Genomic DNA, 57671 nt, shown 5'->3' with positions numbered 1-57671 from the left:
AGTTAACTACGTTGATTCAATAACTGGCAAGGTTCTAAAGACCGACACTGGTTCATCAGTGTTCAAGGCTACCGGTGTTAAGGATACTAGAGACAACCTAATCACATGGGGTAACTGGTCGAACGTAAGCGGTGATGGTACTTATAACTTCACCGTTCCTACTATTGATGGCTACGTCCCAGAAGATAGCAGCAACGTTTCCGGAACATTAGCTCCATTAGGTAACGATGTAACTAGAACTGTTTTAATGGATCCAACTGAACAAGTAACAAGCACTAACACAGTGCCAGTTATTGCTATTCCAAGAGATAAAACTAAGACGATTACTACAACTGGAAAAGTCGGAACATCTACTGAATCAGCTCCAATTGATGGATACCAAGAAACTAAGAATGTGACATTTACTAGAACTGGTACTAAGAACCAAAAGACTGGTAATGTCACATGGGGTAATTTCACTCCAGATAGTCAAACCGTTTCCTTTACAGCTCCAAATATTCCAGGCTATTACCTAATTAGTAAAAGTCAAAAAGACCATAAAGTATCAGCTCCATTAAGTGATGGACCAAGAGTAATTTATTTATCATTCTTATACAAGCCAATGTCAGATGTAACCAGAACCACTAAGGGTAACGTTACAATTAACTACATCGACGAAGAAACTAAGCAAGCAATTCATGATCCTTACAGTAAAGACCTTGAATTCACCCAAGCTGGCAAGAAGAATGACCAAACTGGTGAAACTGTTTGGGATGACAAAGGATACACACCAGCTTCGCAATCATACTCAGTAGACAGTCCAAAGATTGATGGATATGAACTAGTAAACCCATCTCAATCAACTGTTTCTGGAACAATTTCTGGTGGTGACGATGGTATTGTAGATACTGTCGCATACAAGAAGATTGAAACTCCAAGCTCAAGTGCTTCCGATATCTCAGCAGCTTCAAGTGAAGCATCACAAAGCAGCAGTGCTGCAAGTTCATCTGCCGATAGTAGCAGTGCGGAAAGCTCAGCTTCAAGCCATGTAGTTGTACCAAACTCATCAACTCCAAGTCATGGTAACAACAATGGTAAGCCAGCTGCTGATAAGCATGAAGCTTCAACACCAACTGTTGAAAACCACAAGAACAATGGTGGAACACTTTCAGTAGAAAACAAGGCAACTAATACTTCTGCTAACAAAGAAGCAAACCGTTTACTTCAAACTGGTGATCAAACACATGAAAATATACTTGTTGCTATTGGTGCGGCATTAATCGCAATGGCACTAGGACTAGTATTCTTCGGATCAAGAAGAAGACGCAAGTAATAACAAAAAGACTCCGCTAGCCGGGGCCTTTTTTATTGTCTTAATAACATTTAAACCAATAAAAAAAGCACTCAATAATGAGTGCTTTTTTGTATCTATTATGAAGATTAGTTGTTCTTAGTAGTGATGTCTGAACCGAAGTACTTCATTGAAAGTTTCTTCATAGTACCATCTTTACGTAGTTCAGCTAGTGCTTGGTTAATCTTCTTAGTTAGAGCTTTTGAGTTCTTGTTTAACATGATTGAAGTTTCAGCTGGAGCTTGTAGCTTAGTTGGAACATCAATTTCTTTTAGACCCTTAGTTGAGTTGTGCTTTGCAAAGTACTTCCATGCAGGAACTGAGTTAACAGTACCATCAGCACGACCTTGTTGAATTAATTGGTAACCAGTTGAGTTGTCAGGAGTTGATGAAACGTTAGCACCAAACTTCTTAGCAACAACGGCGTTATCAGTACCAGCACCGTCAACAATGTTCATACCCTTGATGTCATTGATGCTCATCATCTTGCTGTCACTCTTAGTGATTAATGTGTAGTATGAGTAAGCGTATGGGTCAGAGAATGAGTATAGCTTTTCTCTTTGTGGAGTAACAGTCATGTTGTTCATAACAGCATCGTATCTGTTGCTACCTAGACCAGCAATTAAACTGTCCCACTTAGTTTCAACAAAATTAGCTTTTAGACCTAACTTCTTAGCAACATCCTTAGCTAAATCAACTTCGAAACCTTGTAGCTTACCATCTTTTCTGTATGAGTAAGGTGCGTAAGTACCTTCTAGACCGATGGTTAACTTACCACTGCTAGTTACTTCTGACTTGTAGTTCTTTGAGCTTGAGCTGTTACCACATGAAGCTAAGATAGCACCAGTACCGAATACGGCTAAAGTAACTGCTAGAGACTTGAATAATTTGTTAAATTTCATGATATTGAATCTCCTTAAATGTTTTGTAGGGTCATTGCTGCAAGAAAATCTTTGATTCTTTGATCATCTGATTCAAAGAAGTCCTTTGTGTCACCATCGAAACCAACTTTACCATCTTCAATGAAGACAATCTTGTCGGCAACGCGTTGAGCAAAAGTAAGATTATGGGTAACAATAACTAATGATTGTTTTTCTTTGGCTAAATCTAATAACACTTTTAGAACTTCTAGTTCAATTTCAGGATCCAAGGCGCTGGTTGGTTCATCCAATAGGATGTATTCGGGATGCATTGCTAACGATCTAGCAATCGCAACACGTTGAGCTTGTCCACCTGATAGTTGACTTGGGTATGAGTCGGCTTTGTCTAGCATTCCAACTTTATCCAAAAGTTTTTCGGCAACTTCCTTGGCTTCTTCTTTACTCTTGTTTAGAACTTGTACTTGTCCTTCCATAACGTTTTTTAGAACTGTTAGGTGAGGGAATAGGTTAAAACTTTGGAATACCATACTAGTCTTTCTACGAATGTTTAGAATGGTTTTTGAACTTAATTTCTTTGAGAAATCAATCTTTTCATCATTGAATTCGTATTCACCAGTTTCTGGTGTTTCCAAAAGGTTTAAAGATCTAAGTAGAGTTGATTTACCAGAACCAGAAGGTCCGACAATCACTGAGGTCTTGTTCTTAGGAAATTGAAGGGAGATATTATCTAATGCATGTTGTTTGCCAAATGTTTTAGATACGTTTTTTAAATTAATCATTAACGTACTCCTTTCTAGTTGCTTACAGAATAACGAGAAACTCGTTTTTCTAGGTAACTTTGTAAGATTGTAAGAACACTACAGATGACTGCATAGATTGCAGCTACCAGAATGTACATAATTAATGGTTGATAGTTTTCAGCCGCAATTTGTTGACTGACTTCAAACATTTCAACGATAGTAATTGAAGCAGCTAGTGAAGTATCCTTAACCAAACCAATAAACTCATTGGATAAAGGTGGTAGTGACACACGACTAGCTTGTGGCAAGATAATTCTCCATAATACCTTGCGTTTGGTCATGCCTAGTGAGTAGGCAGCTTCCCATTGACCATCTGGAATTGATAGGATGGCACCACGAATGGTTTCTGAAGCGTAAGCACCAGTGTTCAATGAGAAAGTAATAATACCAGCAACAACTGGTGTTAATCTGATCCCATCTGGTAGAATTCCAGCGATTCTTAGGTATGGAAGGCCAAAGAATACGATGAATAATTGAACCAATAGTGGTGTACTTCTGAATAGCCATACGTAGAAGTAAAAGAATGCTTTTACAATATTGAATAGGCCACCACGATGTGAGATTTTAACTAAAGCAGTTATTACGGCGATAGTTAAACCAATGATAAATGATACGATTGCAATTGGAATCGTGTAAGCAATACATGCCGAGACCAATTGAGGAGTCGCATCACGAATGATATCCCATGCGCTCATATCTCTTCTCCTTTGTTTTTTACAATAATTATGGAAATACGTAATTTAATCCAACCACCATTTTACACTATTTACATTTAGTTACAAATAATTAGTACACAAATTAATCTAAAATAGGTATGTTTTATAAAAAATTAAAAAAACATACCTATATAATGACTATTTTTGTGGGATTGGTGTGATTAGTTTGTTGTTTGGTAGGATAATTCCAGCATTCTTGATTGCTTCAAGATATAATTGTAGGAACTTGAATTGCACGTTGAACTTTTCGGTGTCGGTACATGGAATCCATTCCTTTACGGCAATTGTTCCGTCACCTAAATCGACTGTTCCTAATAATTGAGGTTCGTCGATAATTCCTTGGGTGTTTGGAATGTTCTTAGCGTTAACGTCTTTAACGATATCAATGATTTGTTGGATTGGACTGTCAGGATTAACACGAATGTTAATTTCAGCCTTAAGACGATCCTTGGACATGTTACAGATATTGGTGATGTATCTGTTAGGGACAAAGTTAAGTGAGTCATCGACACCACGAATTTGAGTTGAACGAAGACCGATTTCAGATACTGTACCTGTGATGGTGTCTAATACGACGAAGTCACCGACATCGATTTGGTGTTCGAATAGAATGAAGAAACCAGTGATGATGTCGTTTGCTAGTCCTTGGGCACCCAAACCTAAAGCAACGGTTACAAGACCGGCACCGGCTAGAAGTGAACCAACTGGAATGCCGATGATGCTTAGAATTGAGTATAACCAGAAGAAGATTAAGATGTAATTGTACGTGTTGGCAGAAATTGATTTCAAAGTACCTTCACGTTTGGGACTAATCTTCTTTTGTTTTTGGAGGTATCTGCCGAATAGGCGGTTGATGATAATTTGACCAATTAACTTAATAATAAGGAAGAAAATAGAAATTAAAAGAATATCAATCACGGCAAAAGTTAGATTATGAAGCATATCGCTCCACTTAAAACTATCTACATATTGCTTTAGAATACTTGGATTTTTTGCAGCTAAACTAAACATAATAATGACTTCCTTTCGTATTTATATATGATAGTAAAAAACGCCCCAAAACGGGCGTTGAAACTTTATTTTGAAATGTCGGCGATTACCTTGTTGTTTGGTAACTTAATACCAGCTGCGGTAATGGCTTCAAGGTATAGTTGTAAGAATTTGAATTGAACATCAAATCTTGCTTCGTCCGTAGTTGGAATGAATTCCTTAACGGCAATTGTTCCATCACCCATATCAACGGTACCTAGGATATCTGGATCACCAATGATTCCTTCGGTGCTTGGAATGTTCTTAGCATTAATGTCTTTCATAATGTTAATAACTTCAGTGATAGGGGTATCTGGGTTAACGCGAATGTCGATATCTGCCTTCATGCGTTCCTTAGACATGTTACAGATGTTAGTAATATATCTGTTAGGGATGAAGTTTAAGGCATCGTTGTTACTTCTAATCTTAGTGGTTCTAAGACCGATTTCAGAAACAGTACCGGTGACGTCTCCGATGGTAACGTAGTCTCCAATGCTAATTTGTTTTTCAAATAGAATGAAGAAACCATTGATGATATCACTGGCTAATCCTTGGGCACCTAAACCAATGGCAACTGAGAATAGACCAGCACCAGCAAGTAGTGTTCCAATTGGTACACCAATAAAAGTTAGTACAGAGTAAATCCAGAAGAATACTAGGATGTACATGTATGAGTTAACTGATAATGAGTGTAGAGTCTTCAATCTGTTTTCAGGAATACCACGTTCTCTCTTGGCGTAGTTCTTAAATAGATGGTTAATTACACGTTTACCAATTCCCTTTAAGATTAAGAAAAAGATTGAAATCAATACGATATCGATTACAATATTTGTTAAATTATGTAGGATTTCGTCCCAATTAAAACTTTGAAAATATCTTGTTATGAAACTAGGGTTGGTTGCAACCTTTAGCATATAGTTCACTCCTTAAACAATTATCACATCTAATATCGTAACATCAGTTTTAATCATATAACAGCTAAACGGTTTAACTTAAGAAAATGTTAATCTATTGCGGCTTACATCGGTGTTAGAATAAAGTTAATGAACGATTTGTCCATGCCATAGGTGGCGATGCTAATGATTAATGTCAGTATCAAAAATATTATGTTTACTTTGATGGCTTTGTGTAAATAGATTTTTCTACCGATAACAAATACGAGTGTGATAGCAGCCATTACAGCTATCAAGAAGACGATAAGTCCACTCATTAGACCGAATTTATACATGTTACGCATCTCTTTTCTATTTAATAAGTTAATCATAACACCAATCATACATATTTAAATGATGAATAACTTTATGGAGGAATTAACAGTGAAATATGAACACAAGCGCCAACTTACCAGAGATAAAATTGAGGGCGCGTTAATCAAAGTCGCAAAGACCAAGGGAATCGCTGACGTAACGGTTAGTGATATTATTAAGGCCGCAAACATTAATAGAAGTACTTTTTATCGTCACTATATTGATAAACCGGATTTGATTGATAGTATCGAAGATCGTGTCATTACCGACATTAAAGAAGCTAATGTTGAATTGAAAAGCAGTGAGTTGGAACACATCAACACCGCAGCCGGTAAGTTTGTTTATAAATTTTTGACTGTAATTGAAGAAAATCAACCCATTCTAGAATTATTATTAAGTGAAAAGGGTGACATTCGTTTTACCTTGAAACTAATTGCCTTCTTTAATCAAATGGTGGCCTCTACTACAGAAGTGTTTACTGATAAGATGGATGAAAAGAAACGCAAACTCTTTGCGGCATATAACTCATCTACCGCAATGGGGGTCGTTACATTTTGGGTTCATCATTTTGATCAATATGATAAGGACTACGTCTATGATTTCTTGATGCATCGAGAATACTAAAAAAACACGCTATGAATTTCATAGCGTGTTTTTTATTAGGGGAAGGATAATTACTAGTTATTCTGCGCTTAAACTTTCGATTGGATCTAGTTTAGCACCCTTGTTTGAAGGGAGAATTGAAGCTAGTAGGTTGATGATAACGGCAACTACGATACCGAAGATGGCGTTACCAACAGAGATTTGGATGATTGAGTATTCAATCAATCCGTGAACAGCTGAGTTAATACCTAATTGAATTAGGTATGAAATAACGACAGCTGATACTGATGAGAAGATTCCTAGGAATAGTGATTGGCTAACGAATAGCATTCTGATGTTACCCTTAGTAGCACCTAAGGCACGTAGAATACCAATTTCCTTAGTTCTTTCAGCAACACTAATGTATAGGACAACGATAATCATGATTGCTGATACTAATAGTGAAATACCAGCAATGGCAGCTAATACGTATACTGCAAGATTAATGTAAGTGTTTAGAGTTGATACAATCGCACCAGCACCTTGGATGCTGTATGCTTTCTTATCATTAACTTTAATTGCTTTGATGCGGTTTTGAACCGGGTTAACGTTGTTAACGCCACCCTTGATGTTTACATTTAAGAAGTTAGGTTTAATTGTGATTCCATTGTTTGCTAAAGCTTCTTTAACAGTATCGTAGTTGATAATGGTAAGTGGGCTTTGTGAATCAATGACACCTGAAATTTTTAGGTTTTCAGTTACAGGGAATGGAGTACCATTCTTTGATGCGGTGAATGTAACTTGGATTTCCTTACCAACCATTGAGTTAGGGTTCTTTTTGTCTAATGCCTTAGCAGCAGCAGTGTTAATTAAGATTTCTCCGTCTTTAGGAGTTGTACCATGTTTGATGTTATCTTCATTAATAGTAGCCAAACTAGTAGTCATGTATGAAGATTGGGCAGTATTGTTACCGGACTTCATTTGAATACCAGTTGAAGCAAAAGCACGTTCTACAGATTTAACACCCTTAACATCTTCTAGTCGTTTTACATCATTATTTGTAAAAGGTGAATGGTCATTGGTATTTTTATGGGAAATTTGAATGCTGTTCGGATTTACTTGAGAGTAAATTTCGTGGTTAATGTATCCTCTAACACCGTTTCCAAGACCTAACATGAATACAACGGAGAAGATACCGATTAATCCACCGAAGATAATTAATAAGTTACGTTTTGAGTTGTATTTGATGTTATCCCAAGTCATCTTAACGATTGACTTAAATGATAGTGATTTTGATTCTAGTGCTGGTGCGTCACTTTCTGCGTACTTGTCGCGAAGAGTTCTGTCTTCGTCGATACGACCATCAGTCATGTGAACGATACGAGTACCGTAATCAGCAACCTTTTGAGAGTGGGTAACAGTTAGGACTAATTTTCCTTCCTTAGCAATGTTATCCAAGATTTGTAGAATTTCAGTTGTGTTTTCTGGATCCAATGCACCAGTTGGTTCATCGGCAATTAGCATTTCTGGGTCACCAGCCAAAGCACGGGCGATAGAAACACGTTGCTTTTGACCTCCAGATAATTGGTTAGGATACTTGTGGATGTGATCGCTTAAACCAACTTTAGCAAGTAATTCTTTAGCACGTGCAACTTGTTCCTTTTTTGAAAGGGTAGTCATTTCAAGTGGAACTAATACGTTATCTAAAATAGTTAAGTGACTGATCAGATTGAAACTTTGGAAAATGAAACCAATTGTCTTACGACGATATTCATCTAGTTGCTTGTCAGTATCATGCTTTAATGAACTTCCGTTTAGTAAAACGTCACCTTCGTATTTACTGTCTAATCCACCAATGATGTTCATTAATGTAGACTTACCACCACCTGATTCACCAAGGATTGATACCATTTCGCCTTTTTCGAATGATAAATCAATTCCTTTTAGGACTTTGAATTCGTCCTTTCCTAGGTAGTATGATTTTTGAATGTTTTTTAATTCTAAGAATGACATTATTTTCACTCCTTGTTTTTTTCTTTAATTAATTTGTATTGACTATTATATGCGGGATTTTTCTAAAAACAATCATTAAAATGAAAGAAAGTGTTGCATTTTGAGAGAAAAATTGCGAAAAATTATAAATTGTCATACTTTGTAATATTACTATATCATTCTTGAAACATTCGGCGTCTATAATGCAAATCAAAGATTCATTTAGAGAAATAGGAGTGAGTTATATTGATTAAGTTTAGTTTTAAATCAATATTGATGACAATGGTCGCTTCACTTGCTTTAACAACAGGGGTTGGAGCAGTCGGAAGCATCAATACACATGCAGACGCAAGTAGTAAAAACGTATATGACTTGTCAGAATGGCAAGGTCGTCTAACAAACCAAAAAGCCCAAAATTTAAGTAAAGAAGTTCCTTTTGCAATTCTTAGAGTTCAATATGGATCAAGTTACAGTGATAAAACATTTAACCACAACAAGGCATTGCTTGAAAAATACAACGTGCCTTATGGTGTTTACTCATTTAGTAGATATAATTCATCAGCATCTGCTGCCAAAGAAGCTCGTGACTTATATAACAGAGCACCAAATGCTAAGTTTTATGTAAACGATTTTGAATCTGCTTCAATTAGTCGTAAGCATTCAAATGCAGCAACAGCTAAGTGGGTAGCAACTCTTCGTCCATTAGTTGGATCTAGAAAGATTCTTTTCTACTCATACTTAAGCTTTATGCAAACATATGCTTCAAAAGCACTAAGTAAATACGATGGATACTGGTTAGCTTCTTATACTAAGAACGAACCATCAGTTGCTCACGTATTGTGGCAATATACTGATCGTCATTATTCTTCAGCACTAAAGAAGAAGGTTGATGCAAGTAAATTACGTCAACAAGAATCATGGTTCTTAGGAACTGTGGTAAACAATGACCAAAATGTTCAAAACAAACAAGGCAATACTACTGTTCAACCTGCTGCCACACCTAAAGCTCAGACTGCTAATGTTGTTAAATTAGCTGCGAATGCGAAAAAGGCAAAAGTTAAGAAGACAACTGCAAAGAAAAAAGCTGTTAAAAAATATGTTAAGAAAGCCAAAAAGCATGTTAAAAAGGTGACTCATCACAAGAAGAAACACGTTAAAAAGGTTGTAAAAAAGGTTCATCACAAAAAGAAACATCATAAGAAATACAGAGCATAATAAAAAGCGATAGTCATTTAGACTATCACTTTTTTTGATCTTAAAACAAATAAAAAAACCTAGTCAAAGGGCTAAGTCTTCTTATTATGTGGAATTATAGATAATTATGAATAAAAATATGGAAAAGCAATTTGCTTTATTAGTTAACATTGGGATAAAGCTAACTTGGGATTTCTCCCAACTGCTCCGGCTGGACTCGAACCAGCAACCATCGCATTAACAGTGCGCTATTCTACCATTGAACCACGGAGCAAAAATGAGGTGAAAAATTATCTTTTTTAATGAGTAGCGTTCCACTCAACTGCTCTAACTGGACTCGAACCAGTAACCTTCGCATTAACAGTGCGCCGTTCTACCATTGAACCATAGAGCAAGAATGAAATATGTGCTTGGAATTTAATCCAACTACTCAAAAGAGCATAAATATGTCTGCATGTGATATTTAAATGAGAGAAAAATGTGAAATGTTTTTCTATTAAATATATCAAATGACAACGATAATTTTTAACGAAAGCACCTTACAAACCTTGTAAAACCGTTAATCTAACGATTTGCTTATGTAGTTATCATATCTCTGTCGTTGTTTATAATAATACACCATTATTAAAAGAATGCAACTGTTTTTTCATTAAAAATTAATAAAAAGAAAAAGCCCACAATGAACGGTTGATATAACAATGTTTTTCACTGTGGACTTTTTTAATTATTCTAACATTTGATCTAATTCTTTAACAAAAATGGGGGTCCAACCATAACGATATCCAGCACATGTTGGATGAGTATCATCTAACATGAAACAAGGGTTTTCTTCATTCATTTTCTTTAATGCCTTGTTGTTCCAAATATCAATGATTGCGAAGTGCCATTTTCTTTGTAATTCAAATAACTTATCTCGTAGGAATTCGTATTCAGGTTCGGGTTTTCTTAGACATGTATAAAAGACTAATGGGCAATCCCAAGTATCTTGAACGGTAGCGGCTATGTATTCAACCGCACCGATTGTGGTCTGAGTATCGAAATCTTCAGCATTATATGATTTACTGATTCGTCCCATTTCAACACCATTTCTTTGATCATTGGTAGATAATTGGCAGGCGAATAAATCATAGTGAGAATCAAAATTTAAGTTCTTTTTCATTCTGCTAATGTAAGATTTTTCGTTAATATCTGCTAATGTGGTTCCACTAACCGCCTCTTTGATTGCATGAACACCATGTTCGACTCTTAAAAAGTCTACAAATGAGATTCCTTTAGCAGCAAGTCCAGCCGTCACAGAGGAGCCAAGGAAAACGATTTTTTTACCGTTTAGATTGTCATCTACAAAGAAATCTCTAGAAGGTTGATAGATTTCGCTGTTAGCTCTTCTAATATCAATGCTTTTCTTTGATAACTTTACAAGCGCAGCGCCGGCTGCAGTGAATAATGCAGTTTTAATCAACCCGTATTTCATTGTAATTAACCCCTCATAGATTTTTTATTTATTAACTCAATTTTACTAGCATTTGATAGTCACTACAATTAATCGAAGTAAACTTAATCAATATTTAAACATTTGTGTACCTAACTTTGTGATTAAAATATCATTCTAATGATCTTTCAAACTATGTTTTTACCAATAATATTAGAAAAAACATTAAAAAAAGTCTGATTTATAGCCGTTCCTCCTCTTAAAATGGGGAATTGTTAATCTTAATCGAAAATATTTCATCTTTTTTTCACTTTTTTACTAATATTGCTTGCTATATAATCGCACAAAAGGTAAAATAACTCTTGTAAATTAAATGTGATATTTATCACAAAGTAAAGTTATAAAAATATTAATTAAAAATTATTAGGAGGCCACACACTAATGAAAGTTATCGTAGTTGGTTCTTCACACGGTGGATATGAAGCCGTTCGTGGAATGCTTTTAGAAAACCCTGACGCAGAAATCCAATGGTATGAAAGAGGAAACTTCATCTCATTTTTATCATGTGGTATGGAATTATACCTAGAAGGTACTGTTAAGGATGTAAACACAGTTGCTTACGAAACTGTAGACAACGCTGAAAAAGATGGTGTACATGTATTTGTACAACAAGAAATCGCAAGTATTGATGAAAAGAACAAGTCAGTTCATGTTAAGAACTTAGCTGATGGTTCAGAACGTGATGAAGGCTACGATAAGCTAATCCTAGCTATTGGTGCTACTCCTCGTCGTTTAGACGTTCCTGGTAAGGACTTAGAAAACCTATACGCAATGCGTGGCCGTGACTGGGCAATCAAACTAAAACAAAAAATGGTAGATCCTGACCTAAAACATGTTTTTGTTATCGGTTCAGGTTACATTGGAATCGAAGCTGCTGAAGCATTTGCTAAAGCAGGTAAGGAAGTTACTATCGTAGACCACAATCCTCGTCTATTAGGTAACTACCTAGATTCAGAATTCACTGAAAAGCTAACTCAAGAATTCAAGGAAAACGGCGTTAACTTCGTTGGTAGCGTAAACGTTGCTGAATTCGTTGGAAAAGACGGTAAGGTTTCAGGCGTTAAGACTGATCAAGGTACTTTCGATGCTGAATTAGTTGTTGAAACTGCCGGTGTTATTCCAAACACTTCATTAGTAGATGGTCTATTAGAACTAGACGAACGTGGCCGTATCAAGATTGACGAACACCAAGAAACTAGCGTTAAAGATATTTACGCCGTAGGTGACGCAACTAAGGTTCCATACGCACCAACTGGTGAATTATCATCAATCGCTTTAGCATCAAACGCTCGTCGTCAAGGACGTACTGCCGCTGCTAACGCTGCTGGAAGAGAATTAAAGATGACTGCCGTTTCAGGTTCATCAGCACTATCAGTATTCAACTACCACTTTGCTTCAACTGGTGTTAAACAAGACACCCAAGAAAAATGTGGTGTTAAGGGTGCTGAATCAGTACTAATTGAAGACTGGGCAGTTCCTCCATTCGTATCAGAAGAAGCTGGAAACGCTAAGGTTTACTTCAAGATTACTTTTGACCCAACTGATGGTCGTATCTTAGGTGGCCAAATCATGTCAACTAGAGATGTTACTGCAAACATCAACACTATCTCATTTGCTATTCAACAACATGCAACTGTATACGACTTAGCATACGCTGACTTCTTCTTCCAACCTGGATTTGATCGTCCTTGGAACATCATGAACGAAGCTGCACAAGCTGCTGTCAGAAAGATCAACAAGTAAGAATAAAAAAGACGCTGAAATTTTTCAGTGTTTTTTAATACTAATTAGTTGACACGGTGTCACTATAAAAGTAATATATTCAAAAATGACACAATGTCACCATAAAAAAGGAGTAGTTACGAATGCCTACACAAACTTTTTTAAATTTAAATGAAGACAAGCAAAACCAAATTTTCAATGCGTTGATTAACGAATTCTCAAATCATCGTTTAATGGATGCACAAGTAGCGAGAATTATTAAAGATTGTTCAATCGCGCGCGGTTCTTTCTACAAGTACTTCGATGATATTAATGATAGTTATCAATACGCTTTAAAGAGGGTTTTAAGAGAGATTCATTTTGATGTATTCGCACAGTTGAAGGCAGAACCAACTGATTCACTTCATGCTTTTTATGTGGCAACTGAGTCTTTTATCAATGAATTGGAAAATTCTGATTACGAACAGTTTTATCGTCAATACGTCCTATTTAACCAATACGAATTAAAGCACGTCGAATATGATTACAATAATCTACCTGATGACAAACTAATTTTGATGGTTAACGGTCAAAAGATTGCTGATAGAAAAACAATCGTTTTGACATACAAGTGGGCGAGTCGAGCAGCTCATCAAACCATTCGAACTGTATTGAACGGTGGCGACGATAAACAAGCGCTATCAGATTTTTCTGATTTGTTAAAACTAATTAATAAGGGTTTAGTTAACTAGGAGGGACCATCGTGTTTTTATCACTTCGCGAAATTAAGAAGAGCAAATTTAGATACAGTCTAATTTGTTTAGTAATCGTGATGATTGCATACTTGATTTTCATTTTAACCGCATTAGCTAACGGTCTAAGCGAAGCTAATCGTCAAGCAATCGATTCATGGAATGCTGAAAAAATTGTTTTAAATTCTGATGCCAATGGTTCATTGGATCAATCTACTATTACTGCACAACAAGCCAAAAAGGCCAGTGCGGACAAGCGCGCCGACATCACTCAAATGAGTGCCAACGTGCAAACTGTTTCTGAAGGTAACAAGGTGGGCTCACAAGTAATTGGTTTGAATAAGAATCAATTCATCTACCGTGACTTAAAAATCGTCAATGGTCACAAGTTGACCAAGGATAATGAAGTCGTAGTCGACCAAAGTCTATTAGAAACAGACGGCTATCACTTGGGTGAAAAAGTGAAGTTCAGCAGAAACGGTCACGTCTTTAAGATTGTCGGAACCGTTAAGAACAATCAATTGAATGTGGCACCTGTAATTTATGCTACTAACGATGCCGTGCAAACCGAAAAATTTGGTACTGACGTGAACCATACCATTAGTGCCATGATTTATCGAAGCGACGTCAAAAAGGAGGTTGCTGGAACTCAAATCATGAACATCGAAGACTTCATCCAAGATATTCCTGGATACAGTGCCCAAAACAGCACCTTTGAATTCATGATTGCGTTTCTACTATTAATTACCTTAGTGGTAATCTCAATCTTCTTATACGTCTTAACCATGCAAAAGATTCCATACTTTGCCGTGTTAAAGGTGCAAGGGGTATCAAACGGATATCTAGCCATGAACGTGGTTTCAAACGCGTTAATCCTAGCGATTGTCGGAGTGGCAGTCAGTGGATTATTAACTTTCTTAACTGCCATTTCAATGCCGGCAGCAGTACCAATGACCTTCGATATAACATTGATGGGTGCGGTTGCTGTGATGGTAATTGTGATGTCGATTATTGGTGGATTAATTCCAATGCGCACCGTCGCAAAGATTGATCCAGCCAAAGCAATGGGAGGTTCATAATGAGAAAAATTGAATTAACTAACATCAACAAAGTTTTTGGCGACAAGATGGCCGCCACTACTGCTCTTGAAGATATCAATTTCTCCGCCGACTCAGGTGAAGTGATTGCCATTACCGGACCTTCTGGTTCAGGGAAGAGTACCTTCATGAAGATTTTGGGTGGCATTCTTTCTGCCACATCCGGAGATATTAATATCGACGGTAGTGACTACGGCAATATGAGTAAAAAAGAACAAAGTAAGTTTAGATTGGAACATATCGGTTTCATTCTTCAAGCCTACAATCTATTGCCTTACCTAAAGGTATCTGATCAATTCAGACTAGCCGATAAGGTGAAGAAGAGTGCAAACATTGACACAGAAACATTCTCAAAGTGGGCTCAAGCACTAAAAATTGATGACCTAATGAACAACTATCCCGATGAATTATCTGGTGGACAACAACAACGTGTCGCAATTTTGCGTGCGCTATACACCAATCCAGATATCATCTTGGCAGATGAACCAACCGCTGCCCTGGATGGAAACATGGCCGTTAAGTCGATGCAAATGCTACAAGACTTAGCACACCGTGAAAACAAGACGGTTATCATCATTACTCACGATGCCAGATTATTGAAGTATGTAGATAAGAACTATCGCATCGTCGATGGTAAGGGTCAATTTATTGATGTAAATAATGCAGAATTAGTATAGAAAAAAGCAGCTAAGAAATATTCTTAGCTGCTTTTTTGATTATTTTTGGTGTTTCTTTTCAACGTGGTTAGTGATGTCGCTGTAGAAACGTTGTTCAAGTTTGGAAGAACCAGAACTCTTGAATGCTTGCCAACTACCGACTAAATCGATACTAAACAAGCTAATCTTGTCTTCGATTAAGAATTCTTTTTCAAGGGTTTGCTTTAAGTCTTTCACAATTTCCTTGGTACGATCTAGAACTTCGAATTCCTTTTCGTTGATGAATGATGATTCGAATTCCTTTTGGTACTTGTTCAAGAAGTTACTCATCACTTCTTGTAATTCTTCGTCATATTTGGGAATGAATTTGCGCTTACCATCTTCGAACTTGTGGTAACCGTCATCCACTAGAAATGATAATTTAAACCATTCAGTGTATCCATCTCTGGAATCCTTGTAACTTAAGTCAGGATCGTTAAATTCGTTAAACATTTCATTTACTAGTGCAATTGCCATAATGGTTCAAACTCCTTCGTCCAAATATATTTTCTAACTATATTATATACTAATATTTTCTGTTTTTTACTTCAAATTATTTAGTTTTTTGGATTGCTTGAATTTCTTTGTATTGGTTTTGCATCCATGAAATGTAGTTAGGTTCATTACTTGGCTTAGTTTCAGTCACGTAGACGATTGGTAGGTTGTTTTCCTTAGCTAGCTTTACTAGGTTGTTAACGGTCTTGCTGTTAACTTGCTTGTTAACAACGAAGAATGAAAGCTTGTGGTTCTTGATGTCTTCTTGAAGTGAACGAATTGATTTTGGACTTGGATCGTTGTCCTTTTCAGTTGCTTCTTCAAATGAAGTGTCAGATACCTTGTAACCCATGTTTGCTAGTGAGTAATCGAAAACGGGTTCTGAAACTGCGACTGGTTTGCTCATCTTGTTTTTCTTGATGTCATCAAGCTGAGTGTTTAAAACCTTTAGTTTTTCAATGTATGCCTTAGCGTTAGCTTCGAATTGTTTCTTGTGTTTTGGTTGTAGCTTAGCGAACTTGTCTGCTAGGGTGTTAGCTAGTTTTTCCATTGTGGCAACGTTGTACCAGATGTGTGGATTGTCACCAGTCTTTTTACCCATTAGACTACCGACGTTGATTGAATCAACATCATTGTTGCTGCTGGCTAGTTTTTGAGCCCATGAATCATATCCTAGACCGTTGTAAATAACTAGGTTAGCTTTATAAACGTTTTTAGCGTCTGAACTAGATGGGTTAAAATCGTGTGGATCGATGTTTGGGTTGTCGATGATTGATGTCACTTTACCGTATTTACCCAATACGTTCTTAGCAACTTCACCGTAGAAGTTCACTGAAGAAGTAACGTTGATGCTTTTCTTGGGGTCATTTGCCTTGGTAGAAGAACAACCAGCAAGAACAACTAAGAACATGCTGATAAAAGCAATTAGACCGACTACTTTAAATTTTTTCATTGTTTGCCTCCAAATAAAAATATACCGAATTCTGTTATATAACAAATATAGTTATATATCTAAATTCGGCATATGTCAAGAATGATGTTTTTTAATCATTAATATGGGTTTTCAAAGTTCCTAATAGTTGAGAAACGTGGTTATCACTTAATTGATAGATTCTTTCCTGGCCATCCTTTTCGCTGTAAACAAGGTTAGCATCCGCTAATATCTTCAAATGGCGAGAGATGTTTGGTTGGGAAGTTTCAAAGTAATTCATTAAGTTGGACACATTACTTTGATTGTTGGCTTCTAAATAATACAAAATCTTAATTCGAAGTGAATTATCTAAAGCTTTGGTAATCATATGTAGTTTTTTGTCGTTTATGATCATAATTTCCTCCGCGAGTTGTGATATTTAAATTATAACGTTAAATGGCATAAAAACAAAACGACATCACGCAATTATTGCTTTTTTAGTCGATTAATTTTGGCCCCAATTTTTTCTTTGCGGTCATCGGATACACGATACATTACCTGTGCATACCCAATAATGATAATAAGAAGTGATAAAAGGATAAAGACGGGAATTGATAGGTGCCATCTAAAGGCATCAAATAACGTTTTTATCGAAACAATCGAGTCTAGCATGCAAGCAAATGAAATATAGGCCCATGCAGTCGATTGGTTAGAAACGTTGTAAAAAACCCTGAACTTTTTGATGTCGGTATCTGATTTAGCGTTCAATAAAATCTTTTTCAAACGATTACGTTCCAGCATAATTTTAAGTGGTGGAATCATCCATAATCCTGCTCTCATTGGATGATATTTTTTGGCAGAGTGTTCTGCTTTATGTAGTTCGTTAATTTGTCCAGACATGTCTAAAACACCTTGAAATAGGCAAAAGACAAACATTATGTAACTGGCTGAAAAACTAATAATTGCGTAAATCATGGCACACCTCTTATCTTTGGATAAGTTTATTGTAACATTTATATAAACTTTGGTTGCAAAATAAAAAAATAGCATTATTATTGATTAGGGAAAAGAAAAATGAGGGGGGCTTTCAAATGAAAACTGTAATTTATGGTCATCGCGGTGTACCAGATTTATATCCAGAAAATTCACTACAAGGATTTCGTTATGCACTGCATAATCATATTGAAGGGTTAGAATTTGATGTTCATTTAACTAAAGATAATGTCCCCGTTGTGATTCATGATGAACGAATTGATCGTACAACTGATGGTAGAGGATTCGTAAAGGATTATACATATGAAGAACTATCACGTTTTTCATTATCTAATTACGAACCAATTCCAAAGTTACAAGAAGTCTTAGAATTAGTTGAGGGCAGGGATGTTCACGTTAACTTAGAATTCAAGACCAATAAGATTCACTACAAGAACATTGAAGAAATCGTCATTAAAATGGTGGATGAATATGAATTACTTCATCCAATCATATATTCATCATTTAATTTATCATCGATTAAGATTGCGCAAACCATTACTCACGATGCTAAATTCGCGTTTTTAACCGGTAATCGTGTCGATAATCCAAAGGAATTCATGGCTGCTAATCACTTAGATGCATTACACCTTCGTTTTTACCAACCTGATATTGAAGATAAAGAACGCATTTGGACCGTTAACGGCAATTTACGATTACGTTTTATTATGAAACGTAACGTCGCTGGTGTGTTTACCAACAATTTTGAACGTGCAATTAAAATTAGAGACGAAGTCGAAAGAAAAAAAGGTAACAAAAAAGATAAATAAGTGTTAGAATACTTTTATTCTACTCATGGAGGCTATATTATGGCACTTACAACTGCTGAAATGTATTTTTTAATTACAAGTAAGTCCAAAGATAGCCGCGTAATGCTAAAAAATGTTCGTCTACGTGCTTATTTAGTAGACAGCTGTTTGTTAGACTTAGCGGCTGCAGGGGTAATTAAATTAGGTGAAGATAAGCGAATCGAGATAATCGACAATTTACCACACAAGTTATACTTCTTGAACTCTTTTATGGATTTGATTATTCGTAATAAGAATGAAGACGTGGATACAATCATGGCAAAACTTTTGCAAAACATTGATGTAATGAAACACACTTACATGGCGTTAGGCGAACAGTTCTATGAAGGTGGCCACGTCTTGGAAAAGAAGAAGGGCTTAGTACACAAGGTAAGAACCTTTGTACCAAAGAACCAAACTAACCAAGAAATCATTGATGCGATTTATGATCAAATGATGGGTTCAGCGCCAATGACAGTTAACGTTTATTGCTTAGCTAAGATGCTAACCGTTAGTCGTCAATTAAAGCTATGCTTTAAGAGTCGTGAACGTCGTGTGATTTGCACAAGATTAAAGCGACTATCTGAACATCCTGAATACAATCATATTCAAGAATTAATCGATACTTTTGGTGAACATATGAGAAATGTTGCTACTTTGGTAGCCAAAGAACAACCAGCCTCATACATGACCAAAACAAAGACAAGCACAATATAAAAAAGACTCAGCGATTGCTGAGTCTTTTTTGTTATCCTTTGAATTCTAAAATGAATTCTTTATCGTTAGTTTGTTTGATTTTGATGTTCCAAAGCGGTGTAAATACGATACCGTCATCGTATTCAATAATCAATTGGGCATCATCATAGGCCTTGCCACCATCATTTTCGGCTAAATATTTTACAAATAAGATGGCGTCTCTTTTTCGATCAAAGAAGGGTAGCATATGGTCTTGGTAGAAAATGGTGTAACCATGAAAAGTTATTTGAGGCATTGTAGTCTCCTATTTTAAAAGTCAGATTCTAGTTCGTAGTGGGTAGCATCGATTTCTTCGATTGAAATGTAGTCGCCACCATTGGGATGAAACGTTAATTGATCGTTATCGACATCAACGACTAGTAATAAGTCACTTCCGGCGTTGAATGCCAGTCTTTCGTTATTTGCGTCGAAATAACCGTCGATTTGATCATCGTCGTATCTCAAATGATACTGTCTGATTTGAACTTCTCTCATTTAAATCTCCTTGCCCTATACGGGTTGGTATTCGTTGGCGATGATGCGGTATTTTTTATCATCGACTTTTTTAATCGTAACTCCTGATTGTGGTAGCAATACTAAGCGTTCATTTTTGAATCTAATCTTGATTCTATCTTCACCATCTAACATAAAAAAGGTTAACCCTTCTTCGTTGTTGGTATAAGTAGAATGGTCTGGATTAAACAAGAAAGTGTAATCCATAAATTGCAATTTATCCATTGTAATTTCCTTCCTATTTATTAGACAAGATGTTAGCATTTCCTGCCTAATTATTCAACAGCGACTAGGTTAACCTTGTTTGTGCCATCAATAGCACTGATATCTGCGATTAATTCATCGATTGTTCCATCCATTTGACTCAAGTCCAGTGAAATCACGACACTGGCTGAATCGTTGATGGGGATGTTTTGGTTGATTGTTAAGATGTTGGCATCACGGTTTGAAATGGAATTCAAAACCTTGGATAAGATACCACTTTTATGACTTAGCAAAAATGAAATAACGGCTTTTCGTTGCCATGATGATTGTTGGGCTTCGTAAACGTAGTCCTTGTACTTGTAGTAGCTAGCACGACTGATGCCGACTTTTTTCACGGCTTCACTGACGTTTTTAACTTCCCCGTTATCAATCATTTTTCTTGCTTCAATGACTTTCCCGAATGCTTCTGGTAGAAGCGAGTCATCGACAATATAATACTTACTGATTGTTCTCACCACCGTTAGTTCATGATTTCAACATTTTTGATGCTGAATTTTTCGAATCGTTTTTGTAACGCTTCTATTATTTTATCACGTCTATCAGCTGAATTACTAATGATTATTAGTGTTGATCCACTTCCGCTGATATATACGACAGAATCGTTTTCTTTGACGATTTTTTTGACGTCATCAAAACCGCTGATTAACTTTTGGCGGTAGGGTTCATGCAAACGGTCATCGATGGCATCGTTTAGTTGTTTGATATCACCGTTTGATAGGGCGTTTAACATCGCTAAACAATGAGAGAGTTGATGGGCTACCGTTGTGGTTTTAACTTCCTTTGGGACAATCTTTCTGGCTTCATTGGTTGAGACCTTGAAGTCGGGAATGACGGCAGTGAAGTAGTAAGAATCATCGATAGGGTATTGGATGACGTCGTAGTGACCATTGCTATCTTCAAATGCCATACATAATCCGCCGTAAATGGCGGGAGCAACATTGTCGGGATGGCCCTCCATTGCTGTGGCGATTTGGAGGATGGAATCCTTATCGACATCTTGTTTGAAGTATTTAAACGCACCGATGATTCCAGCAACGATACAAGCTGATGAACTACCTAGACCGCGTGATTCCGGAATTTCACTTTGAATATCAATTGAGATGGTAGGAACTTTTTGTTTTAAATGCTTACATCCTTGAATGAAGCCTTGATATACCAGATTGTCTTCATTTTGGAATGCTTCATCACATCCAGTGATGTTAAATTTATCAGCTTCGTCAATTTTGACAGCTGTAAACAGGTTCACGGCCATACCAAGACAGTCGTAACCCATCGCGATGTTAGCGCTAGTTGCGGGCACTATTACTTTTATCATTTTCAAACACATCCTTTATTGTGTCGACTACCAAATCTTCCATTTCATCAGGGTTGATTTTGGCAGGGACAACAGCTTCATCATGCCAGATTTGTCTTAATTGTTCGGGCATTTCAATACCAGTCTTTTCGACTAATAGATCACTAGTTTCAATTGGGCTTTGGCGGTGTTCACCGATGATCGCATCGGAAACGGCATCGACAAATTTGTAAGGACTAGCGGTACTTAGCATTACGACAGGAGTATCTGGATACTGTTCTTTTGTTTCACGTGTAACACGGTATCCGGAAGCTGTATGTGGATCCATTAGGTAATGATATTTTTCAAAGACTTCCTTGATGGATGCTTTGATTTCATCGTCATCGCTATATCCGCAGATAAAGTCATCCTTGATGGATGCCAAGATTTCTGGAAGCACTTCGTATTTACCGTCTTTTTCCAAATCATCCATTAATGATTTAACGTAGTCAACGTTTTCACCGCTCTTGTAGTACAAAAGGCGTTCGAAGTTACTAGAAATTTGGATGTCCATACTTGGCGCGATGGTCTTGAAGAATGGACGATTTCTGTCATAGACACCATTTTCGAAGAAGTCTGCGAGAACCTTGTTGGAGTTACATGCGATGACTAGTTTCTTTACTGGTAGACCTAATAGTTTGGCATAGTATCCGGCTAAAACATCACCGAAGTTTCCGGTAGGGACAGTGAAGATGATTTCGTCACCAACGTTAATTTTGCCGTTTTTAACCATTTGCTTGTAAGCATCAAAATAGTAAACGATTTGGGGAACTAAACGACCAATATTGATTGAGTTGGCACTTGATAGTGAATTGTCGTCACCAAGTTTTTTCTTCAAAGATTGGTTGTTAAAGATTTTTTTGACGTTAGTTTGCGCGTCGTCGAAATTACCATTGATAGCAGCAACCTTAGTGTTGTAACCCTTAGTAGTTAGCATTTGTTGTTGTTGGACCATGCTGACCCCGTTTTGAGGGTAGAATACCATTGCTCCCATCTTGTTGATGTCTTTGAAGCCAGCAAGAGCAGCAGTACCAGTGTCACCACTGGTAGCAGCTAATACCATCACGTGCTTGTTTTCTGGTAGACATTGTCGCATTAGTTTTGGTAATAATTGAAGACCGACATCTTTAAATGCACAGGTAGGACCGTGGAATAATTCTAGAACTGAGAAATTATCGACATCTTTAATGGGTGTGATTTCGTAATCATCAAAGCTGTCATCGTATGCTTCATGGATGCTGTTAGCGATTTGGAAATCTGAAAAATCAGGTAGCAATGTTTTCACAACATCGAAAGCAATTTCTTGGTAACTTTGGTCGATAACTTTATCGATATTAATATTATGAGCAGCTAAATCTGGTAAAACGAATAAGCCGCCGTCATCTGAAAATCCTTTGATGATTGCATCAAACGAACTAATTTCGACGTCTTTATCTCTTGTACTAGTATATTTTTCCATAATTTATATCCTCCTGTGTGGTTGAAAAAGATTTGATTACATGATAATCTGTTTATTAATAAAAAACAAGTGTTTATTATATACATACAAAAAGAAAAGATGTGATCGGATTGAATATCGCAATTTTAGGACTTGGAACAGTCGGTGGTGGGGTCAAAGAAATCATCGATGAAAGCCCACGCCTAAAGGAAAAGTTAAACGTAGCAGCCATCTGGGTGAGAAAAGAAAAGGTGGACGCAACACAAAATAAGACGAATGATTATCAATCAATTCTGGATAATGATGACATTAAGGTCATCGTTGAAACGTTGGGTGGTATTCATCCAGCGTACGAGATGATTATGGATGCCTTTAAGGCGGGCAAGAACGTAGTAACTGCTAATAAGGCGGTCGTCGCAAAATACATGGAAGAATTTATCCATGAGGCTAAACAAAATCACGTATCATTTAGATTTGAACCCAGCGTCGCTGGTGGAATCCCATGGATTCAAAACCTTAAACGAGTTCTTCGAATCGATGATGTGCAATCAATCGGTGGGATTCTAAATGGGACCAGTAACTTTATTATCGATGCGATTGTGAATCAACACGTTAGTTTTAACGAAGCATTAAAGCAGGCGCAGGATTTAGGTTACGCTGAAGCTGATCCAACAGCCGATATTGATGGTTATGATGTTGAAAATAAGTTATGTATTTCGACTGATTTAGCGTTTAATACACTTGTTGAACCGGGGGATGAGATTAAGAAGGTCGGTATCAGAAACCTATTAAAGGAAGATGTTGATTTCTTCTTGCATCGCGAGATGAATATTAAATTGATTGGGCAAGCCAGGTTATATAATCAGAATAAATTGGCGATTTCAATCGAACCGACATTATTGCCGGTTGATAATACCATTGCGACCGTTAATGGTAATTTGAACTATGTTCAATTGACCGGAGATACCATCGGACCATTAGGGTTTTTAGGTCAGGGTGCCGGAAAGAAACCAACCGCAAATGCCTTATTACAAGATGTCGTCGATATTTTAGAAAATAATCCATACTATGATATTGATGGTAGTCATCATTTAGTAATCGACAATCATAACTTTGCAGCGGAATACATTTTAAGAACTGACGTTGATCTTAGTGGTTTAAAAGATGTTAATAACTTAGATGATAAGTATTGGCACCTAGCTAACCAAACAATTGAATCCGCTCATATGCTATACCAAGAAATTCTTCAAACAGATAACAAAGCAATCATGTTTAGACAATAAAAAAAGCAGCTTAGCGATTAGCTAAACTGCTTTTTATTTTTAGTACCAGTGGTGTTTTTGCCAGAATTTCTTAGCGTTAACCCATGAACCGTAACGACTAGCAACATATCTGTTGGCAGTTAGTTCTTGGTTCTTTTTAGATTTGTCACCATGTAGGTAGCTGATATCTAATTGGAATTTACCGTAACAAACACCGTTTCTTGCGTGGTATCTGTTGCTTGATTCGTGGAATGAAACCCAACGTCTTGCGGCGATGTTTTTCTTGCTTAGGTGCTTTTCAGCAACGTGTTGCCAGTTAACTGAAGCACTAGCTTGAACGTCGTTTTTAGCAAAGTTGATAGCGAATAAAATTAATAATGATGTAAATGCGATTACTGTGAATTTGATAAAAGATTTTGTAATGTTATTCAAGAAACATAACTCCTTTATATAAACCTTAAAAATTTTTTCTTTCGATTTCTTATGATGTTTAATACTATATAGGAGTTATATATCAGTAACGTTATTACATCGTTACAGTTATATTATGAATTGTTACAAACTGAAATATAACTGCTGAAAACGCTGCCATGACAACAATCATGACGGCGTAATTTTTATCAATTATTCAGTAATTTCATCCATATTTAGGCCTAAAGCGTCAGCAACTCGCTTACCATAGTCATGATCTGCACGGTAGAACAACTTAGTTTGACGTACTTTTGTGTCATGACTCTTAACGCTACCTAGGTGTTTCTTGATAGCTTGAATTAGGCGGTCTTTTTCATCATCTGAGTAGACGTGGTATAAGGCACCAGCTTGTGAGTATGGGTCTTCGTCATAGGTCTTGTAGTTGTTAGCTTCGCCTTCAACTGCAAATGGCTTAATCTTTGCATGAGGATCTTCACGTGGAGAATCTTCATATTGATTTGGTTCGTAGTTAACGTCACCATTTTGACCTTGTGACATGTAACCGTCACGAGCGTAGTTGTGAACTTCGGTCTTTGGACTATTAACAGGAAGATGTTCGTAGTTGGCACCTAAACGGTATCTAGCGGCGTCCTTGTATGCAAACAAACGACCTTGTAATAGTTTATCCATTGAAGGTTCGATTCCTGGAACTAGGTTTGCAGGAGAGAATGATGCTTCTTCAACATCGTTGAAGTAGTTTTCAGGATTTTCGTTTAATACGAATTCACCGATTTCTTGTAGTGGATAGTCCTTGTGAGAAACGGTCTTGGTAACATCAAAGATATCGTACTTGTAGTTTAATCCTTCTTCGTAAGGAATTAATTGAACACATACTTTCCACTTTGGATAGTCACCATTCTTGATGCGATCGTATAGATCTTGAATTAAGTAGTCAGTGTTTTCAGAAGCAACCTTAGCTGCTTGATCTTCGGTCATGTTCTTAACACCTTGTTCTGAGATGAAGTGGTACTTAACCCAGTATACTTCTCCCTTGGCGTTAACCCACTTGAATGTGTGTGAACCGTAACCGTTCATGTTAGCGTAGCTAGCTGGGTTACCACGATCACCCATTAAATAGGTAACTTGGTGAAGTGATTCAGGTGAGTGTGACCAGAAGTCCCATTGCATATCTTCTGAACGAAGATGAGTAGCAGGATCACGTTTTTGTGAGTGAATGAAGTCTGGGAACTTCAAAGGATCGTTAACAAAGAAGATAGGTGTGTTGTTACCAACGATATCGTAGTTTCCTTCATTAGTGTAGAACTTCATTGCGAAACCACGAACGTCTCTAATGGTATCAGGGTAACCTAATTCACCGGCAACTTCTGAGAAACGAATGGTAAGTGGTGTTTGTTTACCTTTACCGTTGAATAAGTCAGCTTTGGTGTAGTCGCTCATATCACGGGTAAGAGTGAAGACACCCTTAGCACCGGCACCTTTAGCGTGAACGACTCTTTCTGGGATACGTTCACGGTTAAAGTGAGCTAATTTTTCAATTAATTGGTAGTCTTGTAATAAAACAGGGCCACGATTTCCGGCAGTTAATGAATGGTTATTATCTGCCCATGGTTGACCTTCGTCAGTAGTTAGTTTGGTCATGAATAATTCCCCCTTTATGTTTATACACCAACATTGTAATGCTAAATAAAAACTTATGATAATATATGCTCAGAATTTTAACGATTTTTTAAAAAATTTATTGTTCATGATAGGGCAAAAAGGGTTATAATAAGATTGATTATTAGTTTATAATCATTATAAATAACGAAAGAAGGTACTACCATGCCATTCGATCCTACTGACGCACAAGATGTATATAAAGATGCGGGAAAAAATGTGTTATTTACAACACTAACTATTAATAGAAGTAACGCTGACGACGACCGTGAAAAAGTCGCAGAATTAGTATCTAGAGAACAAGCTATTTTACGCTCAATGAATATCAGATATCCAGAAGAACATTTAAAGGTTGCTTTTGGTTTTTCAAACTCCATTTGGGACTACTTATTTTCTGATGCTAAGAAACCACAAGAATTAGAAGATTTTAAACCAGTGAAGGGACCTAAATACACTTCACCTTCAACTCCAGCCGATTTATTTATTCACATTCGTGCTGATTCAGAAGCCGTCGTATATGAAGTGGCCAGTCAAATCAGAAACTACTACCGAGACTTTGCTACTGTTGAAGATGAAACCAAGGGATTCAGATACTTCGAAGGACGTGCCATCATTGGTTTCGTTGATGGTACCGAAAATCCAGAAATTCAAAAGGCTTCAGGATATGCCATTATTGGGGATGAAGATCCTGACTTTGAAAATGGTTCATACGCGTTTGCACAAAAATACATCCATAATATGGATGCTTGGAATGCATTAAAGACCGAAGACCAAGAAAAGGCAATTGGTAGAAAGAAATACTCCGACTTGGAACTAGAAGATGACGAAAAACTAGAAAACTCACACAACGTCGCATCTCAAGATAACGACGACGGTGTGGAACACAAGATTGTGAGAATGAACGTCCCATTCTCAGATCCTAGTTCAGGTAAGACTGGAACATACTTCATTGGATATGCTAGACATTGGACAGTTACTAAACGCATGTTAGAAAACATGTTTGGACAATCAGACCGCTTACTAGATTTCTCCGATCCAGTGACCGGTAACATGTTCTTTATCCCTTCTATGACAACGTTAGACCAAATCGTGGAAGGCGAACTACCAACTAAATAACTACCAACTATTTATGAGAGCGTTGATTAAATTCAACGCTTTTTTTATATAAAATTTTACGAACGATTACTTAATTTTGTATAATAATCTTTGTGAAATTTTAATTCAAAACTTTTCACAAAGAAAAAAACATACATTCGGTGTATAACTAGAAAAAATAAAATTTTTAAGATCTATATATATGCCCGAAAAATCAACAATTATCGCTATTTTTTAGTTTTCCACCTCATGTGGATAACTCTGTGGATAACATTGTGGAAAAGAAAGTTACACGGAAAATGCACTATTGTGAAACGCCTGTGTGACAGTATTTTTTGAGTGTTACACGGGTCAAAATGACATATACACAGATGTGGATAACTCGTGAAAAACCTTGACAATCTGTGGACAATATTAGTAGTAGTTAACAACATTTCCACATACTAAATATAGTGGTTCAAAATTTCAAAAAGGAGATTTCACAAATGAATATTAAACTAGTTGTGGTCGGAAAATTAAAAGAAAAATATTTTAAGGCCGGAATTGATGAGTATAGTAAGCGTTTATCACGTTTTTGTAAGTTTCGGATTATCGAAGTTCCAGATGAGAAAGCGCCTGAATCCCTTAGTGAATCAGAGATGCAAGACGTTATGGATAAAGAAGGAACTAGAATTTTAGACAAGATTGCTGACAAGGAATATGTATATGCACTAGCCATTCTTGGAAAAGAACGTGCATCCGAAGAATTCGCCAAAGAAATCGATAATTTAGCCACATATGGTCATTCAGACATCACTTTTGTGATTGGTGGATCACTTGGTCTAGCACCAAAGGTATTAAAACGTGCTGATACCCAAATTTCATTTGGTCGCTTTACCTTGCCACATCAATTGATGCGCTTGGTACTAACTGAACAAATTTACCGTGCCTTCATGATCAATGAAGGTAGTCCATATCATAAATAAGATACGCAAAAAGACGCCAGAAATTGGCGCCTTTTTTTATTTGAAATAATTACTTGTTTTTTGTTTTTATGTAATATATAGTTTACATATGGAATATATATATTACCTAAATTGATATAAAGATCACATGATAATCAGAGGAGTAACATTTTGGAAAATCGTGTTAGAGAAATACGCACAAAGGAAAATGTGCAACAAAAGGATCTGGCGAAGTCCGTTGGTATCTCCCGCCAAACGTTAAGTTTGATTGAAAAGGGAGAATACAACCCAAGTTTGAAGCTATGTTTCAACATTGCCAAAGCCCTAAAAACGGATTTAAATACTTTATTTTGGAATGAAGGAGTGGAATAGCCGATGAAAGAATCATTGTTTATAAAACTAGTTAAATATTTTTATGGAATTAGCAAACCGTTTGATGAGTTTGCCAGGGACGTCATTAACGACGCTGGAAATAAAATCGCTATTGGGTTAATGGTATATCTTCTTATGTCAGCATATGCGTTGATGGTACTGATAAGATGGTTCAGTCCTATGAATGTAGTAAGTGGTGTAATTATGGCTGATATATTTGTGCATTTGATTGCAAGTGCATATATGAGTAGAATCATTAGAAAAAATAAATTGGATTGCTATGAATTTGATAATGAAGAAGAACGAAAGATTTATGGTAAAAGATTTATTATCAGTAGAATATTCACGACTGTATTGACTTTGTCACTTGCTATGTATCCAATTTCGGTTTGGTTTAGATATTTGGGAATGTCCGAAAGTATTTTTCCATCCTTTATTGGTTGTTTTATTGGTATTTTGGTGGCAATCTATACTCAGTATTGTCGTCAATTTAAAAAATGAGGTGAATGAATATGAAGGAATCTTTTTTTACTAAGATGATTAAATTTATTTACGGTATTAATGAACCGTTTGATGAATTTACCAATAAGGTAATTTCTGAGGCTGCCAACAAGGTGGCATTTGGACTTATTATCTTTCTGTTTGCTTCGATCTTTGTATCACTTGGAATAGGAAACTTTTATGATACTTCCGATATTGCGCTTGGTATGATTTTTGCAGATTCAATAGCCGTTTTAATTGCATTAACATATATGAATATTGTTGTTAAACGCCATGGATTAGATGAATATGATTATAGTAACGACAGTGAACGAAAAATAGCTATCAGAAGTTTTATCATTCAAAACCTAATTACATTAGTAGCTATAATGACGGTTCTTATTTGTTTCAACTTAATTTTGGGTGGCCACTTCGACTTTATTCTCTTTGTTATATATCCAATAGCGTTTGTTATCTCAACGTATTTAGGATACCGTCGTAATTTCAAATAATAAAAAAGCTCAGGGCGCATGCTCTAAGCTTTTTTAGTCTTATCCACAATATAATTAAATAGGTTAATCAATTTACCAACGAAAAGAACTGCTAAAACAGTTCCGATCCCAATTGAAGTAATGTGATGTAGGAATACTAATCCTAAAATGATTGTGATGACGATCATTGATGCATCGAAACAAAACTTCATTTGGCCAAAAGGTTTATGTAGTTTTTCACTGATGACGTTAACGAAACCATCTGCTGGAATTAGCACGAATGCGGCCTTTACCATCATAAAGATACCTAGAGCGGTACATAAAATGGCTAATAATGTGACCGGAATTCTTTCTGCGTATCCGTTTAATGGGATGCGTTTCAAACCAACGGTCAAACCGTAGAAATCAACCAGCCAACCGAATACAAATGCTAGGACCAATTGTAGGACGATTTTTAATTCAAATCTTCTGACGATAATCAGTTGGACTAATACCAAGATGATGAAGAAAATGGTAGTGGCGTGACCTAGTGTGGTATGAATAATAAATGACAATGTTTGTGGAACAGAGACTAATGAACTTACCCCAAGTTTTCCGCAAGCAAATAGTGTTGTACCAAGGGCTAAGACGTTTAGTCCAATTATGTACAAGATGATTCTAAACAACATTTTTGCTTTCAATATAAACATCTCCCAAATAAAACAATATTAAGTAATATTTCATTTATTGGCGGATTAAGCAAGAAAAAAGCTCTTTTGTGGTAAAATTAACATCATAATATGAAACTAGGAGTGCTTATAATGAAAAAAGGACAGCTGAGTTTCTTGCGTAAAAAATTACTACTATCAATTGCGACATGCGCAGTTGTGGTAGCGACTTTATTTGGAATTGGATTGATTCTATCTATTTCTAATTCTAAGGCGGAAACTTCAGGGATTGTAAAACCATCGTATAATCCTAACAACGACTATGCTGCAAAAAATGCGTTTTACAAGATTGATAAACAAAACATCTCCACTGTTGATGGATATTTAACGTTTAACACCTGGTACCGCCCAAAGATGATTCTAAGAAACGGTCAAAAGTGGGAAAAATCCACTAAACATGATCGTCGCCCAATCTTGATGGCATGGTGGCCAAGCAAACGTCTAGAAACCCAATACATCAATTTCATGAACGAATATTTTGATTATGGTGATGATACGTACGATATCACCAGCTCACAAAGTGATTTGAATTCTGCGACTCAGGTTATTCAAAAAGAAATCGAAATGCGCATAACCCAAACTAAGAGTATTAAATGGTTAAAAGCAATTATTCAAGAATTTATTCAAGATCAATCTCAATATAGTTTGGTAAAACGTGATGAAAAAAGTAATAAACTAGTCGACGGACAACATAAGCACTTTCAGATTGACGATGTTAAACGTCTAAATAAAATATTCTAAACAAAAAGACCTCGAAATCATTTCGAGGTCTTTTTTATTTTTTACTTATTCTTACGACGTAGTGCAAATGCTGCTAATCCTAGTGCTGTAGCAATGGCTACGACACCAAGAGAAATTAGTACGTTTTGTTCAGTCTTGTCACCAGTTTGAGGTAACTTGTTTTTGTTTTCAGTAGCAGGGTGTGAAGCGTTGTTCTTGTGACCAGGAACAGCTGGATCTACATGCTTGATAGTAACTTCCCTGTTTGGCTTACCAAAGTTGTTACCAGTTGATGGTGTAGTAGGAGTAGCACTGTTTTCTGAAGTAGGTTTGCCGGCATTGTTACCGTTGTTGCTTACTGCAGAAGATTGAGCGCTCGAACTTTCAACGCTAGAACTTTGAGTTGGGTTACTTGCGTTGTTGCTGTGTTCGTTAGTTACTGAAGATTGAGCACTTGAGCTGTTAGCTTCTGAGCTTTGAGCAGAAGATTGAGCACTTGAGCTGTTAGCTTCTGAACTTGAAGCAGAGGATTGAGCACTTGAGCTAGTAGCTTCTGAGCTTGAAGCAGAGCTTTGAGCGCTTGAATCAGCTGGCTTTGAAGAGTTACTGTCAGCACTTGAACTAGGAGCAACAGTCTTGTAAACAACGTTTTCAGTGATGTCACTTGAGTCGTTGTTTACGTTTCCACTTACAGTTGATTGAGCATTGTTTGCTAATTTGTATCCCTTAACTTCAGGACTTGAGAATGAGTAACTGTCATCGCTTAAAGCTCTCCAGTCGTTATTCCAAATTTGTTGACCAGTTGCGTCGACTTTCTTACCAGTTTCAACAAAGTTAACTGTCTTAGTTTGAGGTGAGCTGATTTGCTGACCGTCTTGATCAATGTAGTTAACTGTTACCTTAACAGCCTTGCTTTGGCTGTTAGTAGTTGCCCAGTTAACGTTAAGTGTGTATCTACCACCAAAGTAACCAGGTTGGCTAATTCCAAAATTTGATCCGAAGTCAAATGATACAGTTGATGTGTTAGCACCAGTGTAGTTTAACCTAACACCCTTGATACCGTTTGATTTAGTGTTTTGGCCTTCTTCAGTTGCTTCTACAAGTTTGAATGGAAGACCATCGTTTCCAATGATTGTTGCGCTGGAATCTGAAAGGTTTGATGCCTCAAGGTTAGTACCTGCGTTGTCGTCAGTTGCAAGGTATGTCCAGTTCACACCGTCTGTTAGGGTAACGTCCTTAATGGTTACAGGAACTAAGACGCTTTGACCGTTTTCTGGTTTAACAACTATTTGAGTATCGTTAACGGTTTGTTTAGTAGCAAGTGAGTTAGAGTTGAATTTAAAGCCACTCATCCAAGAAATGTCGTTAATGTTGTTGTTATTAACAACGAATGTTTGTAGGTTCTTGAAGTTATCAGCCTTACCAGCTAAAGAATTGACGTTTTGAATCTTGTTACCAGCGGCTGAAATAACTTTTAAGTTATGCCAGTTAGTGGTTGCAAAAGCGTTAATGTCTGAAATGTTGTTATTATCAGCATTCAATGTTTGTAGGTTTGGCCAGTTTGCTGAAGCAATTACTGAAATGTCAGAGATTTGGTTGCTTTCAACAATTAGCTTTTGTAGGTTTGGCCAGTTAACTTTAGCGATTGGTGAGATGTCTGTAATCTTGTTAAAACCGGCATTTAAATCAGTTAGACTGTTCCATTTTTGAGTAACTACTGGTGTGAAATCTGAGATTTGGTTATGGTTTACATCGATTTTTTGGACGTTTGGAATTTGAATGTCCTTTAAGAAGTCCAAGTTACTGATGTTGTTGTGTGATAAGTCCAAGTATGTCAATGAAGTGTCTGACCATTTACCTAATGTAGCGAATTGGTCACTGTTGATGTTGTCACCACTTAATGAAACGCTTGATAGCTTGTTCCATTGAACGAATGGACTTAAGTCTTTGATGCCACTGATGTCGACATTATCAATAGAAAATGAAGTGATATTTGGTAGGATGCTTGTGTTGAAGTTATCTAATGATGAAACCTTTTCTGATCCATTACCGCTGTAATTAATGGAAGTTAGTTTTGCTAAATCATCGTTGGTAATTTGGTTAGCATTTGAGTAGTTTGTGTGTTCTTGACTGTTAACAGAACTTAATAAAATCTTTCTGATTGTGTTGTCTTTGATTGTTGCAATGTTAGCGGTAGAAGTATCAACATTGCTACTGTCAGCGTGAGCTACAATTGAGTAGTTGTTAGATTGGTTAATTAGAGCATTGGCTTGAACTGTACCAAATACTAAGGTAGAAAAAAGTAAAGCTGTTTTTAAAGATGTTTTTTTCATAAATGTCCGCTTCCCTCTGAATTATTATTTTATGATTAAAATAATAATCTATTTATCTAAAACTCTCTATACTTATAAAGTTAAGTTTTTTTCAATTTTATAAAGAAAAGCTAAAGAAGATTATATAAGTATTAACATGTGCATGTAATAATTATTACTACTACAATATATTTGTAGCGTTTTATATTTAGATAGCGTACAATTAAAAAATAATGAGAAAATGATGATAAAGAAGGAGTGTTATTGATGGCTGAATTAGTTAGATTATTTAATCGATTTCAACCTGAACACTACGACATCTATTTAGATGTTAGCCGTAGTGAAAAGAAATTTAGTGGAAAGACCACAATTTACGGTAATGCAAGTGAAGCAGAAATTGGCATTCACGAAAAAGACTTTGATGTCACCAACGTTTCAGTAGATGGAACTCCCGTTGACTTTAATGTTGATAATGACAACGAAGTAATTAACGTATCTTTAGATAAGACCGGTGAAGTTGCCGTAACTATTGAATACTCCGCCAAGTTAACTGATACCATGATGGGAATTTACCCTTCATATTACCAAGTTAATGGTGAACAAAAACAATTAGTAGGAACTCAATTTGAAACCAACTTTGCTAGACAAGCGTTCCCATGTATTGATGAACCGGAAGCAAAGGCTAAGTTTAAGCTAGCACTTAAGTTTGATGAACAACCTGGTGAAATTGCTTTAGCAAACATGCCAGAAGTCAAAGTAGAAAACGGTGTTCATTACTTTGATGAAACTGTCAAAATGTCTACTTATCTAGTTGCATTTGCCTTTGGTGACATGCAAAGTAAGATGACTGAAACTAAGAGTGGTGTAAAAGTTGGTGTCTTCGGTACCAAGGTCCATGACGCAAAAGAACTAGATTTTGCCTTAGATATCGCTAAGCGCTCAATCGAATTCTTCGAAGACTTCTACCAAACTCCATACCCACTTCCACATTCATGGCAATTAGCGCTACCTGACTTCTCAGCAGGGGCAATGGAAAACTGGGGACTAGTAACTTATCGTGAAGCATACTTATTACTAGATCCAGATAACACTTCATTTGAAGTAAAACAACGTGTTGCTACGGTTATTGCTCATGAATTAGCTCACCAATGGTTCGGTGACTTAGTAACCATGAGATGGTGGGATGACCTATGGTTGAACGAAAGTTTTGCCAACATGATGGAATACGTTGCCATCGACGCAATCGAACCTTCATGGAACATTTGGGAAGTATTCCAAACTACTGATGTTCCTGCAGCGTTAAAACGTGATGCTGTTGACGGTGTTCAATCAGTTCACGTTGAAGTTCATCACCCAGCAGAAATCGATGCACTATTTGATGGAGCTATCGTTTACGCCAAGGGTGCCAGAATGTTAGTGATGGTTCGTGCCTTAATCGGAGACGATGCATTACGTGAAGGTCTAAAGAACTACTTTGCTGCTCACAAGTACGGAAACGCTGCTGGTTCTGACTTATGGGATGCACTTGGTAAGGCTGCTGGCATGGATCTAGGTAAGATTATGGAATCATGGCTAGAACAACCAGGTTACCCAGTTGTGAACGCATACGTTGAAGACAACCGTTTGAAGTTAGCTCAAAAGCAATTCTTCACCGGTGAAGGTAAGGATGAAGGTCGTCGTTGGCAAATTCCTTTAAACGCAAACTACGATCAAGCTCCTGACATCTTCAGTGAAGAAACTGTCGATTTAGGTGACTACCAAGAATTACGTAAACTAAACGGCAAACCATTTAGAGTAAACGTTGGTAACAATTCACACTTTATCGTGAAATACGATGACACATTACAATCAGACATCTTAAGCGATTCCGATAACTTATCTCCAATCGATAAGATGCAATTACTACAAGATCTTCGTTTACTAGCCGAAGCAAAACAAGTATCATACGCTGACGTTGTTCCAGTATTAAAACAATTTGCTGATAGCGAATCTAATGTGATTAACGACTCCGTTTACACATTAGCCAACAACTTGAAGAAGTTCGTTGAACCAGGAACTGAAGACGAAGACAACTTGAAGAACCTATTCAGACAACTAAGTGACAAACAACTAGAACGTCTAGGACTAGTTAGCGTAGATGGCGAAAGTAACAATGATAAGTTAACTCGTCCATACATCTTAGGGGCTGCATTATACGATGACAACAAGGATTTCGCCGAAGCTGCTCACGCAATCTTCCAAGATCACCAATCCAACTTGTTATCATTACAAGCTGACACCCGTGTTTACATCTTAGCTAATGAAATGAAAAACTACTCAAATGCTGAAGAATTCGATGCATTAGTTGAAGAATACAAACAATCAACTGACCCAAGTTACAAGCAAGATATCTGTGCTGCAGTAACTCTAACAAAGGATGCTAAACTACTAGGTAAACTAGTTGCTAACTTTGAAGATAGTAGTGTTGTAAAACCTCAAGACTTACGTGCTTGGTTCTCAGGTGTATTGAGAAATTCAGCTGGTCAACAATTCGCATGGGACTGGATCAGAAACGAATGGCAATGGCTAGAAGATACTGTTGGTGGTGACATGGAATTCGCTACATTTATTACAGTTATCTCAAACATCTTCCATACCAGAACTCGTCTAGATGAATTCAAAGCATTCTTTGAACCAAAACTAGACACTCCAGGTTTAACCCGTGAAATTAAGATGGATACTAGAGCAATCACAAGTACCGTTGAATTGGTTGAATCTGAAAAAGACGCTGTGAGAGAAGCAATTAAATAATCATAAAGAAAAGGAACCTATATATTAGGTTCCTTTTTTAATATTCATAATATAAATGTAATAATTTGTAAACTAAAATCCCGCCAAAACGTTGTAATATATAGCTATTGATATCATTAAGGGGGATGAAGTTAAATGAAAAAGTTAATGGTGGCTTTTATGGCTATCTTTATGCTTGGTTCATCATTTGTTACTGTTAGCGCAAGTGCCGATACTAATAGTAGTTATACCAAAGCGATGGATAAGTACAATAAGACAAGTAGCGCGACTTATGCGATTAACATGGATACTAACCAGGTCTACTATCAAAAGAATGCAACTTCTAAACGTGCAGTTGCTTCAACCGCTAAGATTATGACATTATACTTAGCAATCCAAAAGGCCCAAACTACCAAGAACGGTTGGAACCAAAAAGTTAAAATATCACGCAGTTTAGCAAACATGAGTAGACACCATTCTCTAGGTAGCTACGTATTAAAGGCTAACAAGACATACACCGTTAGAAACCTATACAAGGCTTCATTAATTGCGTCATCCAACAGTGCCACGATTGCGTTGGGACAATGGGTGTCCGGTACTAACAATAAGTTTATCAAGAAGATGAACGCGCAAGTAAAAGCATGGGGGATTAGCTCTCAAGCTCACTTCGTTTCTTCATCCGGGCTAGAAAACTCTGACTTATATCCATATTACATTCGATACGGTTCACGTTATGATTACAACCGTGTATCAGCAAAAGCATTAGCTGTGATTGCTTCAAATCTCTTAAGATTGTATCCATCAATCATCAACGATGCCAAGCTGTATCGTTACCGCCAAAGTGGCCAAACCTTAAAGAACACCAACGAATTATTAGCGGGTGGACTTAGATACAATGCGGCATTGCATGTCGATGGATTAAAGACTGGATACACACCACTAGCAGGTAATTGTCTGGTAAGCACTAGTCAATTACCAAACAAGAATCGTGTCATTATCGTATCTCTACACGATCGATTCAATGCTTACGATCAATCAAGAATGTACAAAATGATTTACAAGACATTTCCTGAATTTAAATAGTTCAAAAGACCAACTTTGTTAAGTTGGTCTTTTTTTGTGCTAATATTTGTGTTTTTCACGAACTATAACATATTATTTTAAAATATTGTTCGCTTTTTAGTTGACGAAAGTTAAATCGGTTGTTATTATAAGTTTAACCATTTAGAGGGGAGACTTATAAAAATGGATGTAGCAGTTGTAATGGGTTCTATCTCTGATTTCCCTAAAATACAGGGAACTATCGATACTTTAGATAGCTTAGACATTAGTTATAATACCAAGATTATCTCAGCCCATCGGATGCCAAACGAATTACAAGCTTTTGGTCGTTCAGCAGAACACGAACGATACAAGGTAATCATTGCTGCGGCGGGTGGAGCAGCACATTTGCCAGGGATGTTAGCGGCAAATACAACCTTACCGGTCATCGGAATTCCGGTTAAGACCAGCACCTTAAACGGGGTCGATTCACTACTATCAATCGTTCAAATGCCTTCTGGCGTACCGGTAGCGACCGTCGCAATTGGTGATGCTGGTGCAAAGAACGCTGCGTTGTTAGCGGCACAAATTCTAGCGGTTAGCGATGAAAAGATTGCACAAAGTCTAGATGATTTTCGTGAAAGACAAACAAAGGAGGCAATTGATAGTAATGAACAATTACGCTAAGCCAATTTTGCCACCAGCCACCATTGGAATTTTAGGTGGCGGTCAATTGGGTCAGATGATGGCACTAGTTGCTAAGGAAATGGGATATAAAGTTGGTGTTTTAGATCCAACCCCAGACGCTCCGGCAGCTCAAGTTGCTGACTTTCAAATTATCGCTGATTATGACGACGTATCTGCAATTAAACGATTAGCTGACAAGTCTGATGTTTTAACTTACGAGTTTGAAAATGTCGACCAAAAAGCAATCAAAAAGGTTTCGGATACTACATATATCCCGCAACCGATTAGCGAACTAGAAACAACTAGTAATCGAAACAAGGAAAAGGGCTTTTTACAAAGCATTGGAGCACCTGTTACTGACTACTCGCCAGTAAATAATGCCGACGATTTATTAAAGGCGTACCAACAAATCTCAACTCCTGCGATTTTAAAAACCGCTGAGGGTGGCTATGATGGCCACGGTCAATTCGACATTAATAATGAAGACGACCTAAAGGAAGCCATTAAACACTTGGACGGCATTGAGTGGATATACGAAAGAAAGCAACCTTTTGTACAGGAAGTTTCCATAATGGTAGACCGAGATGTTTCCGGCAAGGTGATTGTCTTCCCACTTAGCGAAAATATTCATGAAGACCACATCTTACACACTAGCATCGTGCCAGCAAGAACTGACGACAGCGTTCATAAGGATGCCGAACATATTGCTGAAAACATCGCTTCAGAAATGAAACTAGTCGGTGTATTAGGCATCGAATTCTTCTTAATGAAAGACGGTAGCTTACTGGTTAACGAACTAGCGCCAAGACCACATAATTCAGGTCACTACACCATTGAGGCCTGTAACGTTTCTCAATTTAAAGCACATATTTTAAGTATTTGTAATCTATCCTTACCCGATATCGAGTTAATTGATAACGCCGTTATGGTGAACTTGTTGGGTGACAATTTAATACTCGGTCGAAACGAGTTAGTTAACCATCCAAACTGGAACTTCCATGATTATGGTAAGGCTGAAATTAAGCATCAAAGAAAAATGGGTCACATCACCGTGACTGGTTCATCAATTGATCAATTATTGCAAGACGTTAAATTATTTAGATGAGGAGAATTAAAATGACTACATTAGTTGCATCAGGAAAGACTAAAGAACTATACACCACCGATGATTCAAGCGTATTGCGTGTGCACTACACAGACCACACCACTGCTGGGGATGGTTTGCGTAATGAATTAATCGAAAACAAGGGTGCGGTTAACAATGAAATTTCAAGTATGATTTTTACATACCTAAACGAAAATGGTGTTGCTACGCACTTTATTGAACGTGTTAACGAAACAGATCAATTAAATAAAAAAGTTGAAATGATTCCGCTGGAAGTTGTAATTAGAAACTTTGCAGCCGGACATTTCCAAAAAAGATTCGGCACTGATTATCTTCAAACATTGAAAGAACCAGTTGTCGAATTTTTTTATAAGGATAATGATTTGCACGATCCAATCGTTACTAAGTCTGATGCAATTGGTTTAGATTTAATCGAATCCGACAAGTTAGCTCAACTAGAAGCTGACGGTTTGAAGGTTAACCAAATTTTGACTCAATTATTCGACAAGATGAACGTGACGCTAGTTGATTTCAAACTAGAGTTTGGAATTAACGAAGATGGTGAAATCATCCTAGCTGATGAAATCTCACCTGATTCATGTCGTTTACTTGATAAAGACACTAACGAATCATTAGATAAGGATGTCTTTCGAAAAGAAGCTGGCGATATGATGCCAGGTTATCTAGAAATTCTAAATCGTTTACGAGCAGCCATTTAGGGAGGAAGAAAATATGTATTTAGCACAGATTTATGTCCATCACAAAGCATCAATTTTAGATCCTCAAGGTGAAGCAGTATTGAATGCCTTACAACGTTTGGGTTACGACAAGGTCGACTCAGTCAAACAAGGTAAGTACTTTGAAGTTAACATCAAAGCAAGCAGCGAAGATGAAGCATCAAAGGTAGTTAACGACATCGCCAAAGATTTATTGGTGAACCACAACATGGAATCATTCGAATTTGAACTAAAGGGAGTGGCAAAATGAAGTTTGCAGTAATTAGTTTTCCCGGCTCCAACTGTGACATGGATATGTATTATGCAGTGCGCGACTCACTAAATGAAGACGTTGACCTAGTTACTTCAGATGCTACTAACTTAGACGGATACGATGGTGTCTTGATTCCTGGTGGTTTTTCATACGGTGATTACCTAAGAAGTGGTGCCGTTGCTCGTTTTGCACCGGTTATGGAATCAGTTAAGGAAATGGCTGCTGAAGGCAAACCAGTATTGGGTGTCTGCAATGGTTTCCAAATCCTAACGGAAGCTAACCTATTACCCGGTTCACTTCAACACAACACCAGCATGGAATTCATCTCAGATTGGTCCAAATTACGTGTCCAAAATAACGACACAATGTTTACCGACCAATACGAAGAATCAGAAGTTATCGATATTCCAATCGCTCACGGTGAAGGTAACTACTACTGTGACGACGAAACTTTAGCTCAATTAAAGGCTAACAATCAAATCGTCTTCGCTTACGAAGATAATCCCAACGGTAGTTGTGACAACATCGCAGGTGTCGTGAACGAACAAGGTAATGTTTTAGGAATGATGCCTCATCCAGAACGTGCCGTTGAAAGTATTTTAGGTGGAACTGACGGCTTGAAGTTATTCAAGTCATTATTAAATCACGTTAGGAGCTAACAAGATGGAAAAGCCAAAGACAATTACACCCCAAGATATTAAAGATCAAAAGATTTATCAAGACTGGGGTTTAACTGATTTTGAATATAACTTAATCTCAAATGACATTTTGCACCGCTTACCTAACTACACCGAAACCGGTTTGTACTCAGGAATGTGGAGCGAACACTGTTCATACAAGAACTCAAAGCCAGTCTTAAGAAAGTTCTGGTCAGACGGTTCTCGTGTATTACAAGGACCTGGTGAAGGTGCCGGAGTTCTAGATATTGGTGATGACCAAGCGGTTGTATTCAAAGCCGAAAGTCACAACCATCCAAGTTACGTTGAACCTTACGAAGGTGCTGCTACTGGTGTCGGTGGAATCATCAGAGACATCTTTTCAATGGGTGCCAAACCGGTGGCTTCTCTAGATAGTCTTCGTTTCGGTGAATTAACTAATGACAAGAACCGTTTCCTATTAGACAAGGTCGTTGCCGGAATCGCAGGTTACGGTAACTGTATCGGGGTACCAACAGTCGGTGGCGAAATTAGCTTTGACCCATGTTATGACGGAAACCCATTGGTCAACGTTATGTGTGTCGGTTTGATGGATCAAGCAGACATTGAAGCTGGACGTGCCTCCGGTGCCGGTAACTCAATCATCTATGTGGGTGCCAAGACCGGACGTGACGGAATTAACGGTGCTACCTTTGCATCAAGTCAATTCAGCACTGAAGAAGAATCAGACCGCTCAGCCGTTCAAGTTGGTGATCCGTTCATGGAAAAACTACTTGTCGACGCCTGTCTAGAAGTCACTCATAACCACAAGGACATCCTAGTAGGAATCCAAGATATGGGTGCTGCTGGTCTAGTATCATCATCAGCTGAAATGGCCGACAAGGCTAACAGTGGAGTCGACCTTGACTTAGATTTAGTTCCACAAAGAGAAATTGGCATGACTCCATATGAAATCATGCTTTCAGAATCTCAAGAAAGAATGTTGCTATGTGTTAAGGCTGGCCATGAAGACGAAGTTCTAGAAGTGTTTGAAAAACATCATTTAGATGCTGTCGTAATTGGTCACGTTAACGACGATAAACAATATCGTTTATACCAACACGGTGAACTTGTTTGTGACATTCCAACCTCAAGTTTGGTTAACGATGTTCCTGAATACCAACACGATGTTGTTGAACCTGACCGTTTGAAAAACGTCGATGAAGCCAAAACACCAGTTATTAACGATGTTAACGACATGGTAAAGACAATTATCGGACAACCTACCATTGCTTCTAAAGAGTCTGTTTATCGCCAATACGACTGCCGTGTTCAAGCCAACACAGTTGTTCAACCCGGTAGTGACTCAGGAGTAATTCGTGTTCGTGGCACTAACAAGTCACTTGCCATGACTACTGATGCCAACGGTCGTTACATCTACCTAGATCCAAAACTAGGTGGTCAAATTGCCGTATCAGAAGCCGCTCGAAACATCGTCGCAAGCGGTGCCGTGCCAATTGGAATTACCGATTGTTTGAACTTCGGTAACCCTGACGACTCAGAAAGTTACTTCGAAATGGATCAATCAGTTGAAGGAATCTCTCAAGCTTGTGAAAAATTCGATACACCTGTAATCGCCGGAAACGTTTCGCTATACAACGAAACAGACAACAAGGCGATTTACCCAACTCCAATGATTGGAATGGTTGGTCTAATCGAAGATAACCAATACATTACTCGATCTGATATCAAGGAAGCAGGCGAATTGGTTTACGTTATCGGAGACACAAACGATGACTTTGCCGGTTCAGAAATTCAAAAACACCTAGAAGGTCAAATTTCAGGAAAAATCCACTTTGACCTCGAAGAAGAATTTAGCAACCAACGCTTGGTACTAGATTTAATTCATAACCACCTAATCGAATCTGCTCACGATGTTAGTGAAGGTGGAATTATCGTTTCAATTCTTGAATCTTTATTCGAACACAACCTTGGTTTAAAGGGTGAAATCGATATTACTAAAGCACAACTATTCTCAGAAACTCAATCAAGATACGTCGTATCAGTTAGCCAAGAAGACCAAGCAGCCTTCGAAAAACTAGCTGGTAAGAAAGCGCACTTGATTGGTGTAACTGACGACAGCCAACAAATCAACTTACAACTACAAGATGGTCAATATGTTGATGATGTGACTGCACTAAAAACCATCTGGAAGGAAAGTTTATCATGCCAAATGAAGTCAAAAGCTTAAACGATGAATGTGGTGTCTTTGGTGTCTGGGGCGTTGAAGGTCCAGCTGCTAAGGTCGCTTACAGCGGTCTTCACGCTTTACAACATCGTGGTCAAGAAGGTGCTGGAATTCTTGCCATTGATGCCAATAAACGACTAAACCGATATCGCGGACAAGGTTTACTTGGAGCTATTTTTGATGACCCGCATGCCTTTGATCGACTACATGGGAATGCTGCACTAGGTCACATTCGTTACGCAACTGCTGGAAGCCATACTATCAACAATGTGCAACCATTTATGTTTGAAAACACCGAAACGCATTTTGCACTATCACACAACGGAAACCTAACTAATGCCGACACTCTAAAAGAAATGCTTAGAAAAACTGGAACCATCTTCCAATCCGATTCTGATAGTGAAATCTTCGGTGACTTAATCGAAATCAGTAACCAAGACACCTTCCTAGGTCGTATCAAAGAAGCAGCCAACCAAATGCATGGGGGATTTGCCTACGTTTTACTTAGTCCTGACGCCATGTATGCGGTATGTGACCCTAATGGATTACGTCCATTGGTTGTCGGAAGAAGAAAAGACGGAGCCGTGGTTATCTGTAGTGAAACCTGTGCGCTAGATCAAGTTCAAGCCGAATATGTAAGGGATGTTCAACCAGGGGAAGTCGTCATTGTCGACGACTCCGGTATCAAGATTGACCACTTTACTGAAGATACTGAACTAACTATCTGTTCAATGGAATACGTCTACTTCGCTCGTCCCGACTCGGTTATCCATGGTGTTTCAGTCCATGAAGCTAGAAAACGCATGGGTGCTTTGGTCGCACGTGAAAACCCAACTAAGGCTGACGTCGTTATCGGAGTGCCTAACTCATCTCTATCTGCAGCGATGGGTTATGCAATTGAAAGTGGCATTCCTTATGAAATGGGCTTGATTAAGAACCAATATGTTGCCAGAACCTTTATCGAACCAACGCAAGAACGTCGTGAACGCGGGGTTTCAATGAAACTTTCAGTTGTTAAATCAGTCATCAAAGATAAGGATGTCATCTTAGTTGATGACTCAATCGTCCGCGGAACCACCAGTCGTTTTATCGTCAAGATGTTAAAGGATGCTGGTGCTAAATCAGTCCACGTTCGAATTGCTTCACCTGATTTGAAATACCCATGTTTCTATGGGATTGATATTCAAAAACCAAGTGAATTAATCGGTGCCAACCACAGTATCGAAGAAATCAAGGACATTATTGAAGCAGACTCATTAAAATACCTAAGTGTTGAAGGTTTAATCGAAGCAATCGATTTAGATTGTGACAACCAATACCATGGTCTATGTACAGCTTACTTCGATGGTAAGTACCCAACACCTTTGTATGACTACCAAGAAACATATGATGCAGAAGCAAAGAGATTACACCTATACGAGGAGGACGAAGTGAATGGTTAACCAATATAAAGAAGCTGGTGTCGATGTTGAAAGCGGCGAAAAAGCGGTAAATTCAATCAAAGATATGGTCGCTTCTACCTATGACCAAAGTGTTGTTGATGGTCTGGGTGGATTCGGCGCAATGTATTCACTTCAATCTCATTTTGCAAAATACGATGATCCGGTTCTAATTTCTGGAACCGATGGTGTCGGAACTAAATTGATGTTGGCCATTCAAGCGAAACGTCATACCACTATCGGTATTGATTTAGTTGCCATGTGTGCCAACGACATCCTAGCGCAAGGTGCTAAACCACTATTCTTTCTAGATTACATCGGAATCGGTAAGTTGCTTCCAGAAGAAGTAAAGGAAATCGTTTCTGGTGTTGTGATGGGATGTAAACAAGCTGGTCTTTCATTAATTGGTGGTGAAATGGCCGAAATGCCTGGCATCTACAAACAAGACGACTATGACTTGAGTGGTTTTGCGGTTGGGATTGCCGACAAGAAACGTTTACTAGGAGCACAAAACGTTAAAGAGGGTGACAAATTAATTGGTTTGAAATCATCCGGAATTCATTCCAACGGTTACTCATTGGTTCGAAAGATTATCAAGGATGCGGAGCTTGATTTAAACGCCACATACCAAGGTTTATCACAACCATTGATTGATGAACTATTAACTCCAACGCGTTTGTACTACCACTACGTTAAGGGCATTGTCGAATCTGGTGCGATTCATGCGATTGCTAATATTACTGGTGGCGGAATTGCTGATAACCTATCAAGAGTAATTCCAAACGATTTAACTGCCAAGATTGACCGTTCATCATGGACGGTGCCAAACATCTTCAAGTGCCTACAAGACTGGGGTAACTTGGATCAAAGCGACATGGATCTTGTGTTTAACCAAGGAATCGGCATGGTGTTAGTCGCTCCAGAAGAATACGTTCAAGCAGTGACAAATTACCTTTCTGATAATGGCCTAGAATATTTCGAGATTGGTGAGGTGGTAAAACGTGAGCAACAAGCAGTTGAAATCAGATAAACTCCCCGTTGCAATTTTTGCATCGGGAAACGGGACTAACTTCGACGCGATTGCTGAAGCTGACCTACCAATCGATATTAAATTGTTGGTATGTGATCACCATGATGCGTTTGTGGTGCAAAGGGCCGAGAAAAAGAACGTTGAAGTCTTGATTGCGGAACTGCATAAGGGCGAAAAAAGAGCGATTCGTGAGGGTCGCATTCTAGAAGCGCTCAAGCAAAAGGGTGTTAAAGTCATTATCTTAGCCGGCTATATGAGAATTGTTGGGGAAACGTTATTGAATGCTTATCCCAATAAGATTATCAACATCCATCCAGCGCTCTTGCCGAGTTTTCCTGGCAAACAGGGTATCTTAGATGCCTACAACGCTGGTGTTGATAAGACAGGAGTCACAATTCACTTTGTGGATTCGGGGATTGACTCCGGTCAGATTATTGCTCAAGAGGAAGTTTTTAGAAAAGAAGGTGATTCGTTAGCGGATTTGGAAAATCGAATTCATGATGTTGAACATCAGTTGTACCCACGCACGATTTTACAATTAATTGAAAAGGGAGTTATTTAAATTGAAAAAGTTAGCATTGTTAAGTGTCTCAGATAAGAATGGAATTGTTGAATTTGCCAAGCAACTAGAACAACGTGATTACGATATTGTCTCAACCGGTGGAACATTGAAGACATTATTAGACAACGGTGTCGACGCGATTGCCGTTGAAGAAATTACTAATTTCTCTGAAATGTTAGACGGCCGTGTGAAGACGTTACATCCACGCATCCACGCTGGAATCCTAGCTCGTCGCGACAATGAAGAACACATGCAACAATTAAAGGAACAAAACATTGGTCTAATCGATCTAGTTTGTGTGAACCTATACCCATTTAAAGAAACCATTGAAAAGCCGGACGTTACATATGCCGATGCAATTGAAAATATTGATATCGGTGGTCCTTCAATGCTAAGAGCCGCTGCTAAAAACAGCCAAGACGTAATCGTAATTACCGACGTAGCAGACTACGACGACTACATCGCAAGATACGATGCTAATGAAGTCGACGCTGAATACAGAAGCGCATTGGCAGCGAAGGCCTTTAGACATACTGCAGCATACGACGCATTAATTGCCAACTACCTAACCAAAGAAGAATTCCCAGAAAAGCTAACTTACACATATGAAAAGGTAGAAGCAATGCGTTACGGTGAAAACAGTCACCAAAAGGCTGCGTACTACAAGGAACCAATTCCTGAAACATACTCATTAGCTAATGCCAAACAACTACATGGTAAGAAGCTATCATACAACAACGTAAGGGATGCTGACGCCGCACTTCGTATCGTTGCAGAATTCCCAGATCAAGCTACTGTTGTTGCATTAAAACACATGAACCCATGTGGTATTGGTACTGCCGATGACCTATTAACTGCTTGGAACTTAGCTTATGAATCAGATTCAACTTCAATTTTTGGCGGAATCATCGCATTAAACCGCGAAGTTGATTTAGCTACTGCCGAAAAGATGCACGCCATCTTCTTGGAAATAGTAATCGCTCCATCATTCACCGACGAAGCTTATGACGTATTAGCTAAGAAGAAAAACATCCGTTTACTAACTGTTGACTTCGATAAGATTAACCCAGACAAGAAGGGTTTAGTTTCAGTGTTAGGCGGTATGTTAGTTCAAGAACGTGATTTACTTCATGAAGAACCAACTGAATATAAGGTTGTCTCAAAGAAACAACCAACTGAAAAACAAATGAAGGCTTTAGCATTCGCCCAAAACGCCGTAAAACATGTTAAGAGTAATGCAATTGTTGTTACTACAGATCATCAAACTTTAGGGGTTGGTTCTGGTCAACCAAACCGTATTGACTCAACTAAGATTGCTATCAAAAAGGCTGAAACTAAGTCAGACTACGCAAACGCAGTATTAGGTTCAGATGCTTACTTCCCAATGGATGATTGTGTTGAATTCGCTGCTGAACACGGTATCACAGCAATTGTTGAACCTGGTGGAAGTATCCGTGATCAAGATTCAATTGATAAAGCTGACGAATTAGGCATTGCCCTTGTATTTAGTGGCAACCGTCATTTCAAACACTAGAGTGAGGTTATGATGAAGATGGAAAAATGGTTATTGATTGGTTCAGGCGGTCGTGAATATGCGATGGCACAAAGTTTAGCAAAGAACGTCAATCGAGAAGTTTTTGTAGCACCCGGTAATCCAATGATGAATATGATTGGTAGAGTTCAAACCGTTGATATTGAAGAGTTGGATTTCGATGCTCTAATCCAATTTACCTTAGATAATCAAATTGATTGGACTGTTGTTGGTCCAGAAAAACCACTTAGTGACGGCATTGTTGACCGTTTTACTAATGCTGGCTTGAAGGTCTTTGGTCCCAACAAAGAGGCTGCTCAATTGGAAAGCTCAAAGGAGTTTGCCAAAGAAGTGATGCAATCAGCCGGTGTTCCAACTGCTGCATATGCTACCTTTAATAATCACGATGCTGCTCTTTCATACATGGAAGAACACGATTTTCCAATCGTTGTGAAACTAAATGGTTTGGCAGCTGGGAAAGGGGTTTTCATTATCAAAGACTTAGCTGAGGCCAGAAAGACTTTAGCCTCAATCTACGATAATGATGCCAACCAAGAAATTTTGATTGAAGAATACCTTGATGGTCAAGAATTCTCGATGATTGTGATGGTAAACGGAACTGATGTTATAACCATGCCGCTAGCCCAAGACCACAAACGTATCTACGATGGTGATAAGGGACCAAACACCGGTGGAATGGGGGCTTATAGTCCACTGCCTCAATTTGGCGATGACGTCTTGAATAAAGGATTAGTGAAGGTGATTAGACCCGTGTTGGCTGAAATGCACAAACGAGGCATTTTATTCCAAGGTTTTCTATACGCTGGATTAATCCTGACCAAAGACGGTGTCAAAGTCATCGAGTTCAACGTTCGAATGGGTGATCCAGAAACTCAAGTCATCTTGCCACAGTTGCAAGGTGATTTGGGGGATGTGATTGTCAAACTAATGAACCATCAAGCTCAAACCGTTGATTGGAAAACCGACCGATACTTCCTAGGCAACGTCCTAGCTGCTAAGGGCTATCCTGGTAACCATAAAAATGGTCTTACACTTCCTCAGTTTAGCGATGAAAAATTGTCATTGGCTTACGCGGGAGTGGAAGAACAAGACGAAAAATTAGTCAGCTCTGGTGGACGCATCATGATGGTGATTTCCTCAGACAAGGACTTAAAGGCTGCTCAAGCAAATGTTAATCAAGCGATTAAGAATAACGTTGACTCAAACGACTACGCTTATCGAACCGATATTGGTGATAAAGCGTTTAGATCAATCAAGAAGCTATGGTGAATGCCATAGCTTTTTTGCTGTAAGTTTTTATCTTTGTATATTAGGTTAATAAAGTATAGACTTTTGTTTATACATATTTTAGGGAGTTGAAACAATGGAAAATTACGCACAACAATATGCTGATATCAAAAAAGCGATGCGAAAAGACGAGGCGGCTTTTAATAAGATTGACCGTCGTTTAACCCAAAAAATTAACAACGAGGATTTTAAAGTAATCGATGCCGATAAGGCCTTACAAGAAAACTACACATTTGGTAAACGATTAGCCGACAAGGTTGCTAAGGTCGGAGGATCTTGGGGATTCGTTATCTCATTCGTCGTCTTTCTAGTTGGCTGGATGATTATTAATGTCATGCAACTATTCGGCTGGCATTTTGATCCATACCCATTCATTCTTTTGAACTTGGCGCTTTCATGTATTTCCGCCATTCAGGCCCCCATCATCATGATGAGTCAAAACCGTGCCGGTGAAAAAGATGACCTAAACCGTCGAAACGACTACCACGTTAACTTACGCTCTGAAGAAGAATTGAAACTATTACACGCTAAGGTTGATTTACAAACTAAATACAATAAGCACCAAAGTCAGCTAAATCAGTTGCAAATGGAAATGTTAATCCGTATCGAAGCTTCCCAACGTGAGAAAAATATTGAAGATAATCTACAAAATAAAAAGGATGATTAATTAGTTAATCATCCTTTTTTATTCACTTTTTTATGTGAAAAGGGGTTGTTTTAATCGTGAATAGTGGTAATATACGTATAATATATTAAATATAGATAATATAGTACGTTTTTTTGAAAGGATGAATAAAATGGAAATTGTCAAAGAGTCAAAGGGATTTAGTACTAACCAAAAAAGGACGTTAGCATCTACATCTGCTGGATTTGCTTTAGAGAACATGGATAGCATGTTTTTGTCATTCGCGTTATCTTCAATGATTTTAACCTTACATATTAGCCCTGCAGCAGCGGGATTAACTTCATCGATTACAAACATTGGGAAGTTTGTCGGTGGTTTATTGTTCGGGATTTTAGCCGATAAGTTTGGTCGTGTTAAGGTCTTTTCATACACTATCTTCTTGTTCGCAATTGCGACTGGATTATTATTCTTTGTACATAACATTTATGAAATTTACGCACTTCGTTTCATCGCCGGAATTGGTGCTGGTGGTGAATTCGGTGCCGGAGTCGCCTTGATTGCTGAAAACTTCAGAGGTCACAAGATTGGTAAACTCGTTTCATGGTCAGCAACCGGTGGTCAACTGGGAGCCATCGTTGCTGCTATCATTGCTTCGATTGTCTTACCATTGTATGGATGGAACACTTTATTCTTATTTGGATTAATTCCAGTTATTTTAGCCTTCTTTATTCGTCGTCACTTAAAAGAAAGTCCAGCCTTTGTAGAAGAAAAGTCTAAACATGATAATCAAGCACCAAAGGTATCAATATTAGAACTTTTCAAGACTCCTTCCATCGCTTGGCAAACATTTGGTTTGATGGTCATGATCATTGTTGAAAAGGCCGGATACTACGGTATCATGAGTTGGTTACCAACTATCATGCAAAAACAACTACATACATCCATTTCAAAATCTTCACTATGGATGGTGGTTACCATCATTGGTATCTGCATTGGAATGGCCACATTTGGATACATTCTAGACTGGCTTGGCCCCCGTCTAGCATTTGGTCTATACATGATCGTTGCTGCGGTTTCAATTTATGGAATCGCCATTGCCCACAGTCCAATCACACTGCTACTATCTAGTGCGTTTGCTGGTTTCTTTGCATCAGGATTCTATGGTGGATTCGGCGCAGTAATCAGTCGATTATACCCAACCAGAATTAGAAGTACCGCTAACAACACCATCATGGCATGTGGCCAACTAATTGGTGGTCTATCACCATTTGTGATGGGATTCTTGATGGCTAAATACTCACTATTTCAAATTATGATGATGCTATCTGCAATGTACATTGTTGCGGTCCTAGTAATGCTATCGATTAGAAATATCGGTAAATTTAATAAAGAATACGCAAAATAAGAAGTTGGTAGGAGGCTGCCGGCTTTTTTATTTCCGAACATTATTAAGAGTGAGTAGTGATTTTTATCGCAAATATCGATATAAAACAGAAAAATGTTGCCATTTTTTCGATATAGTAGCATAATATACGTATATTATAAAAATAAATCAAATTAATGTTCGTGATTAGACGAAAAGAGGAACTTATAGATGGATGTCATTAACGAATCAAAGCATTTTAGTTTTGATCAAAAAAAGACGCTTGCCTCCACTACGGTTGGTTTTGCACTAGAAAATATGGATAGCATGTTCTTATCCTTTGCGCTATCATCAATGATTTTGAGTTTACATATTAGTCCTGCAGCGGCAGGACTTACTTCAACAATTACTAATTTAGGAAAACTATTTGGTGGATTGTTATTCGGAATTTTGGCCGATCGTTTTGGTCGTGTCAAAATCTTCTCACATACGATTTTCTTGTTTGCAATTGCGACAGGATTGCTATTTTTTGCGCATAATATTTATGAAATTTACCTACTAAGATTTTTAGCCGGAGTCGGTTCCGGTGGTGAATTTGGGGCAGGGGTATCACTTATTTCTGAACATTTCCAAGGATTCAAGGTTGGAAAAATTATTTCCTTCTCAGCGGCTGGTGGTCAAATGGGTGGAATCATGGCTGCAATTATCGCTTCAATTGTTCTACCCATGTTTGGCTGGAACGCATTATTCCTATTCGGTTTGATTCCGGTTGCTTTAGCATACTTCATCCGTCGTCACCTAAAGGAAAGTCCGGTTTACGAAGCGGAGGTAAAGAAAAACAACAAGCTTCCACACGTTTCATTCTCTGAACTATTTAAGACTCCACAATTGGCATGGCAAACCATCGTCATTACCATAATGGTAATCGTTGAAAATGCCGGTTACTATGGTCTAATGATTTGGTTACCAACCATCATGCAAAAGCAACTTCATGTATCAATTTCAAAGTCATCACTATGGATGATTGCTACAATCGTGGGTATCAGTTTGGGTATGATTAGCTTTGGTTACATCATGGACAAGATTGGTCCTAGAGTGGCATTTGCATTCTTTATGTTATCAGCCGCTGTTGCAATTTATGGAATTGCGATTGCTCACAGTGCGATGATGCTACTAGCATTTAGTGCGTTAGCCGGATTCTTCGCTGCCGGTTTCTACGGTGGTTTTGGTGCCATCATTAGTCGACTATATCCTACAAATATCAGAACCACTGCCAACAACATGATTATGGCAATCGGTAAGTCAGTCGGTGGTTTTTCACCCGTATTAATGGGATTGTTAATGGCGAAGTTTTCATTGATTCAAATCATGATCTTCATGTCACTAATGTACCTAGTTGCTGTAATTGCAATGTTGACACTAAAGAAACTTAGAAACTTTAACCGCGGGTACATGTAAAATAAAAAACACTATCCATTAGGATAGTGTTTTTTATTGCCGTTAACGACATCTTTTACGATATCTTTTAACGTGATTTTGCTCATCTCGATTTCGGCTTGTTGTTGAACTTCATCATATGCCTTATGCAAAGCGGATTGAATGTTAGCTCCGATAGGACATTGTTGATTGGTTTCTTCATCAACGTGGAATAAATCGGGTTCTTCAATTGCTTTGTAGACATCGAGAAGGGTAATCTCAGTAGTTGGTTTGCTTAATGATACGGCTGCACGGCCAGGTTCACTGGTAATTAATCCAGCATTCTTTAGTGACGACATTAGACGACGTACAAGGCTGGGATTAGAATTGATACTTCCAGCAATTGCACGACTTGATAAATCATCCTCAACGATTTCAGCAGCGCCAATGTAGGTCAAAATATGAACAGCATCACTTAAACGATGTGAATACTTCATTATTTGATAACCTTCTTGATGGCATCTTCGATTGGAGTAAGTGAATGACTAATTACGGCAGTTAAGTCATTTGTTTCTTCGTCTAGTTGACCATCTGCGATTAATGCTTGAATGTCTGAAACGATTCCAACAGTAGCATCATCTAGTCCAGCTTCTTTTAGACCATTTTTGTAGTCTTCAGCTGACGCGGAGATAACAGGGAAGTCCTTTCCAGTTGCTTTCTTTAACGCTTCAGCTAAGTCAGCGTAAGTGCGACGTTCACCAGCAAATTCGTAGATTTCTTTTGGTGATTTGCTTAATAGAACACGAACAGCACCTTCAGCATATTCTGACTCTAGTGCCCAACCAACGTGACCGTCACCGGCACCGTATACGAATGGTTGACCTTCACTGGCAGGCTTTAGAACAGTTGCTTCGTTTTCCAAGTACCAGTTGTTACGGACGAATGCGTGGTCGATACCACTTTCCTTGATAGCTGCTTCTGTTTGAGTGTGATCATGAGATAGGAAGTTATCAGCAGTTTCGGCATGTGGGAAACTAGTGTAAACGATAAATTCTACACCAGCTTTTTTAGCAGCATCAATCACGTTTTGGTGTTGAGTCATACGTGGTAGGACTGGACTTGGTTGTGATGAGACAAATAATAGCTTGTCGATGCCTTCAAGCGATTCAGCCATTTGATCAGGGTTACCGTAATCGAATGGACGAACATCTAATCCGACAGGAAGTTGCTTTTCAGCTTTTTCGACGTTTCTTGCTAAAGCGACGATGTCTGTTCTGTGAACATTTTTCATTAAAACTTTGATTGCTTCTTTACCGAAGTTACCGGTAACAGCACTAATTGCGTATTTCATAATTTTATCAACCTTTCTAGTTGTTACTTTATAATTAACATGTTACATATAAGATAACAGGTGGATGAAAATAATGCAACAAAAAAGCTTCCAAATTTTTGGAAGCTTTCAAAATGTTATTCTTTTGGTTTACTGAAGTCAGTAAAGTCACCATCTGTATCATCAATAGATTCGAATTCAGATTGTTTCTTTTCTGGTTGGCTATCTTGAGCAGGTTGATCCTCTTTATTTTTATCAGCTTCATTAGATGAAGAGCCTTCATTTTGGTTAAATTCTTTGGTGGATTTACCAGTAACGGCAGAAATTGCTTTAACTGTTGCTTCGAGCCTGCGTTCTTTTATCCATGTTGGAATTGAAAATGCATCGATAATCCACCAGATGACAATGGCAGTTAGGATGAAGAAACCAATTACGATAATAGTTGTAATTATTCCTATTAATTCTAAAACCAACATTAAAATTGCTTTATTCTTTTTAAATAGAAATCTGTGTCCACCAAATTGGCCTAGGAAAAACCACATTGCCCAAGCGACAATAGCATTGACTGAGTTGGTTTCCACGTATTCGTTAATCATTAATTGTTGCTTAGTAGAAAGATTTTTTCGGTCGTTGATAACCTGTTGTTCTAATTCATCTAAATTATTCATATAAAAAGACTCCCCTTGGCTCAATTATTATTATTAATTATAACATCATTAGATGAATCGAAACATTCTTAACAATTTTTTAAATTGATTTTTTGTAAGTGATTAATTAATATGTATTTAGAAATAGAAAAGGGGAAATTTAATTATGTTTAAAGCTTACAAATTATTTTGGAAAAACTACTTTAACTTTACTGGAGTAAGTACTAGATCAGAATACTGGTGGGTATTCTTAATTAACTCAATCATCTACGCAGTTTTCGCACTAGCATTTGGTGGTGTAACTATCGTTACAGCATACGCAACTGGCCATGCTGATAAGACATTCGGTATTGCTGCTCTTATTGGTATCGCAGTATGTATCCTATACACTATCGCAACAGTTATTCCTACAATCTCACTACACTTCCGTCGTTACCGTGATTCCGGTGTTACACCATGGTTCCTACTAATCACTTACGGTGTACCATTTGTTCTAAAGGGTTCAAACGTATACGACAAGCATGTTCTAGTTCAAACCCTAGTTCTAATTATCTCAATCATTGGTTTTATTATTTTAGTAATGCCAAGCAAAGATAGAAAATAATTAAACAGAAAAAAGGGCGGTGAACCGCTCTTTTTTTGTCACAGTATAAGAAATGTTGATACAAATTTCTTATACTGTAACTCTATCTGTAAAAAAATTTGGATGTGATGAAATGCTTAACTTTCTTAAAGGTTTCTCAATGTATTGGACTAGATACTTTGACTTTAAAGGTCGTAGTACCAGATCAGAGTTTTGGTGGAGTTTTTTAGGATTAACAATTATAACAGGAATTATTGCAGGAATTGAACAAGTTGATATTAAGTTCGGTCTGTTTATTTATCTTATTTTTTCTATTTTTACCATTATTCCAAACATTTCTCAATATGTGAGACGTTTCAGAGATATCGGGATAAGCCCATATTGGGTGATTATTACATTTATCATACCCTCTTTACTGGTTTATACCATTAAACACCTACCTTGGTATTTACAAGTGATTGATATCTTATTAATATTGTCGGATATAGTTTTATCGATTCTACCAAGTAAAGAAGAATAAAAAAGAGCTAGATTTCTCTAGCTCTTTTTTAGTTTAATTCGTTTGGAATTAGTTTAGTTTTTAATTCAATGTTGTCTTGGTAATCAACAGGAATTTCAATGATAACAGGTCCGTTGATGTCCTTGGCACGGTTTAAAGCACTGTTCAAATCGTTGACGCTATTAGCGCGAATACCAGTAGCACCAAAACTTTCGGCGTATTTGACGTAATCAACGTAACCAAATTTAACTCCGGCATCGTGACCGTACTTTGCAACTTCTTGGAACTTAACCATGTCGTAATATCCATCGACCCAAATTAATTGAATGATATTTAGGTTTAAACGAACGGCGGTTTCTAGTTCTTGTCCGGAGAATAGGAATCCACCATCTCCAGAAATAGAAATAACTGGTTCGTCAGGATTAGTTAGGGCTGCACCAATGGCCCATGGAAGTGAGACACCAAGTGTTTGCATTCCGTTACTGAATAGTAGATGACGAGGCTTGTATGTCTTGAAGTAGCGCCCCATCCAGATGTAATGACTTCCTATGTCAACGGTTACGATGGTGTCTTCGCTGACAAATTTTTGAAGTGATTGGATTACTGATATAGGGTGCAAACCGTTTTCGGTAGTTTCATGGATTTCTTCAATTGTTTCGGTGAAGTGGTCACGTAACTTGTGAAGGTGATCGGTGACTTCTTTGGAAAGCTCCATTGAGTCATCGATGTATTCGGTTAAAGCATCAATACTTTCTGCAATATCAGCATTAACGATGATACTTGGTTGGTATTCAGCAGTAATTTCTGGTGAAACGGTATCAATGTTAATCACTTGTGTATGCTTTTGATTCCAATTTCTAGCTTCGTATTCAACCGGATCATACCCAACGGCAATTACTAAGTCACTGTTTTTTAAGATGGTGTCACCAATTTGGTTATCAAACAAGCTGACACGACCGTAATAATTTTCAACAAGTTCCTTTGAAATGACACCAGCACCTTGATAGGTTTCAACGACTGGGATTGAGAGCTTATGTAGCAATTTGTGTAATGCGGCACTAACTTCGGGAGTTGAAGCACGCATTCCGGCTAAAATAACCGGTTGTTTAGAGTTTTCGATTAAATGAGCGATTTCTTGCATACGAGTCTTATCGACGCTTCCGTTAGTAATCTTTGGTAGTTTATCAATTACTGGACGGGATACTTCGTCGCCTAAAACATCTTGTGGCACTGAAATGAAGGCAGCACCTTTCTTAGGTGATTGAGCGGTGATGTATGCGTTTGAGAAAGTTTCTGAGATGTTGTTGGCATCTTGAACTTCAACGCTAGACTTGGTAGCGCTCTTTAATAAATCAGCGGAGTTAATGCTTTGGTGGGTAAGACGTAATAAATCATCTCGTTTTACTTGACCACCGATGGCAATGATTGGGTCACCTTCAGAGGTAGCGGTGATTAATCCAGTAGCTAGGTTAGAAACTCCAGGCCCTGAAGTGACGGCGACGACTCCGGGTTCACCGGTTAAACGACCAATTGCAGCGGCGATGAATGCGGCATTTTGTTCATGACGAGTAACGATTAGTTTTGGTGTTCTTTCGTCATCGAAATCTTGTAAGTCTTCGAATAGTTGATCGACTTTAGCGCCGGGGATACCGAAGACGTATTTAATGTTTTGATTGATCATGCTTTGAATCAAAGCTTTTGATCCGGTAGTAGGTTTATCCATAATATCACCTCAAATATGATAAATAATTCTGACAGATTGAATGAATTCTGATAATCTAGAATAGTAAATAATATTATAGGTCAATCTAATTGACCTTTCTATAATAATAGCACTATTCTATATAAGGTCAACTTAATTGACCTAAAGGAGAATAAAATGATCGATAAAAAGAAATTAATGGTCTTTTACTTTGCATACCAAGAAATCAATCGAATCGTTGATTTATCAAAGTATAACCTAACTTCAAATCAACAAAAACTGTTATTCTCGGTTGATACCATTGATGAGATTACAATCAAACAATTACTACAAATTCTAGATATTTCCAAACAGGCGTTAAACGTGGCGTGTCGCGATTTAAGAGAACGTAATCTCGTTTACACCGGTCCAGCAAAATCTGATAAGAGAAAAAAAGTCGTGTATTTAACGGATGATGGACGAAAATTAATCGAAAAGATTGAAGCTGAACAGTTGAACTTTATCAATGCCATTTGTAATAGTACCAACTATAATTGGGAAGATACGATGAAGAAGTTAACCAATAGTTATCTAGAAGATATTCAAAAATAAAAAACGTTGTGACCTGAACCCCTAAAATTGGAAGATGGTTATGCTATTTTCTGGGAGGAATTGATCCGGTATTCAACCGGTGACAT

At 37.7% G+C, this 57671-nt stretch carries 60 protein-coding genes and 2 tRNA genes (1 of these 62 running past the window's edge); 35 read left to right on the top strand and 27 right to left on the bottom strand.

Annotated features, from left to right (window positions below; genetic code table 11):
- Positions 1 to 1312, top strand: partial view of a mucin-binding protein gene (locus tag JUD45_RS01300; protein WP_203619500.1) — the 3' end only. 1703 nt of this gene lie to the left of the window's left edge; 1312 of the gene's 3015 nt are visible here — the last part of the coding sequence; the start codon falls outside the window, past its left edge; its stop codon occupies positions 1310 to 1312.
- 107 nt (positions 1313 to 1419) lie between these two features.
- On the opposite strand, the gene JUD45_RS01295 is transcribed toward JUD45_RS01300, so the two are convergent.
- The 5 genes from JUD45_RS01295 to JUD45_RS01275 form a co-directional block, all read right to left on the bottom strand.
- Positions 1420 to 2232, bottom strand: coding sequence for a transporter substrate-binding domain-containing protein (locus tag JUD45_RS01295; protein WP_138727199.1), 813 nt, complete (start codon positions 2230 to 2232; stop codon positions 1420 to 1422).
- A gap of 14 nt (positions 2233 to 2246) precedes the next feature.
- Complete coding sequence (locus JUD45_RS01290; protein WP_054483939.1) at positions 2247 to 2990, bottom strand: amino acid ABC transporter ATP-binding protein; 744 nt, start codon at positions 2988 to 2990, stop codon at positions 2247 to 2249.
- Positions 2991 to 3004: 14 nt separating this feature from the next.
- Entirely contained in the window at positions 3005 to 3706 is a 702-nt protein-coding gene (locus JUD45_RS01285; protein ID WP_034531334.1) for an amino acid ABC transporter permease, read from the bottom strand.
- A 159-nt stretch (positions 3707 to 3865) separates the two neighbouring features.
- Complete coding sequence (locus tag JUD45_RS01280; protein ID WP_138727198.1) at positions 3866 to 4738, bottom strand: mechanosensitive ion channel family protein; 873 nt, start codon at positions 4736 to 4738, stop codon at positions 3866 to 3868.
- Between the two features lie 65 nt (positions 4739 to 4803).
- On the bottom strand, positions 4804 to 5670 hold the full coding sequence (locus tag JUD45_RS01275) for a mechanosensitive ion channel family protein (RefSeq protein ID WP_138727197.1): 867 nt from the start codon (positions 5668 to 5670) through the stop codon (positions 4804 to 4806).
- A 402-nt stretch (positions 5671 to 6072) separates the two neighbouring features.
- Between JUD45_RS01275 and JUD45_RS01270 the strand changes: the two genes are divergently transcribed.
- A complete protein-coding gene (locus JUD45_RS01270; protein WP_187155767.1) occupies positions 6073 to 6627 on the top strand; it encodes a TetR/AcrR family transcriptional regulator in 555 nt (184 codons plus the stop codon).
- 57 nt (positions 6628 to 6684) lie between these two features.
- Here JUD45_RS01270 and JUD45_RS01265 read toward each other — a convergent pair whose 3' ends face one another.
- Positions 6685 to 8598 (bottom strand): ABC transporter ATP-binding protein/permease, encoded by a 1914-nt coding sequence (locus JUD45_RS01265; RefSeq protein WP_138727195.1) that lies wholly within the window; start codon positions 8596 to 8598, stop codon positions 6685 to 6687.
- Positions 8599 to 8823: 225 nt separating this feature from the next.
- Here JUD45_RS01265 and JUD45_RS01260 point away from each other — a divergent pair, with 225 nt between their 5' ends.
- Positions 8824 to 9792, top strand: a complete 969-nt coding sequence (locus JUD45_RS01260; RefSeq protein WP_138727194.1) for a GH25 family lysozyme — start codon at positions 8824 to 8826, stop codon at positions 9790 to 9792.
- A gap of 181 nt (positions 9793 to 9973) precedes the next feature.
- Here the strand turns inward: JUD45_RS01260 and JUD45_RS01255 are convergent.
- The 3 genes from JUD45_RS01255 to JUD45_RS01245 all read right to left on the bottom strand — a co-directional run bounded on the left by JUD45_RS01255 (position 9974) and on the right by JUD45_RS01245 (position 11242).
- Positions 9974 to 10045: transfer RNA gene (locus JUD45_RS01255), tRNA-Asn, on the bottom strand.
- A 48-nt stretch (positions 10046 to 10093) separates the two neighbouring features.
- A tRNA-Asn gene (locus tag JUD45_RS01250) sits at positions 10094 to 10165 on the bottom strand.
- A gap of 330 nt (positions 10166 to 10495) precedes the next feature.
- Positions 10496 to 11242, bottom strand: coding sequence for an SGNH/GDSL hydrolase family protein (locus JUD45_RS01245; protein ID WP_138727193.1), 747 nt, complete (start codon positions 11240 to 11242; stop codon positions 10496 to 10498).
- Between the two features lie 399 nt (positions 11243 to 11641).
- On the opposite strand from JUD45_RS01245, the gene JUD45_RS01240 reads away from it, so the two are divergent.
- From JUD45_RS01240 to JUD45_RS01225, 4 genes are all read left to right on the top strand, one after another.
- On the top strand, positions 11642 to 13003 hold the full coding sequence (locus JUD45_RS01240; protein WP_138727192.1) for an FAD-dependent oxidoreductase: 1362 nt from the start codon (positions 11642 to 11644) through the stop codon (positions 13001 to 13003).
- Between the two features lie 122 nt (positions 13004 to 13125).
- Positions 13126 to 13713 (top strand): TetR/AcrR family transcriptional regulator, encoded by a 588-nt coding sequence (locus tag JUD45_RS01235; RefSeq protein WP_054483934.1) that lies wholly within the window; start codon positions 13126 to 13128, stop codon positions 13711 to 13713.
- Positions 13714 to 13724: 11 nt separating this feature from the next.
- The gene (locus JUD45_RS01230) at positions 13725 to 14792 is read left to right on the top strand and encodes an ABC transporter permease (RefSeq protein ID WP_138727191.1); all 1068 of its coding nucleotides are present in this window, start codon (positions 13725 to 13727) and stop codon (positions 14790 to 14792) included.
- Positions 14792 to 15487 carry an ABC transporter ATP-binding protein gene (locus JUD45_RS01225; protein ID WP_138727190.1) on the top strand — a complete coding sequence of 232 codons (696 nt, stop codon included), beginning with the start codon at positions 14792 to 14794 and terminating at the stop codon, positions 15485 to 15487. The genes JUD45_RS01230 and JUD45_RS01225 overlap by 1 nt, the downstream gene beginning before the upstream one ends.
- 39 nt (positions 15488 to 15526) lie before the next feature.
- Here JUD45_RS01225 and JUD45_RS01220 read toward each other — a convergent pair whose 3' ends face one another.
- From JUD45_RS01220 to JUD45_RS01205, 4 genes are all read right to left on the bottom strand, one after another.
- The gene (locus tag JUD45_RS01220; RefSeq protein ID WP_034534941.1) at positions 15527 to 15982 is read right to left on the bottom strand and encodes a hypothetical protein; all 456 of its coding nucleotides are present in this window, start codon (positions 15980 to 15982) and stop codon (positions 15527 to 15529) included.
- A 76-nt stretch (positions 15983 to 16058) separates the two neighbouring features.
- A complete protein-coding gene (locus tag JUD45_RS01215) occupies positions 16059 to 16952 on the bottom strand; it encodes a metal ABC transporter solute-binding protein, Zn/Mn family (protein ID WP_203619499.1) in 894 nt (297 codons plus the stop codon).
- Positions 16953 to 17043: 91 nt separating this feature from the next.
- The gene (locus tag JUD45_RS01210) at positions 17044 to 17325 is read right to left on the bottom strand and encodes an ArsR/SmtB family transcription factor (protein ID WP_176589783.1); all 282 of its coding nucleotides are present in this window, start codon (positions 17323 to 17325) and stop codon (positions 17044 to 17046) included.
- Positions 17326 to 17396: 71 nt separating this feature from the next.
- Complete coding sequence (locus JUD45_RS01205) at positions 17397 to 17885, bottom strand: hypothetical protein (RefSeq protein ID WP_203619498.1); 489 nt, start codon at positions 17883 to 17885, stop codon at positions 17397 to 17399.
- Between the two features lie 116 nt (positions 17886 to 18001).
- Here JUD45_RS01205 and JUD45_RS01200 point away from each other — a divergent pair, with 116 nt between their 5' ends.
- Positions 18002 to 18712, top strand: coding sequence for a glycerophosphodiester phosphodiesterase family protein (locus JUD45_RS01200; RefSeq protein ID WP_203619497.1), 711 nt, complete (start codon positions 18002 to 18004; stop codon positions 18710 to 18712).
- A 39-nt stretch (positions 18713 to 18751) separates the two neighbouring features.
- The gene (locus tag JUD45_RS01195; RefSeq protein ID WP_203619496.1) at positions 18752 to 19447 is read left to right on the top strand and encodes a GPP34 family phosphoprotein; all 696 of its coding nucleotides are present in this window, start codon (positions 18752 to 18754) and stop codon (positions 19445 to 19447) included.
- 31 nt (positions 19448 to 19478) lie between these two features.
- Here the strand turns inward: JUD45_RS01195 and JUD45_RS01190 are convergent, their stop codons facing one another.
- Genes JUD45_RS01190 through thrC form a run of 6 tightly spaced genes read right to left on the bottom strand, consistent with a single transcriptional unit; the run spans position 19479 to position 23034 of the window.
- Positions 19479 to 19721: a hypothetical protein gene (locus tag JUD45_RS01190; RefSeq protein ID WP_203619495.1), complete on the bottom strand. Its 243-nt coding sequence runs from the start codon at positions 19719 to 19721 to the stop codon at positions 19479 to 19481.
- Positions 19722 to 19735: 14 nt separating this feature from the next.
- On the bottom strand, positions 19736 to 19960 hold the full coding sequence (locus JUD45_RS01185; protein ID WP_203619494.1) for a hypothetical protein: 225 nt from the start codon (positions 19958 to 19960) through the stop codon (positions 19736 to 19738).
- A gap of 15 nt (positions 19961 to 19975) precedes the next feature.
- Entirely contained in the window at positions 19976 to 20203 is a 228-nt protein-coding gene (locus JUD45_RS01180; RefSeq protein WP_203619493.1) for a hypothetical protein, read from the bottom strand.
- Positions 20204 to 20253: 50 nt separating this feature from the next.
- Entirely contained in the window at positions 20254 to 20688 is a 435-nt protein-coding gene (locus JUD45_RS01175; RefSeq protein WP_034530904.1) for an ACT domain-containing protein, read from the bottom strand.
- 14 nt (positions 20689 to 20702) lie between these two features.
- Complete coding sequence (gene thrB / locus JUD45_RS01170) at positions 20703 to 21557, bottom strand: homoserine kinase (protein WP_203619492.1); 855 nt, start codon at positions 21555 to 21557, stop codon at positions 20703 to 20705.
- Positions 21529 to 23034 (bottom strand): threonine synthase, encoded by a 1506-nt coding sequence (gene thrC / locus JUD45_RS01165; RefSeq protein WP_225879393.1) that lies wholly within the window; start codon positions 23032 to 23034, stop codon positions 21529 to 21531. The genes thrB and thrC overlap by 29 nt, the downstream gene beginning before the upstream one ends.
- 110 nt (positions 23035 to 23144) lie before the next feature.
- On the opposite strand from thrC, the gene JUD45_RS01160 reads away from it, so the two are divergent.
- Positions 23145 to 24296: a homoserine dehydrogenase gene (locus JUD45_RS01160; protein WP_203619491.1), complete on the top strand. Its 1152-nt coding sequence runs from the start codon at positions 23145 to 23147 to the stop codon at positions 24294 to 24296.
- Positions 24297 to 24335: 39 nt separating this feature from the next.
- Here the strand turns inward: JUD45_RS01160 and JUD45_RS01155 are convergent, their stop codons facing one another.
- A complete protein-coding gene (locus JUD45_RS01155; RefSeq protein WP_373301488.1) occupies positions 24336 to 24707 on the bottom strand; it encodes an aggregation-promoting factor C-terminal-like domain-containing protein in 372 nt (123 codons plus the stop codon).
- A gap of 192 nt (positions 24708 to 24899) precedes the next feature.
- Complete coding sequence (locus JUD45_RS01150; protein WP_203619490.1) at positions 24900 to 26345, bottom strand: catalase; 1446 nt, start codon at positions 26343 to 26345, stop codon at positions 24900 to 24902.
- 183 nt (positions 26346 to 26528) lie between these two features.
- Here JUD45_RS01150 and JUD45_RS01145 point away from each other — a divergent pair, with 183 nt between their 5' ends.
- The 5 genes from JUD45_RS01145 (at position 26529) to JUD45_RS01125 (ending at position 29766) form a co-directional block, all read left to right on the top strand.
- Positions 26529 to 27479 carry a Dyp-type peroxidase gene (locus tag JUD45_RS01145; RefSeq protein ID WP_203619489.1) on the top strand — a complete coding sequence of 317 codons (951 nt, stop codon included), beginning with the start codon at positions 26529 to 26531 and terminating at the stop codon, positions 27477 to 27479.
- 464 nt (positions 27480 to 27943) lie between these two features.
- Entirely contained in the window at positions 27944 to 28423 is a 480-nt protein-coding gene (rlmH, locus tag JUD45_RS01140) for a 23S rRNA (pseudouridine(1915)-N(3))-methyltransferase RlmH (protein WP_138727185.1), read from the top strand.
- 147 nt (positions 28424 to 28570) lie between these two features.
- The gene (locus JUD45_RS01135; protein ID WP_080719854.1) at positions 28571 to 28774 is read left to right on the top strand and encodes a helix-turn-helix transcriptional regulator; all 204 of its coding nucleotides are present in this window, start codon (positions 28571 to 28573) and stop codon (positions 28772 to 28774) included.
- A 3-nt stretch (positions 28775 to 28777) separates the two neighbouring features.
- Positions 28778 to 29275: a DUF3278 domain-containing protein gene (locus JUD45_RS01130; RefSeq protein WP_138727184.1), complete on the top strand. Its 498-nt coding sequence runs from the start codon at positions 28778 to 28780 to the stop codon at positions 29273 to 29275.
- 11 nt (positions 29276 to 29286) lie between these two features.
- A complete protein-coding gene (locus JUD45_RS01125) occupies positions 29287 to 29766 on the top strand; it encodes a DUF3278 domain-containing protein (RefSeq protein ID WP_203619488.1) in 480 nt (159 codons plus the stop codon).
- A gap of 23 nt (positions 29767 to 29789) precedes the next feature.
- Here JUD45_RS01125 and JUD45_RS01120 read toward each other — a convergent pair whose 3' ends face one another.
- On the bottom strand, positions 29790 to 30425 hold the full coding sequence (locus JUD45_RS01120; protein ID WP_203619487.1) for a YczE/YyaS/YitT family protein: 636 nt from the start codon (positions 30423 to 30425) through the stop codon (positions 29790 to 29792).
- Positions 30426 to 30545: 120 nt separating this feature from the next.
- On the opposite strand from JUD45_RS01120, the gene JUD45_RS01115 reads away from it, so the two are divergent.
- Positions 30546 to 31193 carry a glycoside hydrolase family 70 protein gene (locus tag JUD45_RS01115; RefSeq protein WP_041153155.1) on the top strand — a complete coding sequence of 216 codons (648 nt, stop codon included), beginning with the start codon at positions 30546 to 30548 and terminating at the stop codon, positions 31191 to 31193.
- Positions 31194 to 31234: 41 nt separating this feature from the next.
- Here JUD45_RS01115 and JUD45_RS01110 read toward each other — a convergent pair whose 3' ends face one another.
- Positions 31235 to 33505, bottom strand: a complete 2271-nt coding sequence (locus JUD45_RS01110; protein ID WP_203619486.1) for a leucine-rich repeat domain-containing protein — start codon at positions 33503 to 33505, stop codon at positions 31235 to 31237.
- Positions 33506 to 33751: 246 nt separating this feature from the next.
- Between JUD45_RS01110 and JUD45_RS01105 the strand changes: the two genes are divergently transcribed.
- The 16 genes from JUD45_RS01105 to JUD45_RS01030 all read left to right on the top strand — a co-directional run bounded on the left by JUD45_RS01105 (position 33752) and on the right by JUD45_RS01030 (position 52275).
- Entirely contained in the window at positions 33752 to 36274 is a 2523-nt protein-coding gene (locus tag JUD45_RS01105; protein ID WP_203619485.1) for a M1 family metallopeptidase, read from the top strand.
- A 135-nt stretch (positions 36275 to 36409) separates the two neighbouring features.
- Positions 36410 to 37336, top strand: a complete 927-nt coding sequence (locus tag JUD45_RS01100) for a D-alanyl-D-alanine carboxypeptidase family protein (RefSeq protein ID WP_203619484.1) — start codon at positions 36410 to 36412, stop codon at positions 37334 to 37336.
- Positions 37337 to 37498: 162 nt separating this feature from the next.
- Entirely contained in the window at positions 37499 to 37981 is a 483-nt protein-coding gene (purE, locus tag JUD45_RS01095; protein ID WP_203619483.1) for a 5-(carboxyamino)imidazole ribonucleotide mutase, read from the top strand.
- Positions 37965 to 39086, top strand: coding sequence for a 5-(carboxyamino)imidazole ribonucleotide synthase (gene purK, locus JUD45_RS01090; protein WP_138727178.1), 1122 nt, complete (start codon positions 37965 to 37967; stop codon positions 39084 to 39086). Before purE ends, purK begins: the two co-directional genes overlap by 17 nt.
- Before the next feature lie 11 nt (positions 39087 to 39097).
- Positions 39098 to 39805, top strand: coding sequence for a phosphoribosylaminoimidazolesuccinocarboxamide synthase (gene purC, locus JUD45_RS01085; protein ID WP_225879391.1), 708 nt, complete (start codon positions 39098 to 39100; stop codon positions 39803 to 39805).
- Between the two features lie 13 nt (positions 39806 to 39818).
- Positions 39819 to 40073, top strand: coding sequence for a phosphoribosylformylglycinamidine synthase subunit PurS (gene purS, locus JUD45_RS01080; protein ID WP_138727176.1), 255 nt, complete (start codon positions 39819 to 39821; stop codon positions 40071 to 40073).
- Complete coding sequence (gene purQ, locus JUD45_RS01075; protein WP_203619482.1) at positions 40070 to 40735, top strand: phosphoribosylformylglycinamidine synthase subunit PurQ; 666 nt, start codon at positions 40070 to 40072, stop codon at positions 40733 to 40735. Before purS ends, purQ begins: the two co-directional genes overlap by 4 nt.
- Before the next feature lie 4 nt (positions 40736 to 40739).
- On the top strand, positions 40740 to 42962 hold the full coding sequence (purL, locus tag JUD45_RS01070) for a phosphoribosylformylglycinamidine synthase subunit PurL (protein WP_203619481.1): 2223 nt from the start codon (positions 40740 to 40742) through the stop codon (positions 42960 to 42962).
- Complete coding sequence (purF, locus tag JUD45_RS01065) at positions 42938 to 44401, top strand: amidophosphoribosyltransferase (protein WP_203619480.1); 1464 nt, start codon at positions 42938 to 42940, stop codon at positions 44399 to 44401. Before purL ends, purF begins: the two co-directional genes overlap by 25 nt.
- Complete coding sequence (gene purM / locus JUD45_RS01060; RefSeq protein WP_203619479.1) at positions 44394 to 45428, top strand: phosphoribosylformylglycinamidine cyclo-ligase; 1035 nt, start codon at positions 44394 to 44396, stop codon at positions 45426 to 45428. Before purF ends, purM begins: the two co-directional genes overlap by 8 nt.
- Positions 45415 to 45990, top strand: a complete 576-nt coding sequence (gene purN, locus JUD45_RS01055; protein WP_203619524.1) for a phosphoribosylglycinamide formyltransferase — start codon at positions 45415 to 45417, stop codon at positions 45988 to 45990. Before purM ends, purN begins: the two co-directional genes overlap by 14 nt.
- A gap of 1 nt (position 45991) precedes the next feature.
- A complete protein-coding gene (gene purH / locus JUD45_RS01050) occupies positions 45992 to 47524 on the top strand; it encodes a bifunctional phosphoribosylaminoimidazolecarboxamide formyltransferase/IMP cyclohydrolase (RefSeq protein WP_203619478.1) in 1533 nt (510 codons plus the stop codon).
- Between the two features lie 9 nt (positions 47525 to 47533).
- Positions 47534 to 48811 (top strand): phosphoribosylamine--glycine ligase, encoded by a 1278-nt coding sequence (purD, locus tag JUD45_RS01045; protein WP_203619477.1) that lies wholly within the window; start codon positions 47534 to 47536, stop codon positions 48809 to 48811.
- A gap of 94 nt (positions 48812 to 48905) precedes the next feature.
- On the top strand, positions 48906 to 49496 hold the full coding sequence (locus tag JUD45_RS01040; RefSeq protein ID WP_138727170.1) for a DUF1003 domain-containing protein: 591 nt from the start codon (positions 48906 to 48908) through the stop codon (positions 49494 to 49496).
- Between the two features lie 130 nt (positions 49497 to 49626).
- Positions 49627 to 50859: an MFS transporter gene (locus tag JUD45_RS01035; RefSeq protein ID WP_203619476.1), complete on the top strand. Its 1233-nt coding sequence runs from the start codon at positions 49627 to 49629 to the stop codon at positions 50857 to 50859.
- 189 nt (positions 50860 to 51048) lie between these two features.
- On the top strand, positions 51049 to 52275 hold the full coding sequence (locus JUD45_RS01030) for an MFS transporter (RefSeq protein WP_138727168.1): 1227 nt from the start codon (positions 51049 to 51051) through the stop codon (positions 52273 to 52275).
- An 11-nt stretch (positions 52276 to 52286) separates the two neighbouring features.
- Here JUD45_RS01030 and JUD45_RS01025 read toward each other — a convergent pair whose 3' ends face one another.
- The 3 genes from JUD45_RS01025 to JUD45_RS01015 form a co-directional block, all read right to left on the bottom strand.
- Positions 52287 to 52730, bottom strand: coding sequence for an Rrf2 family transcriptional regulator (locus JUD45_RS01025; protein WP_203619475.1), 444 nt, complete (start codon positions 52728 to 52730; stop codon positions 52287 to 52289).
- Entirely contained in the window at positions 52730 to 53584 is an 855-nt protein-coding gene (locus tag JUD45_RS01020) for an NAD(P)H-binding protein (protein ID WP_203619474.1), read from the bottom strand. Before JUD45_RS01020 ends, JUD45_RS01025 begins: the two co-directional genes overlap by 1 nt.
- A 116-nt stretch (positions 53585 to 53700) precedes the next feature.
- Entirely contained in the window at positions 53701 to 54231 is a 531-nt protein-coding gene (locus JUD45_RS01015) for a TM2 domain-containing protein (protein WP_203619473.1), read from the bottom strand.
- Positions 54232 to 54376: 145 nt separating this feature from the next.
- On the opposite strand from JUD45_RS01015, the gene JUD45_RS01010 reads away from it, so the two are divergent.
- Both JUD45_RS01010 and JUD45_RS01005 read left to right on the top strand, forming a co-directional pair.
- The gene (locus tag JUD45_RS01010; RefSeq protein ID WP_138726338.1) at positions 54377 to 54814 is read left to right on the top strand and encodes a DUF805 domain-containing protein; all 438 of its coding nucleotides are present in this window, start codon (positions 54377 to 54379) and stop codon (positions 54812 to 54814) included.
- A 112-nt stretch (positions 54815 to 54926) separates the two neighbouring features.
- Positions 54927 to 55313, top strand: coding sequence for a DUF805 domain-containing protein (locus tag JUD45_RS01005; protein ID WP_190246322.1), 387 nt, complete (start codon positions 54927 to 54929; stop codon positions 55311 to 55313).
- A 28-nt stretch (positions 55314 to 55341) separates the two neighbouring features.
- On the opposite strand, the gene alsS is transcribed toward JUD45_RS01005, so the two are convergent.
- Positions 55342 to 57015 carry an acetolactate synthase AlsS gene (gene alsS, locus JUD45_RS01000; RefSeq protein ID WP_138726332.1) on the bottom strand — a complete coding sequence of 558 codons (1674 nt, stop codon included), beginning with the start codon at positions 57013 to 57015 and terminating at the stop codon, positions 55342 to 55344.
- A 156-nt stretch (positions 57016 to 57171) separates the two neighbouring features.
- Between alsS and JUD45_RS00995 the strand changes: the two genes are divergently transcribed.
- Complete coding sequence (locus JUD45_RS00995; protein ID WP_138726333.1) at positions 57172 to 57585, top strand: MarR family winged helix-turn-helix transcriptional regulator; 414 nt, start codon at positions 57172 to 57174, stop codon at positions 57583 to 57585.
- Positions 57586 to 57671: the final 86 nt, after the last annotated feature.

This window comes from Apilactobacillus nanyangensis (genome assembly GCF_016861915.1).
Classification (GTDB): Bacteria; Bacillota; Bacilli; order Lactobacillales; family Lactobacillaceae; genus Apilactobacillus; species Apilactobacillus nanyangensis.
Note: the sequence above shows the minus strand (reverse complement) of the source record. Positions and strands in the feature narration are given on the sequence as shown.

Bases quoted from the DNA above. Each gene is read 5' to 3' on its own strand.
- JUD45_RS01295 (WP_138727199.1), bottom strand. From the start codon at position 2,232: ATGAAATTTAACAAATTATTCAAGTCTCTAGCAGTTACTTTAGCCGTA.
- JUD45_RS01290 (WP_054483939.1), bottom strand. From the start codon at position 2,990: ATGATTAATTTAAAAAACGTATCTAAAACATTTGGCAAACAACATGCA.
- JUD45_RS01285 (WP_034531334.1), bottom strand. From the start codon at position 3,706: ATGAGCGCATGGGATATCATTCGTGATGCGACTCCTCAATTGGTCTCG.
- JUD45_RS01280 (WP_138727198.1), bottom strand. From the start codon at position 4,738: ATGTTTAGTTTAGCTGCAAAAAATCCAAGTATTCTAAAGCAATATGTA.
- JUD45_RS01275 (WP_138727197.1), bottom strand. From the start codon at position 5,670: ATGCTAAAGGTTGCAACCAACCCTAGTTTCATAACAAGATATTTTCAA.
- JUD45_RS01265 (WP_138727195.1), bottom strand. From the start codon at position 8,598: ATGTCATTCTTAGAATTAAAAAACATTCAAAAATCATACTACCTAGGA.
- JUD45_RS01245 (WP_138727193.1), bottom strand. From the start codon at position 11,242: ATGAAATACGGGTTGATTAAAACTGCATTATTCACTGCAGCCGGCGCT.
- JUD45_RS01240 (WP_138727192.1), top strand. From the start codon at position 11,642: ATGAAAGTTATCGTAGTTGGTTCTTCACACGGTGGATATGAAGCCGTT.
- JUD45_RS01235 (WP_054483934.1), top strand. From the start codon at position 13,126: ATGCCTACACAAACTTTTTTAAATTTAAATGAAGACAAGCAAAACCAA.
- JUD45_RS01225 (WP_138727190.1), top strand. From the start codon at position 14,792: ATGAGAAAAATTGAATTAACTAACATCAACAAAGTTTTTGGCGACAAG.
- JUD45_RS01220 (WP_034534941.1), bottom strand. From the start codon at position 15,982: ATGGCAATTGCACTAGTAAATGAAATGTTTAACGAATTTAACGATCCT.
- JUD45_RS01215 (WP_203619499.1), bottom strand. From the start codon at position 16,952: ATGAAAAAATTTAAAGTAGTCGGTCTAATTGCTTTTATCAGCATGTTC.
- JUD45_RS01210 (WP_176589783.1), bottom strand. From the start codon at position 17,325: ATGATCATAAACGACAAAAAACTACATATGATTACCAAAGCTTTAGAT.
- JUD45_RS01205 (WP_203619498.1), bottom strand. From the start codon at position 17,885: ATGATTTACGCAATTATTAGTTTTTCAGCCAGTTACATAATGTTTGTC.
- JUD45_RS01200 (WP_203619497.1), top strand. From the start codon at position 18,002: ATGAAAACTGTAATTTATGGTCATCGCGGTGTACCAGATTTATATCCA.
- JUD45_RS01195 (WP_203619496.1), top strand. From the start codon at position 18,752: ATGGCACTTACAACTGCTGAAATGTATTTTTTAATTACAAGTAAGTCC.
- JUD45_RS01190 (WP_203619495.1), bottom strand. From the start codon at position 19,721: ATGCCTCAAATAACTTTTCATGGTTACACCATTTTCTACCAAGACCAT.
- JUD45_RS01185 (WP_203619494.1), bottom strand. From the start codon at position 19,960: ATGAGAGAAGTTCAAATCAGACAGTATCATTTGAGATACGACGATGAT.
- JUD45_RS01180 (WP_203619493.1), bottom strand. From the start codon at position 20,203: ATGGATAAATTGCAATTTATGGATTACACTTTCTTGTTTAATCCAGAC.
- thrB (WP_203619492.1), bottom strand. From the start codon at position 21,557: ATGATAAAAGTAATAGTGCCCGCAACTAGCGCTAACATCGCGATGGGT.
- thrC (WP_225879393.1), bottom strand. From the start codon at position 23,034: ATGGAAAAATATACTAGTACAAGAGATAAAGACGTCGAAATTAGTTCG.
- JUD45_RS01150 (WP_203619490.1), bottom strand. From the start codon at position 26,345: ATGACCAAACTAACTACTGACGAAGGTCAACCATGGGCAGATAATAAC.
- JUD45_RS01145 (WP_203619489.1), top strand. From the start codon at position 26,529: ATGCCATTCGATCCTACTGACGCACAAGATGTATATAAAGATGCGGGA.
- rlmH (WP_138727185.1), top strand. From the start codon at position 27,944: ATGAATATTAAACTAGTTGTGGTCGGAAAATTAAAAGAAAAATATTTT.
- JUD45_RS01130 (WP_138727184.1), top strand. From the start codon at position 28,778: ATGAAAGAATCATTGTTTATAAAACTAGTTAAATATTTTTATGGAATT.
- JUD45_RS01125 (WP_203619488.1), top strand. From the start codon at position 29,287: ATGAAGGAATCTTTTTTTACTAAGATGATTAAATTTATTTACGGTATT.
- JUD45_RS01115 (WP_041153155.1), top strand. From the start codon at position 30,546: ATGAAAAAAGGACAGCTGAGTTTCTTGCGTAAAAAATTACTACTATCA.
- JUD45_RS01110 (WP_203619486.1), bottom strand. From the start codon at position 33,505: ATGAAAAAAACATCTTTAAAAACAGCTTTACTTTTTTCTACCTTAGTA.
- JUD45_RS01105 (WP_203619485.1), top strand. From the start codon at position 33,752: ATGGCTGAATTAGTTAGATTATTTAATCGATTTCAACCTGAACACTAC.
- JUD45_RS01100 (WP_203619484.1), top strand. From the start codon at position 36,410: ATGAAAAAGTTAATGGTGGCTTTTATGGCTATCTTTATGCTTGGTTCA.
- purE (WP_203619483.1), top strand. From the start codon at position 37,499: ATGGATGTAGCAGTTGTAATGGGTTCTATCTCTGATTTCCCTAAAATA.
- purK (WP_138727178.1), top strand. From the start codon at position 37,965: ATGAACAATTACGCTAAGCCAATTTTGCCACCAGCCACCATTGGAATT.
- purC (WP_225879391.1), top strand. From the start codon at position 39,098: ATGACTACATTAGTTGCATCAGGAAAGACTAAAGAACTATACACCACC.
- purS (WP_138727176.1), top strand. From the start codon at position 39,819: ATGTATTTAGCACAGATTTATGTCCATCACAAAGCATCAATTTTAGAT.
- purQ (WP_203619482.1), top strand. From the start codon at position 40,070: ATGAAGTTTGCAGTAATTAGTTTTCCCGGCTCCAACTGTGACATGGAT.
- purL (WP_203619481.1), top strand. From the start codon at position 40,740: ATGGAAAAGCCAAAGACAATTACACCCCAAGATATTAAAGATCAAAAG.
- purF (WP_203619480.1), top strand. From the start codon at position 42,938: ATGCCAAATGAAGTCAAAAGCTTAAACGATGAATGTGGTGTCTTTGGT.
- purM (WP_203619479.1), top strand. From the start codon at position 44,394: ATGGTTAACCAATATAAAGAAGCTGGTGTCGATGTTGAAAGCGGCGAA.
- purD (WP_203619477.1), top strand. From the start codon at position 47,534: ATGATGAAGATGGAAAAATGGTTATTGATTGGTTCAGGCGGTCGTGAA.
- JUD45_RS01040 (WP_138727170.1), top strand. From the start codon at position 48,906: ATGGAAAATTACGCACAACAATATGCTGATATCAAAAAAGCGATGCGA.
- JUD45_RS01035 (WP_203619476.1), top strand. From the start codon at position 49,627: ATGGAAATTGTCAAAGAGTCAAAGGGATTTAGTACTAACCAAAAAAGG.
- JUD45_RS01030 (WP_138727168.1), top strand. From the start codon at position 51,049: ATGGATGTCATTAACGAATCAAAGCATTTTAGTTTTGATCAAAAAAAG.
- JUD45_RS01025 (WP_203619475.1), bottom strand. From the start codon at position 52,730: ATGAAGTATTCACATCGTTTAAGTGATGCTGTTCATATTTTGACCTAC.
- JUD45_RS01020 (WP_203619474.1), bottom strand. From the start codon at position 53,584: ATGAAATACGCAATTAGTGCTGTTACCGGTAACTTCGGTAAAGAAGCA.
- JUD45_RS01015 (WP_203619473.1), bottom strand. From the start codon at position 54,231: ATGAATAATTTAGATGAATTAGAACAACAGGTTATCAACGACCGAAAA.
- JUD45_RS01010 (WP_138726338.1), top strand. From the start codon at position 54,377: ATGTTTAAAGCTTACAAATTATTTTGGAAAAACTACTTTAACTTTACT.
- JUD45_RS01005 (WP_190246322.1), top strand. From the start codon at position 54,927: ATGCTTAACTTTCTTAAAGGTTTCTCAATGTATTGGACTAGATACTTT.
- alsS (WP_138726332.1), bottom strand. From the start codon at position 57,015: ATGGATAAACCTACTACCGGATCAAAAGCTTTGATTCAAAGCATGATC.
- JUD45_RS00995 (WP_138726333.1), top strand. From the start codon at position 57,172: ATGATCGATAAAAAGAAATTAATGGTCTTTTACTTTGCATACCAAGAA.